The 57,671-nt window shown below is 46.3% G+C and carries 51 protein-coding genes, 1 tRNA gene and 1 pseudogene (2 of these 53 cut by a window edge); 7 read left to right on the top strand and 46 right to left on the bottom strand.

The genetic code is table 11. The annotated features are described in order from the left end of the window. The 9 genes from ntrC to hrpA form a co-directional block, all read right to left on the bottom strand. Positions 1 to 884 carry the 5' portion of a nitrogen regulation protein NR(I) gene (gene ntrC / locus JaK3_RS04485; RefSeq protein WP_068321223.1) on the bottom strand. Its footprint begins 568 nt before the window's first position, so the window shows 884 of its 1,452 coding nt (coding positions 1-884); its start codon is at positions 882 to 884; its stop codon lies off the left edge, out of view. Further along, positions 881 to 2,014 (bottom strand): nitrogen regulation protein NR(II), encoded by a 1,134-nt coding sequence (gene glnL, locus JaK3_RS04480; RefSeq protein ID WP_068321218.1) that lies wholly within the window; start codon positions 2,012 to 2,014, stop codon positions 881 to 883. Before glnL ends, ntrC begins: the two co-directional genes overlap by 4 nt. A 14-nt stretch (positions 2,015 to 2,028) precedes the next feature. Continuing rightward, a complete protein-coding gene (gene glnA, locus JaK3_RS04475) occupies positions 2,029 to 3,444 on the bottom strand; it encodes a type I glutamate--ammonia ligase (RefSeq protein ID WP_068321215.1) in 1,416 nt (471 codons plus the stop codon). Between the two features lie 205 nt (positions 3,445 to 3,649). Further along, positions 3,650 to 4,504: a competence/damage-inducible protein A gene (locus JaK3_RS04470; protein WP_068321211.1), complete on the bottom strand. Its 855-nt coding sequence runs from the start codon at positions 4,502 to 4,504 to the stop codon at positions 3,650 to 3,652. Positions 4,505 to 4,532: 28 nt separating this feature from the next. After that, positions 4,533 to 5,402, bottom strand: coding sequence for an EI24 domain-containing protein (locus JaK3_RS04465; protein WP_068321207.1), 870 nt, complete (start codon positions 5,400 to 5,402; stop codon positions 4,533 to 4,535). 29 nt (positions 5,403 to 5,431) lie between these two features. Further along, on the bottom strand, positions 5,432 to 6,403 hold the full coding sequence (locus JaK3_RS04460) for a sterol desaturase family protein (protein WP_068321204.1): 972 nt from the start codon (positions 6,401 to 6,403) through the stop codon (positions 5,432 to 5,434). Positions 6,404 to 6,406: 3 nt separating this feature from the next. Beyond that, positions 6,407 to 7,186, bottom strand: coding sequence for a polysaccharide deacetylase family protein (locus JaK3_RS04455; RefSeq protein ID WP_068321612.1), 780 nt, complete (start codon positions 7,184 to 7,186; stop codon positions 6,407 to 6,409). 17 nt (positions 7,187 to 7,203) lie between these two features. Then, positions 7,204 to 8,238, bottom strand: a complete 1,035-nt coding sequence (locus JaK3_RS04450) for a YVTN family beta-propeller repeat protein (RefSeq protein ID WP_068321202.1) — start codon at positions 8,236 to 8,238, stop codon at positions 7,204 to 7,206. Positions 8,239 to 8,297: 59 nt separating this feature from the next. Further along, positions 8,298 to 12,380, bottom strand: coding sequence for an ATP-dependent RNA helicase HrpA (hrpA, locus tag JaK3_RS04445; RefSeq protein ID WP_068321199.1), 4,083 nt, complete (start codon positions 12,378 to 12,380; stop codon positions 8,298 to 8,300). Positions 12,381 to 12,397: 17 nt separating this feature from the next. On the opposite strand from hrpA, the gene argA reads away from it, so the two are divergent. Together argA and JaK3_RS04435 are read left to right on the top strand one after the other, a co-directional pair. After that, entirely contained in the window at positions 12,398 to 13,762 is a 1,365-nt protein-coding gene (gene argA, locus JaK3_RS04440) for an amino-acid N-acetyltransferase (RefSeq protein WP_068321195.1), read from the top strand. A 32-nt stretch (positions 13,763 to 13,794) separates the two neighbouring features. Then, the gene (locus tag JaK3_RS04435; RefSeq protein WP_068321192.1) at positions 13,795 to 14,067 is read left to right on the top strand and encodes an oxidative damage protection protein; all 273 of its coding nucleotides are present in this window, start codon (positions 13,795 to 13,797) and stop codon (positions 14,065 to 14,067) included. Between the two features lie 235 nt (positions 14,068 to 14,302). On the opposite strand, the gene rpiA is transcribed toward JaK3_RS04435, so the two are convergent. Then, a complete protein-coding gene (gene rpiA, locus JaK3_RS04430) occupies positions 14,303 to 15,013 on the bottom strand; it encodes a ribose-5-phosphate isomerase RpiA (protein WP_068321189.1) in 711 nt (236 codons plus the stop codon). 93 nt (positions 15,014 to 15,106) lie between these two features. Between rpiA and tal the strand changes: the two genes are divergently transcribed. Then, entirely contained in the window at positions 15,107 to 16,084 is a 978-nt protein-coding gene (gene tal, locus JaK3_RS04425) for a transaldolase (RefSeq protein ID WP_068321186.1), read from the top strand. Positions 16,085 to 16,111: 27 nt separating this feature from the next. Here the strand turns inward: tal and JaK3_RS04420 are convergent, their stop codons facing one another. The 3 genes from JaK3_RS04420 to rnr are packed head-to-tail and all read right to left on the bottom strand — an operon-like array spanning position 16,112 to position 19,497. Then, positions 16,112 to 16,297 carry a YgaP family membrane protein gene (locus JaK3_RS04420; protein ID WP_068321183.1) on the bottom strand — a complete coding sequence of 62 codons (186 nt, stop codon included), beginning with the start codon at positions 16,295 to 16,297 and terminating at the stop codon, positions 16,112 to 16,114. Positions 16,298 to 16,312: 15 nt separating this feature from the next. After that, positions 16,313 to 17,080: a 23S rRNA (guanosine(2251)-2'-O)-methyltransferase RlmB gene (rlmB, locus tag JaK3_RS04415; RefSeq protein ID WP_068321181.1), complete on the bottom strand. Its 768-nt coding sequence runs from the start codon at positions 17,078 to 17,080 to the stop codon at positions 16,313 to 16,315. Positions 17,081 to 17,115: 35 nt separating this feature from the next. Beyond that, on the bottom strand, positions 17,116 to 19,497 hold the full coding sequence (gene rnr, locus JaK3_RS04410; RefSeq protein ID WP_068321178.1) for a ribonuclease R: 2,382 nt from the start codon (positions 19,495 to 19,497) through the stop codon (positions 17,116 to 17,118). A gap of 157 nt (positions 19,498 to 19,654) precedes the next feature. Here rnr and JaK3_RS04405 point away from each other — a divergent pair. Continuing rightward, a tRNA-Leu gene (locus tag JaK3_RS04405) sits at positions 19,655 to 19,741 on the top strand. Between the two features lie 90 nt (positions 19,742 to 19,831). Then, the gene (locus tag JaK3_RS04400) at positions 19,832 to 21,142 is read left to right on the top strand and encodes an APC family permease (protein ID WP_150114198.1); all 1,311 of its coding nucleotides are present in this window, start codon (positions 19,832 to 19,834) and stop codon (positions 21,140 to 21,142) included. On the opposite strand, the gene JaK3_RS04395 is transcribed toward JaK3_RS04400, so the two are convergent. The 4 genes from JaK3_RS04395 to JaK3_RS04380 are packed head-to-tail and all read right to left on the bottom strand — an operon-like array spanning position 21,128 to position 24,387. Continuing rightward, on the bottom strand, positions 21,128 to 21,628 hold the full coding sequence (locus tag JaK3_RS04395) for a hypothetical protein (RefSeq protein ID WP_068321173.1): 501 nt from the start codon (positions 21,626 to 21,628) through the stop codon (positions 21,128 to 21,130). The genes JaK3_RS04400 and JaK3_RS04395 overlap by 15 nt on opposite strands. A 17-nt stretch (positions 21,629 to 21,645) precedes the next feature. After that, positions 21,646 to 22,452 carry a bestrophin-like domain gene (locus tag JaK3_RS04390; RefSeq protein WP_068321171.1) on the bottom strand — a complete coding sequence of 269 codons (807 nt, stop codon included), beginning with the start codon at positions 22,450 to 22,452 and terminating at the stop codon, positions 21,646 to 21,648. A gap of 5 nt (positions 22,453 to 22,457) precedes the next feature. Then, on the bottom strand, positions 22,458 to 23,144 hold the full coding sequence (locus JaK3_RS04385) for a dienelactone hydrolase family protein (protein WP_068321168.1): 687 nt from the start codon (positions 23,142 to 23,144) through the stop codon (positions 22,458 to 22,460). Between the two features lie 10 nt (positions 23,145 to 23,154). After that, positions 23,155 to 24,387 (bottom strand): MFS transporter, encoded by a 1,233-nt coding sequence (locus JaK3_RS04380; protein ID WP_205627493.1) that lies wholly within the window; start codon positions 24,385 to 24,387, stop codon positions 23,155 to 23,157. A 90-nt stretch (positions 24,388 to 24,477) separates the two neighbouring features. Here JaK3_RS04380 and JaK3_RS04375 point away from each other — a divergent pair, with 90 nt between their 5' ends. Then, positions 24,478 to 24,993 (top strand): hypothetical protein, encoded by a 516-nt coding sequence (locus JaK3_RS04375; protein ID WP_068321162.1) that lies wholly within the window; start codon positions 24,478 to 24,480, stop codon positions 24,991 to 24,993. Here the strand turns inward: JaK3_RS04375 and JaK3_RS04370 are convergent. The 15 genes from JaK3_RS04370 to ndk form a co-directional block, all read right to left on the bottom strand. Next, complete coding sequence (locus JaK3_RS04370) at positions 24,959 to 25,480, bottom strand: hypothetical protein (RefSeq protein ID WP_240480886.1); 522 nt, start codon at positions 25,478 to 25,480, stop codon at positions 24,959 to 24,961. The genes JaK3_RS04375 and JaK3_RS04370 overlap by 35 nt on opposite strands. Positions 25,481 to 25,545: 65 nt before the next feature. Further along, positions 25,546 to 27,759, bottom strand: coding sequence for a malate synthase G (locus tag JaK3_RS04365; protein ID WP_068321155.1), 2,214 nt, complete (start codon positions 27,757 to 27,759; stop codon positions 25,546 to 25,548). Between the two features lie 55 nt (positions 27,760 to 27,814). Further along, positions 27,815 to 29,155, bottom strand: a complete 1,341-nt coding sequence (locus JaK3_RS04360) for an adenylosuccinate synthase (RefSeq protein ID WP_068321152.1) — start codon at positions 29,153 to 29,155, stop codon at positions 27,815 to 27,817. Positions 29,156 to 29,220: 65 nt separating this feature from the next. Next, positions 29,221 to 30,384, bottom strand: coding sequence for an ATP phosphoribosyltransferase regulatory subunit (locus JaK3_RS04355; RefSeq protein ID WP_082786370.1), 1,164 nt, complete (start codon positions 30,382 to 30,384; stop codon positions 29,221 to 29,223). Positions 30,385 to 30,404: 20 nt separating this feature from the next. Beyond that, a complete protein-coding gene (gene hflC, locus JaK3_RS04350) occupies positions 30,405 to 31,274 on the bottom strand; it encodes a protease modulator HflC (protein WP_068321145.1) in 870 nt (289 codons plus the stop codon). Next, complete coding sequence (gene hflK, locus JaK3_RS04345) at positions 31,274 to 32,761, bottom strand: FtsH protease activity modulator HflK (protein WP_068321142.1); 1,488 nt, start codon at positions 32,759 to 32,761, stop codon at positions 31,274 to 31,276. The genes hflC and hflK overlap by 1 nt, the downstream gene beginning before the upstream one ends. Further along, a complete protein-coding gene (hflX, locus tag JaK3_RS04340; protein WP_068321138.1) occupies positions 32,751 to 33,992 on the bottom strand; it encodes a GTPase HflX in 1,242 nt (413 codons plus the stop codon). Before hflX ends, hflK begins: the two co-directional genes overlap by 11 nt. Beyond that, a complete protein-coding gene (hfq, locus tag JaK3_RS04335; protein ID WP_068321135.1) occupies positions 33,985 to 34,227 on the bottom strand; it encodes an RNA chaperone Hfq in 243 nt (80 codons plus the stop codon). Before hfq ends, hflX begins: the two co-directional genes overlap by 8 nt. A 160-nt stretch (positions 34,228 to 34,387) precedes the next feature. After that, entirely contained in the window at positions 34,388 to 35,752 is a 1,365-nt protein-coding gene (gene der, locus JaK3_RS04330; RefSeq protein ID WP_068321132.1) for a ribosome biogenesis GTPase Der, read from the bottom strand. Then, entirely contained in the window at positions 35,749 to 36,906 is a 1,158-nt protein-coding gene (bamB, locus tag JaK3_RS04325; RefSeq protein ID WP_068321129.1) for an outer membrane protein assembly factor BamB, read from the bottom strand. Before bamB ends, der begins: the two co-directional genes overlap by 4 nt. Further along, complete coding sequence (locus JaK3_RS04320) at positions 36,906 to 37,565, bottom strand: YfgM family protein (protein WP_068321127.1); 660 nt, start codon at positions 37,563 to 37,565, stop codon at positions 36,906 to 36,908. The genes bamB and JaK3_RS04320 overlap by 1 nt, the downstream gene beginning before the upstream one ends. A 47-nt stretch (positions 37,566 to 37,612) precedes the next feature. Further along, a complete protein-coding gene (hisS, locus tag JaK3_RS04315; RefSeq protein ID WP_068321123.1) occupies positions 37,613 to 38,941 on the bottom strand; it encodes a histidine--tRNA ligase in 1,329 nt (442 codons plus the stop codon). A gap of 28 nt (positions 38,942 to 38,969) precedes the next feature. Then, positions 38,970 to 40,238 (bottom strand): flavodoxin-dependent (E)-4-hydroxy-3-methylbut-2-enyl-diphosphate synthase, encoded by a 1,269-nt coding sequence (ispG, locus tag JaK3_RS04310; RefSeq protein ID WP_068321120.1) that lies wholly within the window; start codon positions 40,236 to 40,238, stop codon positions 38,970 to 38,972. Between the two features lie 26 nt (positions 40,239 to 40,264). Further along, on the bottom strand, positions 40,265 to 41,461 hold the full coding sequence (gene rlmN, locus JaK3_RS04305; RefSeq protein WP_082786368.1) for a dual-specificity RNA methyltransferase RlmN: 1,197 nt from the start codon (positions 41,459 to 41,461) through the stop codon (positions 40,265 to 40,267). 31 nt (positions 41,462 to 41,492) lie between these two features. Then, on the bottom strand, positions 41,493 to 41,918 hold the full coding sequence (gene ndk, locus JaK3_RS04300; protein WP_068321117.1) for a nucleoside-diphosphate kinase: 426 nt from the start codon (positions 41,916 to 41,918) through the stop codon (positions 41,493 to 41,495). A gap of 260 nt (positions 41,919 to 42,178) precedes the next feature. On the opposite strand from ndk, the gene JaK3_RS04295 reads away from it, so the two are divergent. Further along, on the top strand, positions 42,179 to 42,880 hold the full coding sequence (locus JaK3_RS04295; protein WP_068321114.1) for a Bax inhibitor-1 family protein: 702 nt from the start codon (positions 42,179 to 42,181) through the stop codon (positions 42,878 to 42,880). 362 nt (positions 42,881 to 43,242) lie between these two features. Here the strand turns inward: JaK3_RS04295 and rlmD are convergent, their stop codons facing one another. The 14 genes and pseudogenes from rlmD to dnaX form a co-directional block, all read right to left on the bottom strand. Next, positions 43,243 to 44,670 (bottom strand): 23S rRNA (uracil(1939)-C(5))-methyltransferase RlmD, encoded by a 1,428-nt coding sequence (gene rlmD, locus JaK3_RS04290; RefSeq protein ID WP_068321607.1) that lies wholly within the window; start codon positions 44,668 to 44,670, stop codon positions 43,243 to 43,245. Further along, entirely contained in the window at positions 44,663 to 45,484 is an 822-nt protein-coding gene (locus tag JaK3_RS04285) for a 3'-5' exonuclease (RefSeq protein ID WP_068321111.1), read from the bottom strand. The genes rlmD and JaK3_RS04285 overlap by 8 nt, the downstream gene beginning before the upstream one ends. 17 nt (positions 45,485 to 45,501) lie before the next feature. After that, positions 45,502 to 46,263, bottom strand: a complete 762-nt coding sequence (locus tag JaK3_RS04280) for a peptidoglycan DD-metalloendopeptidase family protein (RefSeq protein ID WP_068321107.1) — start codon at positions 46,261 to 46,263, stop codon at positions 45,502 to 45,504. A gap of 37 nt (positions 46,264 to 46,300) precedes the next feature. After that, a pseudogene (locus JaK3_RS04275) lies at positions 46,301 to 46,924 on the bottom strand (protein-L-isoaspartate(D-aspartate) O-methyltransferase); the annotation flags it as partial. Positions 46,925 to 46,953: 29 nt separating this feature from the next. After that, on the bottom strand, positions 46,954 to 47,748 hold the full coding sequence (surE, locus tag JaK3_RS04270; RefSeq protein ID WP_068321101.1) for a 5'/3'-nucleotidase SurE: 795 nt from the start codon (positions 47,746 to 47,748) through the stop codon (positions 46,954 to 46,956). 32 nt (positions 47,749 to 47,780) lie between these two features. Beyond that, positions 47,781 to 50,858, bottom strand: coding sequence for an efflux RND transporter permease subunit (locus JaK3_RS04265; protein WP_068321099.1), 3,078 nt, complete (start codon positions 50,856 to 50,858; stop codon positions 47,781 to 47,783). Continuing rightward, entirely contained in the window at positions 50,859 to 52,130 is a 1,272-nt protein-coding gene (locus tag JaK3_RS04260) for an efflux RND transporter periplasmic adaptor subunit (protein ID WP_068321097.1), read from the bottom strand. Positions 52,131 to 52,139: 9 nt separating this feature from the next. Then, positions 52,140 to 53,690: a TolC family protein gene (locus tag JaK3_RS04255; RefSeq protein WP_240480884.1), complete on the bottom strand. Its 1,551-nt coding sequence runs from the start codon at positions 53,688 to 53,690 to the stop codon at positions 52,140 to 52,142. A gap of 185 nt (positions 53,691 to 53,875) precedes the next feature. Then, positions 53,876 to 55,291 (bottom strand): carbohydrate porin, encoded by a 1,416-nt coding sequence (locus JaK3_RS04250; RefSeq protein ID WP_068321094.1) that lies wholly within the window; start codon positions 55,289 to 55,291, stop codon positions 53,876 to 53,878. Positions 55,292 to 55,500: 209 nt separating this feature from the next. Next, positions 55,501 to 55,785 (bottom strand): type II toxin-antitoxin system YafQ family toxin, encoded by a 285-nt coding sequence (locus tag JaK3_RS10490; RefSeq protein ID WP_082786367.1) that lies wholly within the window; start codon positions 55,783 to 55,785, stop codon positions 55,501 to 55,503. Beyond that, the gene (locus tag JaK3_RS04245; protein WP_068321091.1) at positions 55,772 to 56,038 is read right to left on the bottom strand and encodes a type II toxin-antitoxin system RelB/DinJ family antitoxin; all 267 of its coding nucleotides are present in this window, start codon (positions 56,036 to 56,038) and stop codon (positions 55,772 to 55,774) included. Before JaK3_RS04245 ends, JaK3_RS10490 begins: the two co-directional genes overlap by 14 nt. A gap of 127 nt (positions 56,039 to 56,165) precedes the next feature. Further along, complete coding sequence (gene recR, locus JaK3_RS04240; protein WP_068321088.1) at positions 56,166 to 56,780, bottom strand: recombination mediator RecR; 615 nt, start codon at positions 56,778 to 56,780, stop codon at positions 56,166 to 56,168. Positions 56,781 to 56,804: 24 nt separating this feature from the next. Next, entirely contained in the window at positions 56,805 to 57,128 is a 324-nt protein-coding gene (locus JaK3_RS04235) for a YbaB/EbfC family nucleoid-associated protein (protein ID WP_068321084.1), read from the bottom strand. A gap of 67 nt (positions 57,129 to 57,195) precedes the next feature. After that, positions 57,196 to 57,671, bottom strand: partial view of a DNA polymerase III subunit gamma/tau gene (gene dnaX, locus JaK3_RS04230; RefSeq protein ID WP_068321081.1) — the 3' portion only. Its footprint extends 1,198 nt past the window's final position; only the last 476 of its 1,674 coding nucleotides appear in the window; its start codon lies off the right edge, out of view; the stop codon is at positions 57,196 to 57,198.

Here is a 57,671-nt window from a genome sequence, read left to right as displayed (position 1 = left end):
TCACGGAAGAGACCTGCAGCCACTCTTGCATCCAGGTTCTGGTGAGTAGATGCGATGATGCGTACGTTGGCCTTAATCGGATCTTGACCGCCAATGCGATAGAAATGACCATCAGACAAAACTCGCAGCAAACGGGTCTGCAGGTCAAATGGAAGGTCGCCTACTTCACCTAAAAACAGGGTGCCGCCATCGGCCTGCTCAAAGCGACCGCGACGTAGAGTTTGCGCACCAGGAAAGGCGCCACGCTCATGACCAAACAACTCAGACTCTAATAAATCTTTTGGTACAGCTGATGTGCTCAAAGAGATAAATGGACCTTTAGCGCAAGGGCTGTGCTTGTGCAATGCATGAGCCACCATCTCTTTGCCAGTACCAGACTCGCCAGTAATGAGGACTGTTGCATTGGACTGAGCTAAACGACCAATTGCACGGAAGATTTCTTGCATGGCTGGCGCTTGACCAATGATCTCAGTAGCATCTTGGCGCCATGCGGTTAATTCTTTAGAGCCAGAGTCATTGCGAATGCCCTGCTCAACTGCACGATGAATCAACTCCACCGCTTTTTCGACGTCAAATGGTTTGGTAAGGTACTCAAATGCACCGCCTTGAAAAGAAGAGACGGCCGAATCCAAATCGGAGTAAGCCGTCATGATAATGACAGGCAAATTGGGATGGCTAGCTTTTACATGCTGCAAGAGATCTAAGCCATTACCGCGCGGCATGCGAATATCTGAAATCAGCACCTGAGGAGATTCCTTCTCCAGGGCATTGAGAACATCATTTGGATTAGAGAAACTCTTATGTGGAATATTCTCACGCGATAACGCTTTTTCTAAGACCCAACGAATGGATTGATCATCGTCAACGATCCAAATTGGTTTCATGATGCTTTCTCCTGCCTACGGTATGGAATTTGAATATGAAAATCGGTGCGACCAGGACGGCTATTACACGAAATAAAGCCCTGGTGTTGCTGAACAAAGGTTTGCGCCAAAGTAAGACCAAGGCCACTACCGCCCTCTCTACCCGAAACTAACGGGAAGAAGATGCGTTCAATAATTTCTTCTGGGATACCTGGCCCGTTATCAATCACATGCAGATCCATCGCCAACTTATAGCGATGCTTAGCAATCGTCACTGAACGTGCCACTCGGGTCTTCAGCTCAATTTGCGCAACACCACTTTGAATCTCTTCAGAAAGAGCTTGTGCTGCGTTATGAACAATATTAAGTGTTGCCTGAATCAACTGCTCACGGTCTCCCAATACATCTGGCAGACTTGTATCGTAATTACGAATAATTTTGAGTCCCTTTGGAAACTCAGCCAAAACCAAACTACGTACACGCTCCAAAGCTTCATGCACGTTGAAGGATTCCATCACGTGCGCCTTGCGATGTGGCGCCAAGAGACGGTCTACCAAAGTCTGCAGGCGATCTGATTCTTTAATAATGACTTGCGTGTACTCCCGCAAACCTTTATCTGGCAATTCGAACTCGAGCAGCTGAGCCGCTCCACGAATTCCACCCAATGGATTTTTAATCTCATGCGCTAAATTGCGCATCAACTGTTTATTTGCCTCAACCTGCTGCGTTACGCGTTCATCGCGCTCACTACGCAACTGCTGATCTATCGGAAACCACTCCATCATGATGAGAGTAGGATCCTCGAGGACCGCCACAACAACGTGTGCCGGTATTGACTCATGATGAATACTGCTAGGCAAGGAATGCAAGATCATTTCTTGGCGCTGCGCCATTACATGCCCCTGCTTCACTTCACCAATCATGACTCTTAATGCTTCATTGTCACCAAATAAGTTGTGCACAGATTGACCCTCAAGTGATTTACGCGAGAGGTCCAAAGCTGACTCAGCAGCCGGATTCACGTACACCAATTGTTGGGTCTCAGCCTCAAATACCACGATGGCATTGGGCATCTGATCAAGCAATGTCGGAAAAAAAGGAGCAGCCGAAGCTGCTCCCTTGAACGAATTGCGCAACAGACCTGCGCTCAAGCTCTCTCCTTCGCTTACAGGGAGTAGTACATATCAAATTCGATAGGATGAGTAGTCATACGGAAACGTGTGACATCTTCCATCTTCAAATTGATATACGCATCAATCATGGACTCAGTGAATACACCACCGCGAGTCAAGAACTCGTGATCTTTCTTCAATGCTTCCAATGCCTCTTCCAAGCTCGCGCAAACGGTTGGGATCTTTGCATCTTCTTCTGGTGGCAAGTCATACAAGTTCTTGTCAGCAGCTTCGCCTGGATGAATCTTGTTTTGAACGCCGTCCAAACCAGCCATCATCAATGCGGAGAAGCAGAGGTATGGGTTAGCCAATGGATCTGGGAAACGAGTTTCGATACGACGACCCTTAGGATTTGCTACGTGTGGAATACGGATAGAAGCAGAACGGTTACGTGCTGAGTAAGCTAACTTCACCGGCGCTTCAAAGCCTGGCACCAAACGCTTGTATGAGTTGGTACCTGGGTTAGTGATCGCATTCAATGCCTTAGCGTGCTTGATGATGCCGCCGATGTAGAACAATGCGAATTCTGACAAACCTGCATAGCCATTACCAGCAAACAAGTTCTCGCCGTTCTTCCAAATAGATTGGTGAACGTGCATACCAGAACCGTTATCGCCAACTACTGGCTTAGGCATGAAAGTTGCTGTCTTGCCATAAGCATGAGCAACGTTTTGAATGACATACTTCTGCCAGATAGTCCAGTCAGCGCGTTGTACCAATGTACTGAACTTAGTGCCCAATTCGTTTTGGCCTTGACCAGCAACTTCATGGTGATGAACTTCAACTGGAATACCTAAAGATTCGAGAATCAAACACATTTCAGAGCGCATGTCTTGGAATGTATCTACAGGAGCAACTGGGAAGTAGCCGCCTTTTTTGCCTGGACGGTGACCAGTGTTGCCGCCTTCGATTTCAGCAGCCGAAGACCATGGAGCCTCTTCGGAATCAATCTTCACGAAGCAACCCTGCATGTCAGCACCCCAACGAACGCCGTCAAAAATAAAGAATTCTGGCTCTGGACCAAAGTAAGCTGTATCGCCCAAGCCAGTGCTCTTCAAATAGGCTTCAGCGCGCTTAGCAATAGAACGTGGGTCACGGTCATAACCTTTGCCATCAGCTGGCTCGATTACGTCACATGTAAGAACCAATGTTGGCTCTTCATAGAATGGATCAATATAAGCAGCTGTTGGATCTGGTTTGAGCAACATGTCTGATGCTTCAATACCCTTCCAACCAGCAATAGAAGAACCGTCAAATGCATGACCGCTCTCAAATTTGTCTTCGTCAAAAGCAGAGATAGGAACTGTCGTGTGTTGTTCTTTACCCTTTGTGTCTACAAAGCGGAAATCAACGAAAGTACATTCTTTCTCTTTAACTAACTTCATCACATCAGCGACGGTCTTCGTCATGCAAATCTCCTCTATTAACTAAATTCGGAATTAAAACTCAAGGCATACACCCTTGTTTATTCCAGGCACCAAACATGCCTTATGGATGTATGTAATTTACTGAAGCAAACAAATGGGAACTCTCATTATTGCACTGTTTAAGTGCTGAAATATCCCTCAGATAAGCTCAAATACCCCTATTTGCACCTTTTTAGTGCAAATAGTTTTAGACGATATCGTGGATTTCGTAACCCAGCTCTTGGGTGCCCGCCCTGAGGGCAATCCAGGCGCTTTCTAGAAGGTTGGCATTGCCTTTAATACCCAACTCAATATGGCGCTGGGCGTACACGCCACACCTGGTGGCATCGCCTACTGATGGCAAGCTAAAGACCTTCACCCCAGGAAAGTTGGCCTCTATACGCTCCATTAAGGGAGTCAAAGTTGACTCAATCCCCTTCGGGACGATAAAACTCTGCTCAGCCCAATTCTCTTGGTGGAATAGATCCTTGTAATGGGTATCCAAGCACCATGCCATCATCGGCGCCGCCATTACTGGGAAACCTGGCACAAAGTGATGCTCCTGTATTCGAAAGCCCGGAATTTGGTTGTAGGGGTTAGGAATGATTTCGCTGCCAATGGGAAATTCACCCATCTTGAAGCGATGTTGATTTTCTGGAGTGCTGAGATCTGCCTTAATCGGATCCCCTTCTGCCATCGACTGAATTCTGCCGGCAATCAATTCTTTTGCAGTTGGATGCAATTCAATTTTTGTACCCAAGGCCAAAGCAGCGCATTGACGAGTATGGTCGTCCGGTGTTGCGCCAATACCGCCAGTACTAAACACGACATCGCCGCTTACAAAGCTCTGCTTTAGCGTAGCAGTAATTTGCGCAGGATCATCAGCAACATATTTAGCCCAAGCAAGGCTGAGGCCGCGCTCGTTGAGTAACTCAATCATTTTGCTCATGTGCTTGTCTTGACGGCGACCTGACAAGATTTCATCACCGATCACGATTAAACCGAAGCGACGTTGAACTGCAGCTGCCACATCTTTTGGTTCGTCTATCTTAACTTTTTTCATTTCATTAACTATCTCATTAGCTATCGTATTAACCGTGATACGGAAGTTCTAAATCAACTACACGCGATTCCACTGTCAGCGCTTTATCCAACTCCTCTTCTCTCAGTTGCTTAAGCGCATCCAATAGGAAGTAACTAAACCACAAAGCAGCAAAGACAAAGATCAAAGAATAAATCCAAAGTGCTATGAAGCTTACGATCGGGAACAACACCAAAGCCAATGCAGAGGTGGCCCAAAAGAATGTAGGCACCGCACCTAGCATTCCCGTTGCAATGCCCATGCAGAGCAAAGGCCAACGATATTTTTCAAGTAAGAGATCGCGCTCTTCCGAGCTGGCATGTTTTGCTAATACGTCATAGGACATGAGTCGCATCGTTAACCACCCCCAGAGCAAGGGAGGTAAGACAGCCACAAGTGGAGGTACCCACCAAACGGGCAAAGTCAACATCACAAGAGCCAGACAAATCATGGCAGACCACAATGAGTAAATCAAACTTCCGAAGAACCCGCCGCCTTGTTTACATTCGAGATCTTGAAATTGAGAATTTCTTGAAGCAATTTTGACAATTGCAGGGACGGTTGAAAAGGCGATAAATACGAGTAAGCTAATTGTGATCAACGGAATGATCAACATGACAAAAAATAATGGTGCTATCCATGCTCGCGCGTTATCAAATCCTGCCCAAACAAGACCTTCTTGAATCCAGCTGGTAAATATCGAAGTTGTTAGAAAGATACTTAATGCTTCGAGTGCAGGTGTCCATGTAAGCCAGATAAGACAACCCCACAGCACGGAAACAATCAGAAATGGTCTTAAGCTGAGCCACAACATCCGTGGATGCATAGTCCCAACCAAAGCCATGCCAAATGATTTAAAAACCTGCTGCAAGCCGACCATACAACTCCTATTGCCTTGAGACTTGAAGTCTACTTAGGCATGATTTCTTTAAAGGCATGAACAAGGCCTTGCCACTGTTGTGTAAGGATATTTTGTGAAACCGTTAGGTTTCTTACCCCTGTAGGATAGACCTCTTTAGGAAAGATGGCCGTTCTAAACAACATATCCCACCATGGGAATAAAACACCAAAGTTACAACCTCCTAATACACCGGGCTTACCTTTAGCTTCGTGACCATATCCAACGGCATGGTGCATGCGGTGAAACATAGGCGATACCAATAGATATTTAGCGGGACCTAAATGGGTCTTGATATTGGCATGCTGCCAACTTTGCAGAAATTCACTCAAAGCAATTAGCAAAATGAATTGGCCTGGTGATACTCCAAACATCAACGCAACAAAAGACATCACCACTGCCCGCATGATGTCATCCAGTATGTGATTGCGATTATCAGACCAAGCAGTCATGACTGTTTGACTGTGATGCAAAGCATGTAACTGCCACCACCAGTTAAATACGTGAGACGCACGGTGGTAGAGATAGTCAACGAAATCAAGCAACACCAAGTAAATCAAGAAACTAATAGCCGGAATAGAAGTGACACCGGGCCACCATGACTCGACGTTTAAACGATCGAAACGGAAATCGTGCAGGATGGAGTCGATCCCGAAGAAGAATCCAGACAAAGCGATAAATACTAGGCCATGAAAAATGCCCAAGCGATGAAACAAGGTGTACAAGACATCAGCTCGAGTTGCTTTCGCAAAACGCTCTTGCTTTTCTGCTGGGGCGAGGCGCTCCCAAGTTCTTAGGACAACAATAATCAAGAAAATTTGGATGCAGCCAAACAAAAACCAATCAAGTCCATCAAATACATCTTCAGCCCAAGCCATTAAATCGAATTGATATAAAACTGGGGCCACTATATTTGCAAACAGGAACTCCTGAACGCTAGCGTACGCGGCTGAAATTGCAGAAGTGATGGCATTGAGATCCATGCTTTATTTTGACTGATTTACGGGATTCTTGGGCAGCAGTCCAAAGCAGAATCCACGAGCCTTGAGATTAACAATGAGCTGCTCCAATACGGCGGGCGCCCAAGGGTCTTTTCTGGACCAAATCCCCAAATGTGCCATGGTGATATCGCCATCCTTAAGATTGCGGCTCGCCTTATCTAGAAGAGTGCCGTTGGGGTGCTTATCAGAGTTCAGCTCGTCCCCCAGAAATCCAGCGGGATCCCAGCCAATATGCTCATATCCACACATATTGCCCATGCGGATCAAGGTAGGAGAAGTTTTACCGCCAGGCGCGCGCCATATCTTTTGAATCGGATGATCGGTGAGCTCTTGAAAACGCTGATCCACACGGCGAATTTCTTTACACATAGCTGCCTCGTTATAGAGGACTGTCATACCTGCTTTAGGACCAAATTGAGGCTTCTCAAATACCTCACCTTTAGGACCATCTTTAACAAAATAAGTATGGTCATAGGTATGGCTACCAAAGTGATGCCCCTCTTTAACGCGTTCTTGCCAATAAGTCTTCCAAGAATCATCTAAAGAAAAATCACCGCGGAGAGTTTTTTCATTCGCCAAGAAAAATGTGGCTTTCAAATTTTGTCGCTTCAGAATTTCTGCCACCTTTTCAGCAACTGCCATATTGCCAGTATCAAAAGTAAGGTAAACCTTTTTATTACATTCTGCAGCTTGAGCAGAGGCGCCCAATGAAAAACAGCCGAGCAAAAGCACGGCTGTAATACGTATGAATACCGTATGACTCATGCATTTCATGATGACGCTTACTCCCATCCAGCCCTTGGGGTAAAGAAGACTCCATGAGGCGACTTACCCACTGGAATAACAGTAACTAACTTCATGGTTGGGATATCGATGACTCCAACCTTTTTCGAGAAACGCAAGGTAACCCAAAGCGTTTTTCCGTCAGGAGTAATTTCCATATCATCTGGTCCGGCTGGGAGCCCAGTGATGTCACCAACCTTTTCCAGGGTTTGCATATTGATGAGGCTAATTGTGGAGGCAATTCGGTTACTCACAAATACATGCTTCTTATCACCTAGAGGGCGGAAGTTATGCGCGCCCTTCCCCGTTGGGATGCGTTTTATTTCTTTGCGATTTTTCCAGTCGATTACCTGGACATTATCTTCACCAGTAATGCCAACCAATAAGTACTGATCACCAGGTGTCATCCATAAGCCCGCAGGAACCTTACCTGTCGGCATAACCCACAATACATTTTGTGTTTCAAGATCAATAGCAGCAAGCTCGTTTGAGTCTTGCAAAGTAATGAATGCAATTTTGCTATCGGCTGTAAACGCAATATGGCTTGGAGTCTTTGCTAATTTCACAGTCTTCGCCAATTTCAGATTTGCGCCATCGGCAGCATAAATATCGACACGGTCTAAGCGATTACCGTTTGCCACGAACCATTTGTGATTTGGGGAGTATCCAATTTGGTATGGATCGATGATGTTTGGAATTCTGCCAGTTAACTCACCGGTTGTTGGGTTCATTAAGGCCACATCATTACCTGCCGCATTTGCGATCAGCAAAGTCTTTTGATCCGGAGTCAACATCAGATGGTGAGGTTCTTTACCTACTGGAATTGTTTTGATGAGCTGGCGAGTAGTCATATCAATCAAACTGACTGAAGCTTCGCCAGAATTGAGAATCACCGCCAATTTAGGCTGATTAGCCGCTACTGGTGCTGCAGCATTACTTGCTTGCGCAAATGCATTTTGATTGACCAAAAGGAAAGTCAATAAAGCGGAGGTCGCAATTGTGCGAAAACCTCTAATCTTGATAAATGTATACATACCTCCATTGTAAGCAATTAGGAGGGTCAAAATGACCTCTAGGCTGCAATGGATTTGACTTAGCGCAAGCTGGCTAAAACCTTTTCGAGGCGCTTTAAGGACATCGGAGTTGGTGTTTTCAGCTCCTGGGCATATAAAGCCACCCTCAGCTCTTCCAGTTGCCAACGAAAATCCGTTAAGGCCTGGTCTTCGGCCATTGCATAGGATGAGCCACCCTTATTACCCTGCACAAGTTTCTGCCACGGACGCGCAACCGATTCCCAATCTTTTTGACACTGGGCATCGCGACTTGGGTTGGAGCGCAACTTATCAATCCGCATGGCAATGGCTTTTAAGTAGCGCGGCACATGTACCAGTTGGGCATACGGTATCTCTGAAACAAATTTAGAAAATATCAAGCCTTGCATCTGCGCCTGAATATCGGCATAAGCACTCGGTGATGCAGCTTTTGCACTAGCGATCTTTTTCTGTAAATCCGCGTGGGCTTGTAATGCATTTAATGCGTGACGAGAAATCTCTTGGGCGATGAGCGCTAATCTTGGTTTTCCTGCTTGTAAACGCTCGGTAAATTGCTCAGCATTGACTGGCAATGGCTCAGTCATATAAGCACGCTCAAGAGCTAGATTCAAAATCTGATCAATCAATCCCTCTACTGAGCCCACATTAATAAAGAGTAGACCTAATTCTCGAATACCTGGCAACTGTTTTTGCAAAGCCTTGAGCGTATCTTTATTACTCAGAGCAAATAGACGTCGCAGCCCTAAACCATGTTGTTTACGAGCTTCCTCAAGATCATCAAATACCTCAAGATCGCAGAAGTCGCCGCGGTCAACTAATGCGGGATAACCAAATAAGGTTTTATTGCCTTTTTGTATTTCTAATGTTTCAGGCAGCTCACCAAACTCCCAAGTACGGTAACCGCCCTGCTCCACCTTACGAGTCGTATCTGCAGTATTTTTACCGCCAGTTGAATTGGCTTTATTTTTTTCGCCTACCGGAGGCTCTACGCCTAACTCGACCTGGGCTGTTTCCTGAGCAATTGCTTGGAAAGCGTTTCGGGCAGTCTGCCCATACTCAGATCGTAAGCGCGCTAAATTGCGTTCCACCTCCAACTGTCGCCCATGCTCGTCAATCAAGCGGAAGTTCATAGATGAGTGCAAAGGCAAAGCCTCTGGCCTGAAATCCGTGCGCTTAATTTCCAATCCGCGCTCTTTGCGAATATCTCCGATCAAACTATCCAAGAAGTCACCAACACCAAATTGCTTCTCTTCAAGCTTGCGCTCCAGAAAAGATTTAGCGTAATCCGGTAGCGGCACACAATGACGGCGAAGTTTCTGAGGTAAAGATTTGAGTAGGAGAAGCACTTTCTCCTCACACATGCCTGGCACAAGCCACTCACAACGACGCCCATCTACTTGGTTTAACTGCGTCAACGGAACCACAAGTGTCACACCATCTTTAGGGCTTCCAGGTTCAAAGTGATAAGTCAGGCTTAGCTGTGCCCCGCCCACCAGCATCGTCTTAGGATAGCGATCCACAGTAATGCCTGCCGCCTCGTGACGCATCAGGTCTGCTTTTTCTAGGCGAAGCTGAGCATCCAACTCACTTCCTTGGCTTTTATCTTCTCCGCTTTTTTTAGCTAACCACGCTTTAAGACTTTCTCGACTACACACTCCTTTTGGAATACGAGACTCGTAGAACGCAAATAGCAACTCATCATCCACCAAAACATCTGGTCGACGTGAGCGATGCTCTAAGGCTTCAATCTCTTTTATGAGACGACGGTTATGCCAAAAGAATCCAAACAGATTTGGGTATTTTTTCTTGGCATCAGTTTCAGTCTCGCGTTGCAACGCTGGCGTATCCATGCGCCCAAACATTTCTTCTTGGACCAATGCCTGACGAATAAATAGCTCTCTTGCTTCATTGGGGTTATGAGGTTCATAACGAACGCGGCGGCCATGGTAGATAGGCAGGCCGTACAAAGTGCCACGCTCAAATGCCATGACCTCGCCCTGACGGTTATCCCAGAACGGATCACTCAAAGACTTAATCAGGCGATGAGCAGCAACCCGCTCTACCCATTGCGGCTCAATCTTTGCAATGGTTCTGGCATACATGCGATTGGTTTCTTGTAGTTCACCAGCCAAAATCCAGGCACCCGCCTTTTTGCCAATGGTAGAGCCAGGCCAGATAAATGGACGTATACCTCGGGCACCAACGTAACCACCGGTCTTGCTATTGCGATCTTGAGATTTTTCATCCTCTTCTTTTTTGGCGACATACCCAAGCAAGCCAGTCAATAAAGAAAGATGGACTTGTTCATAAGTTGCGGCCAGACTATTTTCCTTCCAGCCCTTCTCGCCGAGCATCGTATGGAGTTGACCATGGACATCGCGCCATTCGCGTAAGCGACGGGGTGACAGAAACTTACTCTTGCAGAGATTCTCTAGCTGACGATTGCTGTGCTTATGTTGCAAAGCGTCCTGATACCAATTCCAGAGCTTTACGAAACTCAAAAACTCAGAGCGCTCATCAGCAAATTGCAAATGCGCTTGATCTGCAGCGGCAGCCTGATCCATAGGCCGATCTCTTGGGTCTTGGGTAGCTAACGCTGAAGCAATGATGGTTACTTCCTTTAAAGCATTCTGCTCTTTTGCAGCCAGCAACATACGTCCAATACGAGGATCTAACGGCAAATCTGCCAACTGCTTACCAATAGCAGTGAGTTTGAAGCTGTTGTTGATGTCCTTGCCATCAGCTGGTTCTGCTTCATCAAATTCAATTGCGCCTAACTCATCTAAAAGTTGTACGCCATCTGCAATTGCTCTGCCTAGTGGCTTATCAATAAATGGAAAGTGCTGAATCTTTGGCAAGCATAAGGAGCTCATGCGCAACAACACTGCCGCTAATGAACTTCGCAATATTTCAGGGTCAGTAAATTTAGGGCGGCCTTGATAATCTTGCTCGCTATACAAGCGCACGCAGATGCCATCCGATACACGACCGCAACGTCCCGCCCTTTGATTGGCAGCTGCTTGCGAGATCGGCTCTATTTGGAGCTGCTCGACCTTATTACGATATGAGTAGCGCTTTACTCTCGCTAGGCCGCTATCGATCACATACCGAATATTGGGAACCGTTAATGAAGTCTCTGCCACGTTGGTTGTCAGAATGATTCTGCGACCATTACCCGGACTAAATACTCTTTCTTGCTCGGCAACGGACTGACGCGCAAACAAACTCAGAACCTCCGGATGAAATCGCTGCTGCAGGACATGATCTTTACGTAAAGCCTCTGCGCAATCACGGATCTCACGCTCGCCCGGTAAGAAGACCAATACGTCTCCAGCGCCAGCGGCGCCTTCACGCCATAAGCTAGCAATCTCTTCGGTAACGGCATCCGGAATTTCTTTGGATGTCTTGGATTCCTTTTTGCCGTCAGGCTTGGCATCTGGCTCTAGCGGTGCGTAGCGCTGCTCCACCGGAAACAGTCGACCACTGACCTCGATTACTGGTGCTACCTTGCCATTCATTGCAAAGTGCTCTGCAAATCGCTGGGCATCAATCGTTGCTGAAGTGATGATCAACTTAAGATCGGGTCGCTTCGGTAGGAGCTGACGCAAATAACCCAATAAGAAATCAATATTGAGGCTGCGCTCATGTGCCTCATCAATGATGAGCGTGTCATAAGCGCGTAACTGTGGGTCACGCTGCGTCTCGGCTAGCAAGATGCCATCTGTCATCAGTTTGATAGAAGCTGTATTGCTGGTCTTGTCGGCAAAACGCACTTGGTAGCCAACATCCTGGCCAATGGGTGAACCTAGCTCTTGAGCAATGCGCTTGGCTGTGGCAGTCGCTGCGATCCTGCGCGGCTGGGTGTGGCCAATGAGCTTGCCACCATTAATGGTGCCTCGACCCAGATCCAAACAGATCTTTGGAAGCTGCGTGGTCTTACCTGAGCCCGTCTCTCCGCACACAATGACCACCTGGTGGCTCTGCAGGGCATCCTTGATCAGCTGACGCTGACCAGAGACCGGTAATTCCTCCGGAAAGCGAATATCTAGCTTCCGCAAGGTGTTGGAAGCAGGCACAGGCTTTGGGAATGCTTTGGGTTTTTGTTGGTTTATAGGCTCTTGCACCCTATAATTTTCTCACTATGCCGACAAATGCACCAAATCAGGCCACATTGGCCGAAGAAACGACCTCCAACTTCCCTTTTGTAGGGTGGCTGCGTGATGTTGCGCCCTATATTCATAGCTTCCGCGAAAAGACCTTTGTGATTGCTTTTGCGGGTGAGCTCGTGCAAGAAATCGGTCTTGAGAACCTGATTGAAGATATCGCCATGTTGCACGCCATGGGCATGCGTATTGTTTTGGTTCATGGCATTCGCCCGCAAATTGAAGAGCAGCTCATGCTCCGCAACATTAAAAGTAAGTTCGGTAAGAGTGCAATGCACAGCTACCGGATTACCGATGCTGCCGCACTAGAGTGTGTCAAAGAAGCTGCCGGTGAATTACGTCTGGATATTGAGGCGGCATTTAGTCGTGGTCTTCCAAATACTCCAATGGCTGGTTCACGCATTTCGGTAATCTCTGGCAACTTTATTACTGCTATGCCGGTAGGTGTTGTTGAGGGTACTGACTACATTCATACAGGACTGGTTCGTAAAGTGGACTCTGGTTCGATTAGACAGTCTCTGGATAGCAACAAAATTGTTTTGCTTTCACCTTTAGGTTTTTCACCAACGGGTCAAGCATTCAACTTGGCTTATGAAGATGTAGCGGCATCTACCGCTGCAGCGCTCAAAGCAGATAAGCTGATTTTCTTGAGCCCATATGCCGGCCTTAAGGATGCTGAAGGTGACTTCATTACCGAACTGTCAATGCCACAGCTACAAGAATATGTCGCGCAGCACAAAGATATGGACCTCGGCATGAAGGGTCTATTGAATACCGCTGGTAGAGCGATTCGAGCTGGTGTTAGCCGTGTTCACTTCCTGCCTTGCAACCAAGATGGCGCGCTCCTGGAAGAGCTCTTTACCCATGATGGTATTGGCATGATGCTAGCTTCATCCGATATTGAGAACTTACGTGAAGCCAACCAAGATGACGTTGGCGGCATATTGCAATTGACTATGCCTCTTGAAGAGGAAGGTATCTTGGCTGCTCGCGGTCAAGATGTGATCGAGCGTGATATTCAGCGCTTCTCGGTGATTGAGCACGATCGGGTTCTCTTCGGTTGCGCGGCACTCTTCCCTTTTCCGAATGGCGTTGGTGAGCTAGCATGCCTTGCTGTTGATCCTGATGTTCAAGGATCAGGTGACGGTGAGCGTCTGCTAAAGCGTGTTGAGATGCGCGCCAAACAAGAAGGCATCAAAAAATTATTTGTTCTTACGACAAGAACTGAGCACTGGTTCTTAAAGCGCGGCTTTAAACGGGCGTCAGTGGATGACTTGCCTGAAGAAAGAAAACAAATTTATAACTGGGACCGTAAGTCCATGGTTTTAACTAAAGATCTATAAGAAACACTAGAAATACTAGAAAGGCATTACAGATGGCACGCATGGTTCAATGTATCAAACTCAACAAAGAAGCTGAAGGCATGGATTTCGCTCCTCTTCCTGGAGAGTTGGGCAAAAAGATTTGGAATCAAGTTTCAAAAGAAGCTTGGGCTGGTTGGTTAAAGCAGCAAACCATGTTGATTAATGAAAATCGCCTCAATATGGCAGACCCGCGCGCGCGCCAATACCTCTTAAAGCAGGTGGAAAAGTATTTCTTTGAGGGTGGCGCAGATATGGCTCAAGGTTATGTGCCTCCAGCAGAATAAATATTCATCATCTTTTAATTAAATATTGATTTGGGGTGTTGACACCGCCAAAGATAAGCGTAGGATGAAGTCGTGGTGAGGCAGTTATAGTGCCCTGCCACATTGGCGAAAGCCAATCTTAATAAGTACATCTATGTGCTTATAGGCTAAGGAACTAAATACCTTCCGAGCGCCTGCGCCATGCAAACCATGGCAAAACAACCCGATGGGGATACCCCGTCGGGTTTTTTATTTTCTAGAGAACGATTCGCTCAACGCCTGCAGCATCACTAACTAGCAAAATATTGGCTTTTTCTTTGGCAAATAAGCCTACGGTGATTACGCCGGCAATTTGATTGATTTGCGCCTCCATCTGAACTGGGTTGGCAATCTTTAAACCTGCGACGTCCAAGATCCATCCACCGTTATCCGTAACAAACGGCTCAGCTGGTGTTTGATTGAGATCAGCGCGAGTATTTTTCGCCAAGCGGAGAGTTACCTTGCCGCCAAACCTCTCCAATTCGCGACTCACGACACCCTGAGCAAGAGGAATGATTTCTACTGGCAGCGCAAAGTTACCTAGAACCGGCACCTGCTTTGATGAGTCACAAATGCAAATGAATTGCTTTGCCATAGAGGCAATGATTTTTTCTCTAGTAAGTGCCCCACCGCCACCTTTAATCATATGTCCAGTTGGATCGATTTCATCTGCACCATCTACATAAGCAGGCAAGCCTTGGACATCGTTGGGATCAAGCACTTTAAAACCGTGCTTTAGCAAGCGCTCCGTAGTCGCATTAGAGCTAGATACCGTGCCTGCAAAATGATCCTTATGCGGAGCTAGCGCATCAATAAAGCAATTGGCAGTAGAGCCTGTGCCCACCCCCAAAACCTGTCCAGCGGGCAACTTGAGAACTTCATCTCTGGCCGCCTCACCTACCATTTGCTTGAGTTGATCTTGATTCATATAGCTATCAAACGCCTTTACTGGAACTGAGTAATTAATCCATCTATCATATGATATTCACAAGCAAACCACTTTAGAGCATTGAGCAAGCCCATGAACAGCACCGCCTCAGCATTAAGCCAGTTAGAACAACTCAAGAAACTCACTACGGTTGTAGCCGATACAGGCGATTTTGAGCGTATGCAGGCCTTCCAACCGCAGGATGCGACTACCAACCCCTCGCTGATTCTAAAAGCTGCTCAGCAAAGCAATTACCAGGATTTAGTGAAGTCTGTAAAAGCAGCCCATCCAGGCATGAACCCAACCGACCTCGTGGATTACATCTTGGTTGCATTTGGCTTGGAGATTTTGAAGATTGTCCCTGGTCGTGTTTCTACCGAAGTGGATGCCAGACTTTCTTTTGACACTAAAGGTACTGTTGCCAAAGCCAAGCATTTAATTGCCCTATACGAATCTCACGGAATTGATCGCAATCGCATTCTGATTAAATTAGCCGGCACATGGGAGGGCATTGCTGCCGCAAAAGAATTAGAAGCCCAAGGCATTCATTGCAATATGACCTTACTCTTCTCTTTAGTTCAGGCAGCAGCCTGTGGCGCAGCCAATGCCAAATTGATCTCTCCATTTGTGGGTCGCATTACTGATTGGAATAAAGCTAAGCTTGGTGCCAACTGGAGCGATACCGCCAATGGCGGAGCAAATGATCCTGGCGTGATTTCAGTGAAGAGAATTTTTCATTACTACAAGCACTTTGGCATCCCAACCGAAATCATGGGTGCAAGTTTCAGAAACACTAGCCAGATACTGGAGTTGGCAGGCGTCGACCTACTAACCATTAGCCCTGAACTATTAGCCGAACTTCAAGGTAGTAATGCGTCTGTTGAGAAAAAACTTAATCCCGCTAATGCTCAAGCGGCATTACAGGCTGAAGGCATTAAGCCCCTTAAGCTCGATGAGTCCAATTTCCGCCTGCAACTCAATAACGATGCCATGGCGACTGAAAAATTAGCTGAAGGCATTCGGAACTTCTGCATGGATACTGAGAAGTTAGAAGCGCTACTGGCCAGTTGATTGACCAGTAGTAATTTTTAATACCGCTTACTTCTTGCCGGTATTAATACCTAGTATTGAGTAAGCTGGGCAATTGCCAATCATTCCCGTTAATAGCGGGATCACGCCAATCCAGGCCCAGGGGCCGGTAATACCAAAACCAGCTAAACCCATCAGAGTTACGCCAACAGTCATTCGCAGAACGCGATCTGTATGTCCCATATTGCATTTCATATGAAGCTCCTTATTTTACTTAGCAGCTTTGTCAGATACTTTGGCTAGGCGCTGTCTTAATGCCTCATACAAGCATACGCCACTTGCAACCGATACATTCAAACTGGAGACCACCCCCTGCATTGGGATACGGACTAGCTCGTCACAGTTTTCTTTTGTGAGGCGACGCATGCCCTCGCCTTCGGCCCCCATGACAATACCAATAGAGCCCGTAAGATCGATGTCATAGATCGACTTAGTCGCTTCATCATCCGTACCAATCAGCCAAACTCCCGCTTCTTGCATTTCTTTCATGCTACGAACAAGATTGGTAACAGTAATCACAGGCATGACTTCTGCTGCGCCACTGGATACCTTGCTTACGGTGGCATTAATGGATGCTGAGCGATCTTTAGGGATTACAACTGCATCTACACCAGCACCATCCGCTACGCGCAGACATGCACCAAAGTTATGGGGATCAGTAACACCGTCCAAAACCAAAAATAATGGTTTCTTCTGCGCACCCTCTGCATCTTCAACCACTTCAGTAATGGTTCTGGCAACAGTCATTTTTTCAGCCAAAGCAACTACACCTTGGTGACGGTCATGCCCAGTTAACTTATGGAGACGTTCAGCGTCTGCTGCATGCAAACGCTCACCCAGAATCTCTTCGGCTTGCTTTAAAAAATCACCCATGCGCCTGTCGCGACGACCAGAATCAAAGTACACCGACTTCAAGCTACCTGGATCTACCCGCAAACGCGCTTGCACTGCATGGAACCCTACTAATATTTGTTTCATTTTCTTTTCTAACTTAATTTCTATACAGAGTGTCTTTATTTGCGGCGCGCTTTAGTGCTGCGAACTGGAGGCTTGCTACCCGTCGGTTTACCAACAGATCTTCCAGGTTTGCTGGTCTTGGCGCTTTTGCGAGTGGCTTTGCTCTTTGACTGGTTAGCACCTAGTGTGCCCGCAGATTTAGCCGCATTCACATTGATACCACTAGGCTTTTGCGGGATCTTATTATCCGGACGACTCTTTTTAGAAGCTGCTTTTTTATTGGGTCTACCAGTATCAGTTGCCAACAATAACTGACGGCGGTTAGATGATCCGCCAGGCTCTGCTCCAACTGACTTAACTAAGCTAAATTCAATCTTACGAGCATCTAAATCAACACGACTTACCAATACATGCATACGATCACCTAAGCGATAACGTATTCCAGTACGCTCACCGCGCAATTCTTGGCGCGCTTCGTCATATTGGAAGTAATCACCGCCGAGTTCAGTGACATGCACCATACCTTCGACGAACAGATTTTCCAACTGAATGAATAAGCCAAAGTTGGCTACGCCAGTGACTGTACCCGCATACTCTTGACCCAAGTGGTCGCGCATGTAGTAACACTTGAGCCATGCTTCAACATCACGAGATGCTTCATCAGCACGGCGCTCATTCGATGAGCAGTGAACACCCAGTTGACCCCAGATTGGCAATGCGGCATTTGCGCCTTTAGGTGTTTTTGCACCCTTGACCCCTGCTTTTGCATCGCTTTGGGATTTCTTGGCATTAACTGCATTCTCACGACCCTTACCTTTGCGTGGCAGAGTGAGGTTGAGAGGCACCTTCGGCGGCAAGACTGGTACGTAAGGCTTTTTCTGGAGGATCGACTTGATCACGCGATGCGTTAGCAAGTCAGGGTAGCGACGAATCGGGCTCGTGAAGTGAGAGTAAGCTGGATAAGCCAAGCCAAAGTGGCCTTCGTTATCTGGCTGGTACATCGCCTGCTGCATAGAACGCAATACAACCGACTGCAGCATATTGGCATCTGGCCGCTCTTTAATCTCACGCATCAATTTAGCGTAATCGCGTGGCTTAGGTTTATCGCCGCCGCCCAATGAGAGACCGGAGGTTCTGAGAACTTGGCGCAAAGTAACCAACTTCTCTTCTGATGGCTCACCGTGAACACGATACAAGCTGAGGTGCTTATTTTTATCAATGAAGTCTGCGGCACAAACGTTAGCAGTCAACATACACTCTTCAATTAAGCGGTGTGCATCATTGCGGAGACGTGGCTCAATCCTCAGAATCTTGCCTAGCTCATTGCTAATGATTTGAGTCTCAGTTGTTTCAAACTCAATAGCACCCCGCTTCTCACGGGCTGATAACAAAATCTTAAACAACGAGTAGAGATTTGTTAGTAATGGGCGGAACTGTGCAAAGCGAGTTGCTTCAGGACCCTTGCTATTAGAAAGAATCTCCCAAACAGTGTCGTAAGTGAATCTTTGTGCTGAGTGCATTACCGCTGGATAGAACTGATATGCCAACACAATACCGTTGTTATCCACAACAGAATCGCAAACCATACACAAGCGATCTACACCCGGATTAAGAGAGCAAAGACCATTGGAGATCTTCTCTGGCAGCATTGGGATCACACGCCTTGGGAAATACACCGAAGTAGCGCGCAACAAACCTTCATCATCCAATGGCTGACCAGGTTTAACGTAATGCGATACGTCAGCAATTGCCACGATTAAACGCCAAGCCTTAGTCTGGCCGTACATAACCGGCTCACAGTAAACCGCATCATCAAAATCTCGTGCGTCAGCACCATCGATCGTAACCAAGGGCACATCACGCAGATCAACACGACCTTCTAGATCAGCCTGCTGGACTGTATCCGGTAAGGCTGCGGCCTCTTTCATAGCAGCAGCAGAAAACTCATGGGGTACGCCATACTTACGCACAGCGATTTCGATTTCCATACCGGGATCGTCAATCTCACCCAAGACCTCTACTACGCGCCCAACCGCTTGGCGATAGCTATCTGGGTAATCGATAATCTCGACACTAACCACTTGGCCTAATTTGGCATTGCCCTGACCTTTTGGTGGAATCAAAATGTCATGGCCGATGCGCTTATCTTCTGGCGCAACAATCAAAACACCATTCTCATTTAAGAGGCGGCCGATAACTACTTTATTGGCATGAAGAACAACTTCAACGATTTGACCTTCAGGACGACCGCGGCGGTCTGTACCCAGAACCCTAACATTGACTCTATCGCCGTGCATGACGCGAGACATTTCTCTTTCAGATAGAAAGATATCTTCACCACCATCATCGGGAATAACAAATCCAAATCCATCTCGGTGCCCTTGAACTGTACCTAAACGGTCAGCTTCACGTGGCACCAAGTCTTTTGCTTTACGCATTTAATTCCTTCGGCAATACATGCCCTGTCTATATATCTAGAGATATCTGTTTTTGTTATGAATAAGGCTACTGTATCAAACCACCAAGTCCGATGGGAAAAAGCGAAATGGGGCCAGAAATGACCTAGAAATGCCCATCCCTCTATAATAAAGGCATGCCCAGGTGGCGAAATTGGTAGACGCACCAGCTTCAGGTGCTGGCGATCGTAAGGTTGTGGGGGTTCGAGTCCCTTCCTGGGCACCAAATAGCTTAAAGTCACCCTTATGAGTCTGAATACAGGGCTCTGTCGCTCCGCTGCTGAACCCAACTTATTACCAGCCCATAGACTCCAAATTGAACCCCAACCTACTCAAAACCTCGAGCAAGAAGAATAAAGGGATAAGCCTTTTTTCAGCCACTGCCCTTGGTATCGGCGGGATGATGGGTGCGGGACTGTTTTCCCTGTTGGGCACTGCAAGTGCTCATGCAGGAACACATATTCCACTAGCCTTTTTGCTTGGCGCCATTGCTGCATCCTTCTCCGTCTATTCCTATGCCAAATTAGGTGCCACGTTTCCTAGTAGCGGAGGAGCTGCCACATTCACCGTGATGAGTTTTGGCCCAGGCGTTATTTCTGGCGGTCTCAATATATTTCAATTCATAGCCTACCTAATTGCCGCCGCGCTTTACGCTGCGGGTTTTTCTGAATATGCCAACACCTTACTTGGCGGCAATTTATCACCGCTAGAAGTAAAGTTAGTTAGCGCAGGCATAGTAGTTTTTTGCGCCGGGATTAAATTTCTTGGCACCAATTTTGTTGGCAAGGTAGAGGCACTGGCGATTGGCTTTGTGACAATTGCTCTAATACTCTTTTCTATAGATGGCATTTATGTTGCCGATATTGGCGCACATAAGATGTCGAACTGGTCTATCAATGGCATTGCTATTGCTACCGGTATTTTGTACATCAACTATCAAGGCTTTGGTGTAGTCACCAACTCTTCCAATGCCATGCAAGAGCCTCGCAAGGAACTTCCGCTGGCAATGTTTTCAGCGCTTGTGCTGGTAACTATTGCCTATGTTCTAGTAAGTACCGCAGCCATCCTGCTACTATCCCCCGCCCAAATGGCAGCCTATAACGGCCATGTATTAGCGGACGCGGCCCAAATAGTGGCCGGTAAGACAGGCTTTGTTGTAATTGGTGCCTCTGCCCTTTTAGCCTGTGCTGCAGCTCTAAATGCCACGATCTTTGCCGCATCCAATATTGCTGCCGACATGGCCAATAAGAACTCAATCTCCAAAGCACTTGGCGAGTCCGTCCTAAAAACAGGGTTACGCTCTTTAACTGTATCTACCGTTTTAGTTATTGCTTTGGTATTAGCTTTCCCACTAGAGGTAGTTGGAAAGATGGCGAGTCTCGCCTTTTTATTGGTCTACGCCGCAATTACCTATGGACATATTCGTGTGCGGAAGCAAACTGGCGCCAAGCTTTGGCCACTCTGGGCCGCAATCATCATCAACCTAAGCTTGTTTGTGACTTTATTTATCAATGTGATTGATAGCGCTCGAGGAAGTGCAATCGCTCTCATTGCCGCCTTAATTGGATCTTTTGCGATAGAAGCAACATCTCGAAAATTTCTGAGAAAGAAATTACAAGCCCATTGAGCGGTGCAAGATTTTTGCTTTCATTTCCAACCAGAGACTTTCGAAGTCTTCAGTCTTTTCTTCGGACAGCTGAATAGGAGCAAAGAGACCCCCAAAAATAATGGAACCCTTCTTGACTAGAGTCTTCTCAAACTCTCCCAAGCCAATTGGCTTATCGTCCATATCCCTAGTCAGCTGAGCAGAACAGACAATCGCTTGAGCATCATCTTTATCAATCACAGCAAACTCAATATATTGTTGATTTTTTTCAACAATCACCAGAGTGCCGCGAGCATAGCAAACAGCATCATGCTGCTGAACGATATATGCCAGAAATTGATTCTTTTCTTCCTCTTTCTCATAAGGGAGATCATCTATAAAGAAAAGGTATTGGTCACCCTCGCCATTTACCAAAGTAAAGACCTTCGGCACTACCCCATGACCCAAAGCCAAATTACGGTAGTAGGATGAAATTTCTACAGCGAGATTTTCTGAAAATAAGTGCATATAAATTCAAGGGCAGATTACTCTTTACGAGTTTTAATGGATTCAATAATTTTATAGAAGGCATCCGGCTGTACCGAATTCTGCCCTTTAAATGGCTGATCCGTAATGACCAAAAGCGAGATCAAAGCCCCCATTGTGATTGGCAGAATCTTTAAGCCAAAGAAAAAAGAGTCGGATGGCAGAAATAAAGTATTGGTCCCCATCAGCGCAAACATACAAATCAGAATAACTATCCAAAATAAACCTGGCAGCCTAATAGTGGAGCGCTCTATACGAGCCTCCCTGCTCTCCGCGACCTCTTCTGACTTCTTAATGATGTCGGTGTACATGGCTGTTTGCCGATTACTATGAGGCTCAATCGCCATGAGCTTCCGAGAAATGCTACGCCATAACATATGGGTCTTAGAGCTCCCCTCACCTTTTTGCAATAAAGCCCATTCGTCATTGACGATGGAATTCATATACTCAAATAGCTCCGCACGTATAGGCCCAATAGATGGATCTCCAAATCGAGTCAGCAAACGATCCAAGTTATTGATGCGACCTGCCTCTTGAGAAACTAAGGTCTGGACCTCACGAAAATTAGTTTGCGCTTGATTCAGTAAAAAACCAATCAACAAACCACTTAAAGTAATGATGGATCCAAAAAGACCCAAGCCCAATCTAGTGCTGTCTTGGGTTGGCGCAAAGATGGGAATACATTGCAATAAGCGTGGCAATACATCTAGCAAAGTAACAAAAAAGAGGATCAGTATTAGTAAAATTTGGATATTACTTTTTTTGTATATCCAATTGAAGAGCACATCTTCACGTCGAGTGTTCATGGAGACTAGTTATTGATGTATTTATTTAAAAAATTGAGTGTGCGCTCCCAGGCCAGCTGGGCAGCCTCGGCGCTGTACTTCAAGGGAGGTAGACCACGGGCATCTGATTTGGGATTGGCGAAAGCATGTTTGGTGTCATAGCGATGGAAATCGTAATGAACGCCCGCCTGCTTTAACTTTTCCTCCAGCTGATCTACGCCGGAGATCGGGAAAAACTCATCATGCAAAGCCCAATGCGCTAGCATCGGCTTAGTAATTGCTTTTGCATCGACATACTCGAGGGGAGGGTTGCCATACCAAACTATGGAGCCATCAAGCTCAGGCACATTGCAGGCGGCCAAGATGGTGAGTGCACCACCCATACAGAACCCCGTTACCGCAACTTTGGCACTCCCGGTAGCTTTTAAATACTGAACGGCGCCACGGATATCTTGTCCAGCAGCATCACCAAAATTAAGATCTCCCATCAGATGCTCTGCTTCATTGGCTTCAATCGCCAATTTACCGCGATATAGGTCAGGGACCAATGCTCTGTAGCCAGCACCAGCAAGACGATCGGCTACTGCCTTAACCTCATCATCTAGCCCCCACCACTCCTGAATCACAACAACTCCCGGAGCATTGGACTTATCGACTGGCTCAGCAAGGTAGCCTTTTACAGTTTGCCCATCGGGTCTTTTGAATTCGATCATAGGTATCTCCTTATGCTTTTTTCGTATCAGAATGAATATATCCTACCAGCCAGAAGGTGAGCAACCCGCAAATTGCGGCACCATAGCCCACGAGGTTGTAGTGCTGCATCATGCCATCAGGCCCAATGGTGACTATCCAACCAGCCAAAACCGAAGCAATTCCTGAGGACAGCATTTGTACTGAGCCAACCAAACTCATAAAGGTTCCACGAATCTTGTTTTCAACCACTTGGCTCACCATTGCCATTGCCGGAATCATTCGACCAGATACCAGAATGAAAAATGCGGTTGAGTTAATCAGCACAATCCACAGTGGCGTTACCGGTAAATTAGTTGTTACCAAGAGTGGTACAAGACTCACAATAGCCAGGACTCTGAAAACGGTAACTTTTCCATACTTATCAGACATATGCCCTATAAAACGGGAGCTCATCAGGGTGGCTACACCGCCGCACAAATAAATTAACGAAATATAGGAGTTACTAATTCCAACATTGGAGGTGAAATACAGTGCGATATAGGGGATGACCGAGAACCCTGTAATCATAATGAGCGCCATGAAGATAAAAGCTTTGACATGCTGTGGTGCAATCAAGATCTTCAAAACCTGACTCAGTCGACTGCCTTCATGAACATGATCCAAATGCCCCGCGATCTTGGGAATATTGCGATAGCCCAAATAAAGAATCAGACTTGAAATTAAGGCAATAAAAAAGAATGGTGCGCGCCAACCCAAGCTTGGAATATGGTTCGCAAGAAATAATCCCAGAGGAACTCCTGCAACTGTCGATACTGAAAATGCAGCCATTACTGTACCTAGCGCCTTACCCCTTCGCTCAAATGGAATTGAGTCAGCAACAATGGTTTGTACTAGGGATCCTAGGATACCGCCAAAGGCACCGGCAAATGCGCGAGCAATAAAGAGCGCTTCATAGTTAGGGGCTAAGCCACAAGCAAAAGTGGCGATGATAAAGAGTGCATACAAACTTAATAGAAGTTGCCTACGCTCAAATCGGTCTACGTAATAGGTTGCCAAAATACCAGCGGCAGCTGCGGCAAAAGTATAAGAAGAAAGCAATAAACCAAATTGATGCGTGTTGATGTTGAGCTCCCGAATAAATTCAGGGCCCAAAGGCATCATGATCATGAAATCCAAGATATGGGTGAACTGTATGCCCGCCAAAGAAAACAAAAAGAAGCGTTCTCGCTTCTTGGTTTCAGTCATATGAGTGGCGGTATTCAAGGGATGCTTTACTTGGCTTAATCAATATGACATTATCAACCCTGATAAGGAAATTTGCCTGCCTTAAACCAAATGAAATTCGCCTAACTTATGTCCATTTCTACTGAAATCATTACCCAATCAACACTAGGCGGAATCCCACTTCTACCTCTGATTAGAGATACCTTTTATGGAGTTTTTGGCTTACTCCTGATTCTTCTCTTTCATGGCAGTGCGATTAATTACATCATGCTGCGTTTTGAAAGACTAACGAATGGGAATCTTAAATTTAAGCAATATAACCGCGTATTTTTTCATTTTTATGCATCATTTTTCTTTATTGCCCTGATCCATATTAGTGAAATTATTATTTGGTCGCTTTATGTCATGGCACTTGGCATCATGAATGATGGTATTCAAACCTTGCTTTTCGTGGGCAGTTGCTACACCACAGTAGGCTTCGTGGAGGATATATTGCCGGCTGGCTGGAAGAGTCTTGCCTTCTTTATTTCTTTTTCTGGATTATTTTCAGTGGCTTGGACTACCTCTACTATGATTGGCATGACCAATTCATATAAAGCCGCTTGGAATCTCAAGCACCACCAAAAAGATCCTGGCGCTTCTTAATGTAGTAGCCATAGACACAGCGATTTCCATCTCGCGATGGATCGTGTGTGTCATGAATCACCCCATCAATGATGGTGGTGAGATGCTTAGAAACCTTGGCTATGAGAACTCCATTGGGCAACTCATCCGGTCGCAAGTGAACCTGGCAACCTGCGCCTATCTTCATAGTTGGCACCCACTCAAATCCCTGAGCCAAGATGTAATCATGAAAAACATTACGGTGATTACCGTTTCTGGGCGAGGCCCCTTTGATACTTAACCTCTTAGCAAGACGATCGTTTTTGACTTGCGCATATCTTTCGTTGGCAAGCCTGAGATCTTCATACACTTGCATATAGGGAAGATTCGCTGCAATCGCAATTGATCTAACAACGCAATCCCCTGCCCCACCTTTAAAGCCAGCCTTCTCCCTACCACCATCATTTAACCGAAATGAATACCTGGAGTGAGTTTTAGAGAAGGGGTTCAGAAATCCGAACATAGACATGGGCTAATAAAAAATGGATTTGCTTTGTGGGCAAATCCATTCTTATCTAGAGCGCTAAAGAAGAATTAAGCGTGAGCCTTCTTCACTTCTAAACGCCAAGCGTGCAACAAAGGCTCGGTGTAGCCATTAGGCTGCTCAAGACCTTTGAAAATCAAGTCACTTGCTGCTTTGTAGGCATAAGAATCTTTGTAATTTGGCATCATTGGCTTGTACAAAGGATCGCCAGCATTCTGGCCATCAACCACTTTAGCCATACGCTGCAAAGTTTCATTCACTTGGTCTGCAGTCACAATGCCGTTGAGCAGCCAGTTAGCAATATGCTGACTAGAGATACGCAAAGTTGCACGGTCTTCCATCAAACCTACGTTATGAATATCAGGGACCTTAGAGCAACCAACGCCTTGATCGATCCAGCGAACCACATAACCCAAAATGCCTTGGCAATTGTTGTCCAACTCCTGCTGAATCTCTTCTTTAGACCAGTTAGCCTTCTCCACAACTGGAATGGTCAACAAATCATTGATTAAGGCTTCAGCTTCAGCTTGAGTATCAAGCTTTTCCATTTCCTTTTGGAGTTCAGCTACGTTTACTTGATGGTAATGAAGTGCATGCAAGGTAGCAGCCGTTGGAGATGGAACCCAAGCAGTATTTGCACCCGCTTTTGGATGAACAATCTTTTGCTCAACCATAGCTTTCATCATGTCTGGCATTGCCCACATACCTTTGCCGATTTGAGCGCGGCCACGCAAACCACAATCTAAACCTGCAAATACGTTACGACGCTCATAGGCTGACAACCACTTGCTGGTTTTCATATCACCCTTGCGCATCATTGGACCTGCATACATTGCAGTGTGCATCTCATCGCCAGTGCGATCCAAGAAGCCAGTATTAATAAAGGCAACACGTGCACCAGCAGCAGCAATCGCCGCTTTGATGTTCGCGCTCATGCGACGCTCTTCGTCCATGATGCCAAGTTTCACAGTATCAGCTGGCAAGCCGAGTAATTTTTCAACGCGGCTAAACAATTCGCCTGCAAAAGCCACTTCTTCAGGGCTATGCATTTTTGGCTTAACGATATAAACAGAACCCTTACGTGTATTGCCAATAGCTTGGCTTGCTGGACGATTGATATCGTACAAGGCAATCAATACAGTCACTACCGCATCCAGGATACCTTCGTAGATTTCTTTACCTTCGCCGGTGATGATGGCTGGGTTAGTCATCAAATGACCAACGTTACGGAGGAACAAGAGTGAACGGCCATGTAATGTCACAACGCCATCTTTTGCATCAACAGCACCAATGCCGGCTTTGTATTTACGGTCCGGGTTGAGTGCACGAGTAATCGTCTTATCACCCTTCTTCACTTCTTCAACCAAAGTTCCCTTGAGGATGCCTAACCAGTTTTCATAGGCAAGAACTTTGTCATCGCCATCCACCGCAGCAATTGAGTCTTCCAAATCCAAAATAGTGGAAAGCGCGGCTTCCAATACAACATCATTGATTCCAGCAGGATCGCTTGCACCAATCGTTTTGCTCTTATTGATTTCGATATCAATATGAATGCCGTTGTTACGCAAGAGGATTGAGCTTGGTGCTGAAGTCTCGCCTTGATAACCAACAAATTGCTTCTCGTCAGCCAAACCAGTTGTTGTGCCATCTTTTAACTTAACTACCAACTTATTTCCATCAACTGTGTAGGCAACAGAGTCACGGTGCGAGCCTTTAGCCAAGGGGGCCGACTGATCCAAGAAGTTACGTGCGTAAGCAACTACCTTTGCACCACGAATTGGGTTGTAAGCGCCTGCCTTAGTGGCGCCATCTTCTTCAGAGAGAACGTCAGTACCATAAAGGGCATCATATAAAGAACCCCAACGCGCATTAGCGGCATTCAATGCATAGCGCGCATTGAGAACCGGAACCACTAATTGAGGGCCGGCTTGAAGAGCCAGCTCATCATCAACATTCTTGGTGGTTGCAGTAATTTTTCCTGGAACATCAACGAGATAATCAATCTCTTTCAAAAACTTGCGATACGCAGGCATATCTTTGATTGGGCCTGGATTGGCTTGATGCCATTTATCCAAATCTGCCTGAATGCGATCACGTTTAGCTAGCAAGGCTTCATTTTTTGGAGTGAGATCTTTAACGATTTCATCAAAACCCTTCCAAAAGTCAGCACTCTTAATACCGGTACCTGGGAGTACTTTGTCTTCGATAAAACGATATAAAGGGGTTGCCACTTGAAGGCTATTGCAGGTAGTGCGCGCAGTCATGTTGTTATCTTCTTATACAAAAGTTAATAAATTAAATCGAATCGATTATTTTCCATTAATCCTGAAAAGGATGCTGGAGGAGAATGGTTTCATCACGCTCTGGGCCAGTAGACACCATTGCGATTGGCTTACCAGCCACTTCCTCGATACGACGCAGGAAGTTTTGTGCCTCAACAGGCAGTTTGCTCCACTCTCGGATACCAAAGGTTGTGCCCTTCCAGCCTGGGAAATCTTCATAGATTGGTTCGCAGCGGGCTACTGCTTCTGCACCACGTGGCAATACATCCAACTTCTTACCATCGAGGTTGTAGCCAACACATAAGCGAATGGTTTCAAAACCATCCAGAACATCTAACTTAGTAATACAAAGACCAGACAAGCCGTTGATCTGAATGGAGCGCTTCAATGCAGCAGCATCTAACCAACCAGTACGGCGAGGACGTCCAGTGACAGAACCAAATTCTTTACCCACTTCAGCTAAACGTACTCCAACTGGATCTTGTTTAGCAGGGTTGTCATGGTCATAGAGTTCGCTTGGGAACGGGCCTGCACCAACACGGGTGCAATAGGCTTTAGTAATACCCAAAATATATTGCAATGAATCTGGTCCAACGCCTGAACCAGCAGCAGCATTACCTGCTACGCAGTTACTGGATGTTACATATGGGTAAGTACCGTGGTCGATATCTAATAATGTGCCCTGGGCACCTTCAAACAACAAATTCTGACCAGATTGCTCAGCAGCATACAAAGCACTGGAGACATCCACCACCATTGGCTTAAGGCGCTCTGCGTAAGACATCGCTTCAGCCAATGTCTTCTCGTAGTTCACTGGATCTGCGCCGTAGTAATTAGTGAGTATGAAATTGTGATATTCCAAGTTCTCACGCAACTGCGCTGCAAATTTTTCTGGGTAGAACAAATCTTGTACACGCAATGCACGACGCGCTACTTTATCCTCGTAAGCTGGTCCAATGCCACGGCCAGTTGTACCAATCTTTGCTTCGCCGCGCTTCTTCTCGCGTGCATGGTCGATTGCTACGTGGTACGGCAAAATCAATGTAGTTGCTTCAGAGATTTTGAGACGTGATTGAACATCTAAGCCTGCAGCTTCTAATTCGCCAATTTCTTTGAAGAGGGCTTCTGGTGAAAGAACTACGCCATTGCCGATGTAGCAAATAACAGACTTATGCATGATTCCAGATGGAATCAATCGCAGAATTGTTTTCTTATCGCCGATGATCAAAGTATGACCAGCATTATGGCCACCCTGGAAGCGAACCACTGCTTGTGCATGATCAGTTAACCAATCTACCACCTTACCTTTGCCTTCATCACCCCACTGGGTGCCAATGACAACTACGTTACGACCTTTAGCTTGCTGCTTTGAAGACATAATGAAATCCAAAAAGATAATTACAAAATAAGTTAACTGCTCACTGCTTTAATTTAATTGCTGCCTTACTTCTTTTTTACTTCCCAAGAGTTGCCCTGCTTCACCAACTCTCGGTCACATTCGTATTCGGCAGCCTCAAGGGTTGTGCCTGCTGGAACTTGTATCACTACCTCGCCCTGACCTCTGAGGGTGGCGATAGCCTTGCTTAATTCAACATCCTCGGTCCAAGGGGCAATGATTGCCAGCTTGCGAATGCTTAAAGGCGACAAGCTTGCTAGCGTTAGCAGATCCAAAGAAAAACCAGTAGCAGGACGTGGACGTCCAAAGGCTTGGCCAACATGATCATAGCGACCGCCTCTTGCAATCGGCTGCGGTAATTGATCAACATAAGCGGCAAACATCACACCACTGTGATACTGATAGCCACGCAAATCGGCCAAATCAATACTGAGCTCTAAATTGCCAGATAGCTTTTCTGCAGCAGACACTAAACGCTCTAGATCCAATAAAGCCTGATCAATGGCAGCATGCTTAGGCAAGTCTTTTTTTGCATTTGCCAGCACTTCTGCACAGGGACCGTTCAACTCTGTCAAAGTTATCAGCGCTTTTGCAATATTAGTTGGCAAGCAAGTTGCCCATTGAGTCAGACGTGGACGATCTTTGCTTTGCAAGAGGCCATACAAAGCTTCAACCGTTTCTTTATTTAAGTTCTGACCATCTAGGATGCCAGCCAAAATGCCAGCGTGGGACAAATCTATGTAGACCTTCTCCAAACCGGCAACAGACAATGTTTTAAGCAATAGAGTAATAGCCTCTAAATCCGCTTCCCAAGTGGAGCATCCATAAATCTCAGCGCCCAACTGCAATTCTTCACGAGCAGAGCTGCCCACTGGAGTGCGAGCGTGCGCTACAGAGCCCGCATAACAGAGACGGGTAACCCCAGCGCGATTTAAGAGGTGCGCATCAATGCGTGCTACCTGGGGTGTCATATCTGCACGCAAACCCAAGGTACGGCCAGATAACTGATCAACCAACTTAAAGGTCTGAAGATTGAGATCTGAGCCGGTACCAGTTAATAAAGAATCCAAGAACTCCAAGATTGGAGGAGCAACTAATTCATAACCATAAGACTGATATAAATCCAAAACGGCACGACGCAAAGACTCAACTTTGCGAGCCTCAGCAGGCAAAACATCTGCAATATCTTCAGGAAGTAACCAGCGATTCATAATGTGAACTATTTGCTTTCTTATTTTTTGTGCAGGAACTTGAAGAACTCACCAGTCGGCTCAACCACCATCACGTCTTTCTTATCCTTGAAAGAACTTCTATACGCCTCTAGGCTCTGATAGAACTGAGCAAACTGAGGATCACGACCAAACGCTTCTGCATAGAGTGCAGTCGCTTTAGCATCACCTGCTCCCTTAATTTTTTGCGCATCACGATAGGCTTCTGCCAAAATCGTATCGCGTTGACGTTCTGCATTTGCGCGAATCTTGTCTGATTCAGCAGCACCCATGGAGCGCAACTCATTAGCAACACGCTTGCGCTCTGCCTCCATGCGGCGATAAACAGAATCACTAATTTCAGCCAATAGGTCAACACGCTTTAAGCGCACGTCCACAATCTCAACGCCTATATCAGATGCGTCATCCGCAACCTTTTTGCGTATACCCTGCATTACCTCTTCACGCTGATCAGAAATCAACTCACGCACAGTGCGCTTGGTGAACTCTTCATTTAAAGCTGAGCGAACCAACTGAGTCAAGCGATCCTGCGCCAAGCGCTCATCACCCTTAAAGCTAATGAAGAACTTACGTGGATCGACAATGCGCCATTTCACATAAGAATCTACCAGCAAGTTTTTCTTCTCAGCTGTAATGAAACGCTCCGCTTCTGGATTGTCGATTGTCAAAATACGGCGGTCAAAGAAACGAACACTTTCAAATGGTGCCGGCAACTTAACTTGGATGCCAGGATTCTCAATCACACGAACTATCTGTCCAAAAGAAAACACCACAGCATACTTACGCTGATCCACAACAAAGATGCTCGAGGACAAGACATAAATGAGTGCAACAAAGCCAATGCCTGCCGCAATTAAACGATTTGCATTCATTATCTAGACTCCCTATCGCGACTACGGAGGCCATCACGCTTATCGGCGGAATTATTGTTAGTTGAAGTGGCGCTAGAGGATGAGGTGGATGCACTTGAACCAGTAGCACCGCCTACTGTCACACTTCCCGTTGGAGTAGTTGCTCCAGATTGAACCTGTGCATTGGCAGCTTGAGCGCTTTCTGCACTCACCTGTGCAACGATCTTATCGAGCGGGAGATATAAAAGGCTATTGCTCTTAGTGGTGTCAACCAGAATCTTAGTAACGTTGTTGTACATCTCACGCATGCTATCGATATACATACGATCACGCGTCACTTGAGGAGCCTTAGAGTACTCAACCAAAACTTGTTTGAAGCGTGTGGCATCGCCTTCTGCGGTAGCTACTACACGGGCCTTATAGCCTTCAGCCTCTTGAATCAGACGTTCGGCAGTACCTTTAGCTCTTGGAATAATGTCATTCGCATATGCCTGACCCTCGCTCTTTAAGCGCTCTTGGTCTTGACCAGCTTTCACTGCGTCATCAAAGGCTGCTTGCACCTGCTCCGGTGGCTGAACGTTTTGCACAGTCACGCTAGTCACATAGATACCAGTCTTGTAGCTATCCAAAATCTTCTGAATAGAGTTTGCTAAATCAATGCCGATCTTTTCACGACCTTCATACAGCACGGTATCCATCTTGCTGCGTGCAACGATTTCGCGGACGGCTGTTTCTGCAGCTTGTACTACTGCGGCATCAGGATCGCGATTGTTAAATAAATAATCAGTAGGATCTTTCAGGCGATATTGCACAGCAAAGCGCACATCGATAATGTTTTCATCCTCAGTCAGCATAGAAGAATCTTTTTGATTCGTCGCTTTGATTAAGACTGGGCGCCCTACTTCTACAGAACGAACACCTGATAAGTTCACCGTCTCTTCAGACTGGATTGGCCATGGCATACGCCAGTTAATACCTGGCTTTGCGGTGTAGTCATACTTACCAAAAGTAAGGATGACACCTGCTTGACCCTCTTGAATAATGAAGAAGCCACTGCAAACCCACATGAAGAAGACAACTGCACCTGCAATCAGGATGCTTGCCTTTGATCCAAATGGATTGCTAAAGTTGAGATTTGGCGCACTGAAGCCACCGCTTCCACCACCATTGCCACCGCTACCACCACCTCGTTGAGAAGGCGGGGGAATGTCAGTGCTATTCGGCTTATTAGATGGCTTGCTAGCTGCGCCAGGAGATTTTTTGCCACCAAAAATGCCAGCAATTCTGTCGTTGAAATCTCTCCAGAGCTCATCCAAATCTGGAGGACCGTCTGACTTATTTGGCTGACCTGTTGGTCGAGTCTCTACCGGCTGATTGGTTTCTGGATCGGCTTTTGGAACTTGATCGCCCCCCTGCCCATCTTTAGCATCTTTGGATCCACCGGAATTGTGGCTATTACCCCATCCGGGGTCATTGACCGAAAACAGTCCTAGAAATTTACGCGTCATTAGAAAAATAGCTCGGGTTGGAAATCGGATTAAATTCAGAAGTTTCTGGTCGTTCAGGTAAAGGCTCTAAAAACTCATCCGGGGCCAATTGTTTCTTGGCACGGTTGTGCTCGACCCTTATTCTATCAGTCATTTGAGAGCATTCGGCGAGGGCTGAACGAAGTAAATCAAGCCCTAAGCCGGACTGGGCCGACAGGAAAACCTGACTAGGAAAGCCTTGCCCATCCCGCTCTAAAACAGCCCCACGGGTAAAGGTTTGAGGCATGAGGTCAATTTTGTTCATTACCTCAATCCTAGGGATGTCATCGGCCCCAATTTCCTCCAAAACGGCCTCAACTTCAGCCTTTTGCTCCCTAGCTACGGGGCTACAGGCGTCTATGACATGCAAAATCAGGTCGGCATGAATGGTTTCATCCAGGGTTGCCCTAAAAGCTTCTACCAGCTGATGGGGCAAATCTCGGATAAATCCCACCGTATCGGAGACCACGATTGACCCAACCCCATCCAAATGGACCCTTCTGGAGGTAGTATCCAGGGTGGCAAATAACTGATCAGCCGCGTATGTCCCTGCTTTGGTTAGGGCATTAAAAAGGGTGGATTTGCCCGCATTGGTGTATCCCACCAAAGAGACTGAAAACACATCCTTGCGGTTTCGAGCACGTCTTTGGGTTCTTTGTTGGCGCTGTAGCTTTTCTAATTCATTCTCAAGACGCTTGGCCTTGGTTGCCAACATCCGGCGGTCCAACTCCATTTGCGTTTCACCAGGGCCACCGCGCACACCAATACCACCACGCTGACGCTCTAAGTGACTCCATGCTCTTACCAATCGAGACATGCGATAACGCACTTGCGCAAGTTCAACCTGTGTCTTACCAATGTGACTTTGCGCTCTTTGACTAAAGATGTCCAAAATCAAACCGGTGCGATCCATCACATGAAATCCAATGTGACGCTCTAAATTTCGTTGCTGCGTTGGAGATAAGGGATGATTAAAGATTGCTAGTTCTGCGCCCTGCTCTTCCATGACCCTTTTGAGTTCATTGGCCTTGCCTGAACCAATGAATAAAGCAGGATCTGTCTTGCCTTTGCGGGCAATCACACTGGCTGCGGGTATGGATCCAGCGCTATCAGCTAAAAGACTGAGCTCAGCCATGCTGTCAGCAAAATCTTCGCGCCCTGTGTCTACTCCAACCAGAACAGCGCGTGCCGCATCTACTCCAGTTTTATACAGGGCTAGCTTCTTCTAAACGGAAATCAATCGCACGAGCAGGAACAATCGTCGAGATTGCATGTTTGTAAACCATCTGCGTCACGGTGTTGCGTAAGAGGACAACATACTGATCAAAAGACTCAATATTGCCCTGCAACTTGATGCCGTTTACGAGATAGATCGAAACAGGTACGTGCTCTTTGCGCAGTGCATTGAGAAATGGATCCTGAAGTAATTGAATTTGTTTGTTATTCATACTGCCCCTTATTTATCTTTTCTGAACTACTTTTTTCGGAGTCTTGCTTTTTTAATTAAATATCAATCTTTACGACAACCTCTACTCGAGCCCTCTATATTGGTCTGATTTACGAAAAAATCAAGCCCATATCAACTTGAAGGTAAAAGCTTATCCCAAATTAACGCTTTTTGCCCTTTTTGCTTTTATCAGCATCCACGTAGGGGTTTTTGGCGGTATTCATCTGAATCCGCAAAGGCGTACCGCGTAACTTAAAGACGTCCCTAAAGCGACCTTCTAAGTATCGCTTGTAGCTATCAGTGACCCCACTCAAGGATGTGCCATGAATGACCACAATTGGGGGGTTCATGCCCCCTTGATGGGCATAACGCAATTTAGGACGTCCCATGCCAACGCGTTTTGGCTGCTGATGCTCAATTGCTTCTTGCAAGATACGAGTCAAACGTGGAGTCGGCAACTTAGCCATAGCAGCAGCGTATGCAGAATCTACGTCTTTAAAGAGCTCTTTAAGACCTGTGCCTTTTTTGGCTGAGATCGGATGAACGTTTGCAAAATCTAAGAAACGTAGTTTTTGTGCAATCTCTAAGCGAGCGCGTTCTTTTACGTACGCATCAATACCATCCCACTTATTCACTGCCACCACTAGCGCACGGCCAGCTTCAACAATAAATCCTGCGATATGGGCATCTTGCTCAGAAATATCTTGTTGCGCATCCAACATCAAAATCACGACATTACAGTCAGCAATTGCTTGCAAGGTCTTAACAACAGAAAACTTTTCAATCGCTTCAAATACTTTGCCACGGCGACGCAGACCTGCGGTATCAACCAGAATGTATGGCTTGCCGTTGCGCTCAAAGGGAACCTCAATCGCATCGCGCGTTGTACCTGGCATATCAAATGCAATAACACGCTCTTCACCGATCAACTTATTGATCAATGTGGATTTACCCACGTTTGGACGACCCACCACCGCAATCTTCATTGGGCGATTTGGATCGTTTGCTAATTCATCTTCATCTGGTTCTGCGATGCCTAGAGAATCCAATGCATCATCAATCAAACCACGCACACCATCACCGTGAGCAGAAGAAATTGGGAAAGGCTCACCTAAACCCAACTCATGAAAGTCTGCCGTGACAACGCCGGCTTGCATGCCTTCAGTTTTATTGACAGCCAGAATGACTGGGCGACCGGTCTTACGCAAGAAGTCTGCGATGACACGATCTTGTGGCGCCATTCCTAAGCGACCATCGACCAAGAAAATCACAATGTCAGATTCAGCAACGGCCTGCTTAGTTTGTTTTGCCATTTCAGCAACGATGCCGGTCTTTGCAACAGGCTCAAAACCACCAGTGTCTACGCAAATAAATGCGCGCTCACCAATGCGGCCTTTGCCGTAGTGTCGATCTCTGGTTAAGCCAGAAAAATCGGCCACCAATGCATCACGTGAACGCGTTAAGCGATTAAAGAGAGTCGACTTCCCTACATTAGGACGACCGACGATAGTGATGACTGGATTCATTTTGGACTGTACGCCGCTATTTTTCCACCTTGAGATTGAACCAAGATGAGGCCACCTACCGCAATAGGGGCAGCCGAGATTGGACTACTGTCGTGACGAATACGTGCAACCATCTCACCATTCGCCTGTGAAAATGCATGGATGTAACCTTGAGCATCACCCATTAACAAAACTCTACCCACTGCAAGCGACTCACCGACGTCACGGTAAATTAACTGAGTATTTTCCCAAACCTGAGTGCCGTCCTTAGTTGCAAAAGCAGTGACATAGGATTTATCGTTGGCCGAGAAAACCATGTCCGTACTTTGGGAAGTACCGGTATAGCTTGAGTAATCCTTAAACCATAAAAGATTGCCTGTACGCGCCTGACCGCAACCAATGCGGCCTTGATAAGAAACCGCGCAGAGAATCTCGCCTTCCATACTAGGTTTAGCAGTAACGTCATTCAAGCGCTCAATTTCTGAAAATCCTTTTGGAAACGATACCGGGGTCTCCCACACTAAACCGCCATTGGCAATCGCAATCATGCCAAAACGTCCACCCGCAAAGCCAGTAACAATCACCTCGTTACCAATAGCCAACATGCCATAACCTACACGCAATGACAAAGCGGACTGCTGACGCTGATAGGTCCATTTTTTGGCGCCAGTTTGCGCATCCAACCCAACAAAACGATTGTCTAGAGCGCGCACAATCACTACGCCACCCGCAACTACTGGCTCACTCAATACTTCACTGCCGACACTGACTTTCCAAATCTGCTTGCCTGTGTCGTCATAAGCATAGACAGTGCCTTTGGTAGTTACAGCAACCGTGGTGCGACCATCAGAACCGGGGCCAACTGATAAGCGCTCAGGAACAGAAGCTTCCCACACCTTGTTGCCTGAAGCCAAATCAATTTTGGCTAAGTTACCTCGATGAGAAGCAACATATACAGCGTCGCCAGCAACAATAGGATGAAAGTTAAAGCCTTCTGATGAACCTATGCTAGCGGACCATACTGGCTGCAAATCAAATTGATTCGTAACCGTAGTCAGTTCAGCAGGCTTTCTCACGCGAGAGCTGCCAGAACAAGCGACTAAAGCTATTACCACGGAACCCAATATCAAGGCAGCGCCTAGGCGCATCGGCAAACGCTTCATCTCTTTAGTCATCACTGAGAAACTCCTCCAACAGCATCCAATTTAACCTTCAAGAGGCGACGCGCCTCCTCTGGAAATTCTTTTGCTTGATCTAACTTCTTCCAAGCCTCTTGATAACTCTGCTTTGCTTGATCATTTTTCTTTTGTGCCAAATACCAATCGCCACGACGCTCAAGCCAGAGGGACTCAAAACCAGCGACAGGTTTCTGATTCAGAATTTGATCTGCCTCAGCGAAATCCTTTTCTCCGCCCAGCTCAATTAACTGCGTCACTAAACGTAACTTTGCCAATGCCAAGTAGCCATCGTTAGAAGCATTCTTAGCAGCCCAACGCAAATAATCTAAAGCTTTATTGCCATCACCAGCATCTGATACGATACGAGCAGCAATTAAGCTAGACATCGCCGCATACGGTGTACGACCAAAATCTTTTTGCAAATCATCTGCAGCGCGCAAGGTTTGATCTTTATCGCCCTTAGCGATTGCACCAACCATCGTTTCATATAATTTGGAGGCTTCAAGCGCCTGACTATTGCGCCACCACTGATAACCACTATAAGCAGCATAGGCAAATAAAGCAGCAGTAATCACGCCTGTAATGAGATTGCGATATTTTTGCCAAAACGCTTTGAATTGGTCTAATTGTTCTTGTTCTTCTAGATCTAAAGGCATGTCAATCCAAACTAATTAATAAGTAATTTATAAGTATTAGGCTAATTCTATTCGGAGGCGCCTACCAGGGCATCAATTGCTGCCCCCAAGACATCATCCAAAGGAACAGACTTCTGTTCACCTGTACCTCGCAGATCCTTGAGTTGAGCCTCGTTCTTAGCCAATTCATCAGGGCCAATAATGACCGCAAAGGCAGCCCCACTACTATCCGCCTTCTTCATTTGGGACTTAAAGCTAGCGGATTGACCGTCTGGAGGGCAGAAAAGAATGGTATCAATGCCGGCGCTACGTAAACGCTCGGCAATAATCATGGCAGCAGTTAAAGTTTCGCCGCCCTGGTGCAAAACAAATATATCGCATTGCGCCTGAGTTTCCGGCAATGAGCCAGAAACTTTCATGAGCTCAAGAACGCGTTCCATACCCATCGCCCAACCACATGCGGGAGCAGCTTTACCACCCATACGTTCAATTAAGGGGTCATAGCGACCACCACCGGCGATAGTGCCTTGTGCACCTAACTCATCGGTTACCCACTCAAATACAGTGAGGTTGTAATAATCTAAGCCACGAACTAAGCGAGGATTAATTTTGCAAGGAATGTTATTCGCCTTAAGCAAAGCTTGTACCGCATTAAAATGCTTCAGCGACTCTTCACCCAAGAAATCCAACAACTTCGGCGCGCCCTCGATCAAAGTCTGCATCTCTGGATTCTTAGAATCCAAAATGCGCAAAGGATTTGTAATCAGACGACGTTGTGAGTCTTCGTCCAACTGCGCTTTGTTTTGCTCGAAATACGTTACCAGGGCTGCACGATGCTCTGCGCGCTCTGGCGCTTGACCAAGAGAGTTAATCTCTAAACGAACGCCCTTCAGACCAAGCTCATCCCATAGGCGCTGACCCATGAGAATAATTTCTGCATCGATATCAGGCCCAGCAAAGCCCAAGGCTTCAATACCGAACTGGTGGAACTGGCGATAACGACCACGCTGTGGACGCTCATGGCGGAACATCGGGCCTGTATACCAAAGACGCTTAGGCCCTTCATACAGTAAATTGTTTTCAATCACGGAACGTACTAATGCAGCAGTACCTTCAGGGCGCAAAGTCAGTTGCTCGCCATTCAAGCGATCTTCAAACGAATACATTTCCTTCTCAACGATATCGGTCACCTCACCAATGCCGCGCTGAAATACTGCCGTTGCTTCCACAATAGGCGTTCTCAAAAACTCATAGCCATAAGCGCGCGTGAGGTCACGCAAAACATGTTCAAGATGCGCCCACTGAGCAGCATCGGCTGGCAGCAAATCATTCATGCCGCGTACGCCGTTAATCTTCTGCGTTTTTTGAACTTTAGCTTGTGCGTTTTGATCAGTCATTTTTATTATTGTTTTGTTATTGCTTTATTTAAATCTTAGCCGCGTAGTTTTGTTTGACGTATTCATCCACAATCACCTGAAACTCTTCGGCAATTCTCTCACCACGCAGCGTTTTTACTTTAACCCCATCTACAAACACTGGGGCGGCCGGGGCTTCTCCTGTACCTGGCAAGGAAATACCAATATTGGCATGCTTACTCTCACCTGGGCCATTGACGATGCATCCCATGACGGCCACATTCATATTCTCAACACCAGGATGGGTTTTCTTCCAAACCGGCATTTGTTGACGTAAGTAGGACTGAATATTGGCTGCTAATTCTTGGAAAGTGGTACTAGTTGTTCTACCGCAACCTGGGCAAGCAATCACCATCGGCGTGAAATTACGCAAGCCCATGGTTTGTAATATCTCCTGCGCAACAATGACTTCGTTTTCGCGAGGAGCACCTGGATCAGGTGTTAGCGAAACTCGAATCGTGTCGCCAATACCTTCTTGCAACAAGATGCCCATTGCGGCGGTTGAAGAAACAATACCCTTGCTACCCATACCCGCTTCGGTTAAACCCAAATGCAATGGATAGTCAGAGCGACGAGAGAGATCACGATATACCGCAACCAAGTCCTGCACATTACTTACCTTGCAAGACAACAAAATTTGATCAGGGTTCATACCCAACTCAACCGCTTTTTCTGCAGACTGCAAAGCAGACTGAATCAAAGCCTCAATCATCACTTCTTGCGCTGTTTTTGGGACTACTAAAGCCGCATTACTATCCATGATCGAAGCCAAGAGGTCTTGATCTAAGCTGCCCCAGTTCACACCAATACGAATCGGTTTGTCATACTTACATGCAGCTTCAATCATTTGGGCAAATTGTGGATCACGCTTCGCGCCCTTGCCTACATTACCTGGATTAATGCGGTACTTAGAGAGCGCCTTTGCGCACTCTGGGAAATCATTTAATAAAGTGTGGCCGTTGTAGTGGAAGTCACCAATGAGCGGTACCAAGACATCCATTTTGTCTAACTGCTCACGAATATAAGGAACTGCAGCAGCAGCTTCTGGCGTATTGACGGTAATACGAACCATCTCTGAACCAGCGCGCGCCAATTCTTTTACCTGAATTGCTGTACCAATCGCATCCGCAGTATCGGTATTCGTCATAGACTGCACACGAACAGGAGCGTCTCCTCCAACAGTAATGATGTTGGTTTTCCAGGCAACAGTTGCCTGACGAGTAGCGCGCTTAGGCGATGGACCTAACGGTAGTGGTGGCAAAGAATTATTAGAGCTCATTGGTTCTATTGACTAGGATCTAATCTTTAACTTAATTTTTTGAGCCACTCAATTGGGTGCTCATTTGATTCAACTTCAGCAATTTCAATTTCGGCACTGTGGACATCACGTTCACGAACTCGGGTGCGATCGACTACATCCCCTGCCAACTGGCCACAGGCGGCAGCAATATCATCGCCACGAGTCTTGCGCACTGTCGCCACCATGCCGGCATCTAGGAGAATGCCCGCAAAGGCATTCACACGCTGGGCTGACGAACGCTTGAGACCAGACTCTGGGAACGGATTAAATGGAATGAGATTGATTTTGCACTTAATGTTTCTAAGCAAGCGCACCAATTCTTTTGCCTGGATGTCAGAGTCATTCACACCATCGAGCATGCAATATTCAAAAGTTAAAAAGTCTCTTGGTGCAAATGGCAAGTAGCGCTCACAAGCATCAAGCAATTCACGTAGAGGATATTTTTGATTCAACGGCACTAGTTGATCACGCAATGCGTCATTCGGCGCATGTAAGGAAACTGCCAATGCCACTGGACAATCTTGCGCCAGACGATCAATCATCGGCACTACGCCTGATGTTGAAACGGTCACACGACGGCGGGACAAACCATAAGCCCTGTCATCAAGCATGAGGCGCAATGCAGAAACAACGTTGTCGTAATTGAGTAATGGCTCACCCATTCCCATCATCACCACATTAGAAATCACACGACCAGTATGTTCCCAACCTGGAGTAGGAAATTTTTCGATGCGGCGAATGGCTTCAGGATCATTGCGTAAGAGATGCTCAGCAAACCAGAGCTGCCCAATAATTTCACCGGAAGTGAGATTGCGCGAGAAGCCTTGATGCCCCGTTGAGCAAAAACGGCAATTAACGGCACAACCCGCTTGAGAAGAGATGCACAAAGTGCCTCGATCATCCTCAGGAATAAAAACAGACTCCACTGCATTGCCAGCACCCACGTCCAGCAACCATTTGCGGGTGCCATCTAGCGCATGCTCATCTTTAATTACAGGGAGAGAAAGTACTTCTGCTTTATCTAGCAAAGTTGCTCTAAAGCTTTTTGCTAAATCACTCATGTCATTGATGTCTGATACACCACGTTGATGTATCCACTGCATGAGTTGTTTTGCCCTAAAGGGCTTTTCATTCAACCCCGCGACATACGCTGCCATTTGGTCAGCGTCAAAATCTAAGAGATTTACGCGCGGGGAGGTCAATGCGCCTACTTATAGATAAATAGGTTACTGATTAACGATTGAAAACATTCATGCCAGGGAAGAAGAAAGCAACTTCCACAGCAGCTGTTTCAGGAGCGTCAGAACCGTGAACAGCGTTTGCATCAATGCTGTCAGCAAAGTCAGCACGGATTGTGCCTTTTTCTGCTTTCTTAGGATCGGTCGCGCCCATCAAGTCGCGATTCTTAGCAATAGCGCCTTCGCCTTGCAAAACTTGAATCATGACAGGACCGGAGATCATGAAGCTCACCAAGTCTTTGAAGAAAGGACGATCTTTGTGAACGCCATAGAACTGCTCAGCTTCGTTTTGTGACAAATGCGCCATTCTGGAAGCAACGATCTTCAAACCAGCAGATTCGAAACGGTCATAGATTTTGCCGATGACGTTTTTAGCGACAGCATCAGGTTTGATAATAGAAAGGGTGCGTTCAATTGCCATTCAAGACTCCAATAGTGATTTCAAAGGTATTTGCCAGGTTGGGGCTATAAGCCACCCCACTCCAGCGACCCCCGAATTATACATTGCCTGACCGTATTTACCCCTATGTCTGTAGGGCTAAGCCCTTGAATTTACAGGGCATAAGCCTTTATTTTGTAGGTCTTTCATATGTGGGCTTGAAATTTAGGCGTTTTGTCTATACTTACTGTCAACAGCCCTATATGGGCTCTTGTAATAACTATGAAAAAGAAGGAGTCAATATGAGTGATCTGAACTCTTACGGCTTTGGCCAAACCGGCTCAATTAGTACCGTCCAAGTACGCAACCGCGTACTCCGTAATACCTATGCGCTCCTAGCGCTATCCATGGTGCCTACTGTCATTGGCGCCTGGCTCGGTGTTGCCATGGGATTGGATCTCTTCGCTGGTAGCCCATTTATTGGCTTTATCGTGTTCATGGCAGTTGCCTTTGGCTTCTTCTGGGCAATTGAAAAGAATAAAGACACCGGTGTAGGCGTTCTCCTACTCCTCGGCTTTACCTTCTTCATGGGCATCATGATGTCCCGCTTAGTTGGCTACACACTGAATAGCTATAGCAATGGTGCAACTCTCATCATGTTGTCATTCGGCGGCACTGCTGCAATCTTCGCCACTATGGCAACCATTGCAACTGTAAGCAAGAGCGACTTTGCTGGCATGGGCAAGTGGCTCATGGTTGGCGTGCTGCTCTTGATCGTTGCCTCATTAGCAAACATCTGGCTGCAGTTACCTGCTTTGATGCTGACTGTGATGGTTCTAGCTATTGCAATCTTCTCAGCCTTTATCTTGGTTGATGTACAGCGCGTGATCAACGGAGGCGAGACCAACTACATCATGGCTACATTAGCTATTTACTTGGATGTGTATAACGTCTTTACCAACTTACTTGCCCTATTGGGTATTGTTGGCGGTAACAGAGATTAAGTAATTCTTAGAACAGAAGTGTGATGTTCTCTGAAGGCGCCTGCAGGCGCCTTTTTATTTGTTACAAAATAAGCTTCGTGTGAATTGTTTGCAACTAGAAACTAAACAGCTACAAACATACTCACAGCATAAGACAGCGCCATCAAAATAAATAAGAGGGCAAAACTATCTGAGGCTTTCATGGCGGACTCCCAAAAGTAATTTACGGGTTTGGCAGTAATGAATCTCTGCGTAGATTCAATCTACTCTTGGGCTGGGGTGAGGTATTTACCAGGCGCACTGGATTTAGGCTCTATGCACTAAATTGAGGCAATCTAGGGCAGTTAAGGGTGAAAATACCGCTAAATCAATGACTTGGATGACTAGGAGCGATCAAAAACCGCTATAGACTCCACATGGGAGGTGTGAGGGAACATATTGATAATCCCTGCGCTACTCAAGGAGTAGCCTGCTTGATGGCACAGGATCTCAACATCCCTTGCTAGCGTTTTGGGATTGCAGGAGACATACACAATGCGCTGAGGGAGCAAGTCACTTTGCTGAAGATGTAATTCAGCTAACGCCTTGCAAATTTCCATTGCACCTTCGCGTGGTGGATCCATTAACCAGCGCTCCGCCTTTCCCCAAGATGCAATCGTTTCTGGCGTCACTTCAAACAAATCGCTTTGTATAAAGCTTGCTTTATCCACCAGGCCGTTATGTTCAGCATTGGTTTTTGCTCTAGTGGTTAAGCTTGCTAAACCTTCTATGCCTAAAACTTCTTTTGCTTTTCTAGCAAGCGGTAAGGTGAAATTACCAATGCCGCAGAATAAATCGAGCACACGATCTGTTGGCTTTACCTCGAGCAAGCGAATCGCCCTACTCACTAATGCGCGATTCATCATGTGATTGACCTGTGTAAAGTCCGCAGGTTTAAATGGCATCTCGATTTCAAATTCAGGCAGTCGGTAACAAAGCTTGCCAGTCTCGGGATAAAACGGCGCAACCGTCTCAATGCCTTTAGGCTGGAGCCATATCCACACCTGATGTCGATCAGCAAACTCTCGCAGCAGTTGTTCGTCGTCAGCCGTCAGGGGCTTGAGATTACGAAACACCAAGGCGGTAACTGGTTTTGACTTTTTAGGATCATCCGATTGAGAGTCTTCTGGCTCGCCAACGGCAATTTCAATTTGCGGCATACGATCGACGATAGATAAACCCATCACCAATTTGCGCATCTCTGGTAGCAAATCGGATACGTGCTTAGGCAAAATCTCACAGGCCAGCATGTCAGCCACATAGCCACTCTTACCCTCGTGAAAGCCAATGAGTACCGTGCCTTTTTTGATAGAGCGATTAACGGCGCTGAGGCGTGCACGATGACGGTATTCCCAAGTAGGACCGCCCATAGGACGCAGAATTTCTCCTGGCTTTACTTTTCCGATATGTTGCAAATCATCTTCGAGTACACGCTGCTTCATGGCAACTTGCGCACGAATATCTAAATGCTGCATCGTGCAGCCACCGCAAACACCAAAGGCTTTACATTTGGGCTCAGCCCGAAACACAGCAGGCTTCAGAATATCGCGAACTTTAGCTTTGCTAAAACGGGCTTTATCACTGGTGATGGTGTAAGTTACTAGCTCAGTTGGTAACGCACCTTTGATGAAAATGACTTTACCACTTTGACCCTGGGCCAGCTCTTCCTCATTAGGCGTTAAGCGCGCAATCCCTTGAGCATCGAGATCTAAGGCTTCAACTTTGATTGGCTCAGTCACCTCAATATTGACTGGCTTATCCCCTCTACGCATCTGCTGAAAAACCCTGGAGATATTCTTGCCATTGAGCGCCATTGGGCTCTTTAGCTTCTTTTTCTAAATAGGCTTTTACAAACTCAATCTCTTCTTGGTACTCCTCGAGAGAGAAGCCACCACGCAGCAACTGAAAGCGGCAATACATGAGATAAGTGTTGACCACATCGGTCTCACAGTAACGGCGAATATCATTAATCTTGCCATCCTGATACGCGGGCCATACCTGGCTGCCGTCCATGCCCATCTTGCCCGGAAAGCCACATAACTTAGCCAAGCCATCAAGAGGCGCATTGGCGCGACCATTAAATTTAGCCAGTAGATCCATCATATCGAGATGACGCATGTGATATCGACTGATGTAGTTATTCCATTTAAATTCACGGCTATCAGACTCTTGGCTCTCGCCCATCTCCCAATAACGTGGTGCTTGAATGTGATTTGCTAGAGAGCGATAGTGCAATACCGGTAAGTCAAAGCCACTGCCATTCCAAGAAACCAATTGCGGCGTATATTTTTCAATGAGGTCAAAGAAGGCTTGAACCAAAACCTTTTCATCATCTTGTGGGGTGCCTAGGGTACCCACTTTAATTTGTGGCAATCCCTCTTTGGTAGTCCTGCGAATAACGCAAGATATAGCGACAATCTTTTGCAGAAACAAGGGTAAAAATTCGCTGCCGGTTTTAGCGGCACGATCGGCCATGGCTTTGCTAGCTACCTCGGTATCGCTCATAGATTCTGGAAAGTCTTCCAGACGACGCAATCCAGCTACATCAGGAATAGTTTCAATATCGAATACGAGAACGGTCGCCATACTTACTTAAGGCAACGTTACTGTAAATACGGCGTTGGATTTACTGGTTTTCCGTTAACGCGTAATTCAAAGTGCAACTTGATTGCATTGGCGTCTGTATCACCCATCTCAGCAATCCTCTGGCCTTTACGAACGGCATCGCCCTCTTTTACCAAGAGCTTGCTGTTGTGGGCGTAAGCAGTGAGATAAGTATTGTCATGTTTAACAATGACTAGATTGCCGTATCCACGCAAGCTATTACCTGCGTAGACCACCTTGCCATCAGATGCTGCAAGAACGGGTTCGCCGACTTTACCGGCAATATCGATACCTTTATTGGTCTCGCTAAATTCAGCAATAACTTTGCCTTTAGCCGGCCAAGATAAACGGATGCCAGGTTCAGCTACGACCTCAGATTTTGCTGACTCTGGAGGAGTCGCCGGTGAATCAGACTTGTCTGCTGCTGGTTTCTTATCTGCAACACGCGCAGGCTTAGTTCCAGCAGGCGCTTTAATCAAAATCAAATCACCAACCTCAATCACATTCGGATTGAAACCAGGATTAGCTGCTTTATTCCATTGCACAACATCACGTGGCGCTTGACCATTATCTAAAGCGATGCGCGCTAAGGTATCACCTTTTTTAACTCGATAGTAACCAGGCGGCGTTGGCTCACTAGATCCACCGCTGCGATCAGTCACGCTAGCAGGCTTCGTACGGGGTGTAGAACAACCCACCATCAATATCAATGATGTGGAAATGAGCGCAACGAAGAAAGGCTTAAATAAGGTGCTTGGCATTAAATTGGTTTCTGAATTGTTGAATTCATCGTAAAACTCATACTACCCCTGATTGTAAGGGGACAAAAAAGACCCCGTCCAGTACAGTTCTTTGATAGCGCTGAGAACTCATTCTCTCCACCATCACAAGCTGCTGCTCTTTGTCATTTTTGGCAACTGGAGCAACCAGGCGACCGCCAATCGCCAACTGGTCCAATAAAGCATCCGGAATGCCCAAGCCTGCAGCAGCCAAGATAATTCCGTCAAATGGTGCGGCCTGGGGTAAGCCCAAGATACCATCGCCATAGATCAGGCGCAGATTATTAATCCGAAATGGGCGTAACTTCGTTCTAGCCATGTCATGCAATGGGCGTATACGTTCAATTGAGTAAACCTCATCTGCCAGCAAACTGAGAACTGCCGCTTGATAACCACAACCAGTTCCAATCTCTAGAACTTTGCCAAGCTTGTGCTTAGGCTTATGAAGCAATTCAATCATGCGTGCTACCACGGATGGCTTAGAGATAGTTTGCTCATGACCGATAGGCAAAGCAGTATCTTCATAAGCCTGTGCATGTAAACCCGCATCCATAAAGGCATGTCGTGGAACAGTGGCAATAGCCTCTAAAGTTTTACCGTGCTTTACGCCGCCAGCATGCACTTTTGCTGCTAGCGCTTGCCGATAGGCAGCAAAGCGTTCTGTTGGAGCCTTCAACCGCGATCCCATCCATTTGCGCGCATCGCCGCTAAACGAGCATGATGCGTTAAGTCCAACTGCATCGGCGTAATAGAAATACAGCCTTCAGCAATCGCATGAAAGTCAGTACCTTCGGAGCCCTCTTTGACATCGCCCGCAGCGCCAATCCAGTAAATCTTTTCACCGCGGGGGCTATCTTGCACTACTACTGGCTGTGAATGATGGCGATTACCCAGGCGGGTAACGCGCCAACGATAAAGATCAGCGTAAGGACGATTTGGAATATTGACGTTAAGCAGTGTTGCTACGCCATCAGCATGATTCTTACTTAAGGCAGACACCAGCATTTGCGCTACTACATCGTGCGCTGCTTTAGCGGCATCTTCAATGCGATTCCAGCCACGATCAATTTGTGAGAATGCAATACCGGGCACTCCAAACATCACACCCTCAATAGCAGCGGCTACCGTACCAGAGTACAGGGTGTCTTCACCCATGTTCTCACCTTGATTAATACCAGAGATCACTAAGTCAGGCTTTTCATCTAGGAAACCAGTCATGGCAACGTGCACACAATCGGTCGGCGTGCCATTGATAAAGAAAAAGCCATCACGTTCGCCACCAGCAACCCGATGAATTGAGAGCGGTCTTGAGAGTGTTAATGAATTTGATGCGCCACTATGGTTTTGCTCGGGAGCGATCACCGTAATACGACCCAAAGGACGTACCGCATTAACCAGAGCCAATAGGCCAGGAGCTAAATAGCCATCATCATTGGAAACCAAGATGTGAGGTTGACGATTGCTCATGAATATTGGGTTCTTTCTATTTTTCTAAATATTTATATATTACTGGCTGGGGTCAAAGAACGTGCTCTAAACCAGCCATATATCACCGGTAACACCAAGAGAGTCAAGATCGTAGTGGTTACCATGCCACCCACAATGACCAGTGCCAAAGGACGTTGCGCCTCTGATCCAATAGAGTGCGATAAAGCAGCCGGCAAGAGGCCGAGACCTGAGAGTGCCGCAGTCATCAACACTGGGCGAACGCGCAATGAAGCACCCTCCACCATGATGTCCTTCATCTGACCATACTCTGTAGCAGCAGTCTTATTGATAAACGAAATCAGGATCACGCCATCCTGAATGGCAATACCAAAGAGCGACAGGAATCCAAAGAATGCCGAGATACTCAAGGTCTCACCTGCGAGATGCAAAGCAATCACACCACCAATAGCAGCAAATGGCACATTGATCATCACAATGAAAGCATCGCGGAAATTACCAAATGCGCTCACGAGCAATAGGAAGATGCCTAATAATGCCAACGGCACAATTAACATCAACTTCTTCTGCGCTTGCTTCATTTGATTGAACTGACCATCCCAGCTAATCGAATAGTTTGGCGGCAAAGTAATGTTCTTTTCTACCAAGAACTGAGCGTCTTCTACAGCACTACCTAAGTCACGGTTACGAACGCTAAACTTGATCGCAATATAGCGCTTGCCTGCTTCGCGGTAAATAAAGAATGGGCCATCCGTTAAGCGAACGCTTGCCACCATCGACAAAGGAATCTTGGTGCCATCAGGAGCCTCGACCAGCAAGCGGCCAATATCAGCCACATCATTTCGACTACCTTCATTAAGACGCACAGCAATACCAAAAGTTTTTTCATCTTCTAGCAAGTTAGTGACTGCAGCACCACCAATAGCATTTGCAACAACCGTCTGAATATCATTTACATTAATGCCGTAGCGCGCAGCGCGATCGCGATCAATCTGAATATTCAGCGTAGGCTGACCCAGCTCTTTAAGGATGCCTTCATCAGCCACACCCCGAACTTTTTTGAGTTGATTAATGACTTCATGGGCTTTTTGATCCAATACCTCAAGGTCAGTTCCGTAAATCTTGACTGAATTCTCCCCCTTAACGCCTGATAAAGCCTCGTTAACATTGTCTTGAATGTATTGAGAGAAGCTGTAAGTAATGCCCGGAATCTTATTCAGCTCTATCTCCAAATGCGCAATTAAATCCTTCTTAGAGGATCCGCTTGGCATCTTGTCCGGACTCTTTAAGTAAAGACCATATTCTTGGTTAAACACACCGGTGGAGTCAGTACCATCATCTGGACGGCCAATTTGTGCTGCAACCTTTTCAATCTCCGGTTGCTTCATAAAGGTTTCGCGCAATTGATTAGCAATCTTGACTGAATAATCAAGATCGACAGTATTAGGCAATGTCACACGCAGCCAAATATTGTTTTCTTCTAAGGTTGGCAAGAAAGCCGTACCTAGACGAGTCATGCTCAAGAGCGTAATTCCCAATACAAAGACTGCCACTGAGAATACGGTTAATGGACGATCCATCCATCTTCTTAGCAAAGGCTTGTAGCCATCCAAAATCTTGGTAATGAAAGATGGTGGCTTGTGATGTAGATTTTCACCAAATACCAGTGAGATCATTGCCGGCAAGAATGTCAGGCTCAGAATCATCGCTGCAATCAAGGCAAAGCCCATTGTGAATGCCATCGGCTTAAAGATGATGCCTTCTACGCCACCCATGAAGAACAATGGCGAATAAGCCACGATGATAATGCCAGTGGAATAGATCATGGCGCGCTGGACTTCACTGGTTGCCAGAATAATGCTTTGGTTCAGGCGCTTACCGCCCTCCTCTAAGTGGCGCATGACGTTTTCCGTCAGAATTACTGCCGAGTCAACAATCACACCAAAGTCAATTGCCCCCAAAGAAATCAAATTGGCAGGCACACTCCATAAGTGCATTTGAATAAATGACACACAAAGCGCCAAAGGAATCACGGCTGCCACAACTGCCGCCGCACGGATATTTCCTAAGAAGAAAAATAAGACTGCCAAAACGAGCGAGATACCGAAGAACAAAGTATGTTTAACAGTGCCGATCGTGATATCCAAAAGTACTTGGCGATCGTAAAAAGGCTTTACCTCGATGCCAGGAGGAAGAACGTGTTTATTAATGTTCTCCACAGTATTGCGTACACGAGCCAGAACTTCAGTGGCGTTCTCACCGCGACGTAAATAAACAATGCCCTCAACCGAATCTGGATTGTCATTGAACTGGAACATGCCTAAGCGTGGCGCATTACCGATCTCTACCCGTGCTACATCACCAATGCGAATAGGAACGCCATTATTGATGGTGACGACCACCTGCTTAATATCATCGATGTTCTTTAGAAGTCCTACGCCACGCACTACAAACTGCTGCTCACCACTAGGTAATAAGCCGCCGCCAGCATTACTATTTGCATTGGCTAAAGCGGTAGTCAGCTGGGTTACTGAAACACCTTTAGCCTGCAAACTCTCAGGACTCACAATGACTTGGTATTGACGCACCTTGCCACCAAAAGAGGAAACGTCAGCTACGCCCGGTGTTTGCTTGAGCTCTTTATAGATCTCGTAGTTTTGTAAAGTCTTTAATAAAGTTGAGGATGCGTATTCAGAGCGTACCTCGTAACGCATGATCTCGCCAGTAGCATCTGAGTCAGGGCTGATGCTGGAAGTAACGCCCGGTGGAAACGCTACGTTTGCCAAGTTAGCTAAAAAGGTTTGACGAGCCTTAAATGGATCAGCAGTGTCATTAAATTTGAGAGTAACAACCGATAGGCCAAAAAGTGATACTGAGCGGAATGCCTGTAATCCTGGAATACCTGCCAAAGCGTTCTCGACCGGAATAGTGACTTGCTGCTCAACTTCGGTAGTACTTCTTCCCGGCCACTGGGAAATCGCTTGAATAGTTAGCGGCGCAACACCTGGGTATGGCTGAATTGGCAACTTGCTCAAACTGAGCATGCCCAGACCAAGCAAAACGATGGACGCAAAAATGACAAGCGCGCGCTTCTCAACTACCCCTCGAATAAAGGAGGTGAAAACGCTCACTTAGTCCTCCTGCTTAGCAAAACGATCGTTTAACAAAACAGCGCCTTCAGCCAACACTTGCCAGCCCTGCTCTACGCCTTCAGTAATTGCAAAGCTCTTGCTATTAAGGTCATAACCTTTAACAGGCACACGACGGAATGTTTCTGGTCCTACTTTAATAATGGCATAACGATTTTCACGAACTCTCACAATAGCCGACTGCGGAACGACTACAGCATCTGCTGTACCTGTAGTTAATGATGCTGAAGCATACATATCAGGACGCAATAGATCATCAGTGTTCTCAACATCAGCACGAATTAATAAAGCACGGGTTTGCGGATCAACTGTTGGCGCAATGTAATTTGCATAGGCTATGAATTCTTTTTCTGGATACGCTTCAAGGCGTAAAACCATTTTTTGACCTTGCTTAATCATCCTAAAGTCTTGCTCAAATACATTCCCCAAGAACCAGAGCTGCTTAGGATCAGCCAATGTAGCGATTACGTCACCTGAACTTACAGCCGAGCCTGGCTCAACATTTCTCTTTACTACCACCCCTTTTAAAGGGGAGCGCATGATTAAGTTATTAGTTGTCTTACCCGTAGTTTCAATACTCTTAATGTCGCCCTCACCAGCACCAAGATTTCTCATGCGGTTAGCGGCTGCTTGTTGGGTAATGCGTGCATCACCCAACAAGTCACTCATGGTTTTATTTGCCTCGAGAACCTTGGCAGTCTTTGAAGACAGCAAATACTCTTGCTGGGCAGATAAAAATTCTGGGCTGTACATCTCCACAATTGGTGAACCAATATCGACTTGAGCACCATCGAAAGCATAGATTCGCTCTACTCTGCCAGGTGCACGAGCTGATAGGACTTTCGATTTCTCTGCGTTAAATGCCAAACGTCCAGGAACTTTAATATCAACAGGCACTTGCACTTTTTCAGCTGACTGGAAAACATAAATGGCAGGATTGAGAGTTACTCCAGGAAGCTTTAATTCCAAGATGCCACTACTTTCAACTTTGAGCGCCTTATCGGAAGCTTCAATCTTTACAGCACGATTGACGTTGGTTACACGCCCCACTACGATGCCCAAAGAAAGAATGGCAAAAGCAAAAGCGGCAAGACGAACGCGATAACGATTCTGCGGCGATAGATTCCAATACAAACCTGCTAAGCCAGCAGCAGCAACTTTTACATGGTGCGTGCCATGATCCGCGCCCTTATGCAGAATAGGCTTAACCTTTTCAGTTAAGTGTTTTAGAAACGAAAGAATTTTGTCTTTCAAAACTGCTCCTTAAAAGGGTTCTTTACCCGCTGACACCATCAATACCGCCTGCGTTTGCAATAGATTACTCTCAGCCTGAGCCAATGCAATCTCCAAGTTACGCAACTGTGTTTGCGCAGTTAATAAATCATTAAAACCTTGGCCATTATTTGAATACTGAGTCAGGCCTACCTTATAAGCTGCATCTGCCTGCGGTACTTGGCGCTCTTTTAAAAACTGGGTTTGATTCTTAGCCTGCTCGTAAGCAGCATAGGCTGTGTTTACAGCCAAGACGATTTGCTGACGATTGGAGATATTGCCCGCCTCAGCAGCCGCTTGATTACGTTGCGCTTGCTCAACCCCATACTTTTCCTTAGTGAAGAAATACAGAGGAATAATCAGATCCAATTCAAACTGATAAAACAGTGCGCCGTTATTTGCCGAGAATGGTCCACGCGGTGTGTAAGATGAACCAATCACCTGAAAGTCTGGCAAGTAAGCCTTCTTAGCTAAATCTACACCTTTGCGAGCAGCGTCTAATTGCAATGCTGAACTCTTTAAAGAAGGATGACTGCTTTCTGCATAATCCTCTAACTCAATTAGAGTTGGTACGCCGTTCATAGCACGACGAACATCGCCACGTAATACTAATTTTTCACGAGAGTGGCGACCGACTAAAGTGTTGATGTTATGCAAAGCTACGTTGAGCTGACGCTCTAAATTAAATTGATCCGCTTGAGCTGCGCTTTGCGCTACTTGGGCATTCAGATATTCAACATAAGCTGCAGCGTTATTGGCATAACGTGCTTTTGCTACATTCTTGATCATCTCTAAACGAATGACGGATTCCTTTAGAACTGCCAATTGCTTTTGTGAAGATAGAGCGCTGTAGTACAAAGTTGACAGCTGAGCACCCAATTGCAAATAGGTGGACTCTGAGCTAGCTAGTAAAGCCTCAGCATTGGTATCGGCAATGTCCGCAGCAAGACTCTTCTTGCCTGGAAACTGGAACGGTTGCGCTACAGAAATGGAGTTATTACTACTAATGCCACCAGGATATTGCTGTGATGGTGCATTTGCCCCACCCAATGCAAATGGTGAATTCACCGGCATACCGGACCATACCAACCCTACTTGCGGATTGGCTGGCGCATTAATCTGCGGAACAGTTGCTTTGGCAGATAAATACGATTCACGCAATGAAGAAAGTTGTGGATTATTTACCTTAAGTTCATTCCATAGCTGACGTAAATCCATTTCCGTCGGGCCTGATCCAATTGGCTTGGCGTAGATCTTTGGGGTATTCGCTTTTGTTACTGGCGCAAATAATTCTGCGGCTTTAGAGTTTGCACTCGACTTTTGATCTTGTGCGCCTAACTGAGCACCAATCGATGGCGGCGCAGCTAAAGAGGTATCGCCGGACTGAACAGTCACGCTAGCAGGAGCCTCAGCCGCAGAGGGTTGAGCTAGCACTAAAGATGAATTGGCTGAGGCACAAAGAGCGCAAACAAATACCGCAAATAATGTCTTGCTTTTGAGCGCCTTAACTTCGCTAGTTATATGTTTGCCAAGAATCAACAAATGCCACTGCCTCTAAATCAATCAAGTACTGTTTTTATAGCCCCGGATGCAGATTTAGATCCTATCTATGCCCGTTACAGGGGGTTTTATGAATTATATGGGACAAAAACGCAAAGTCGAATTATTTAAGTTCTCTATCTCATTGATTTTAAAGATAAAAATTATAACTAAGGTCGGTAAAACCCTTAAAACTCGGCATGAATCCTAAAAGATAGGATATTCACCGGACCCCGGGCAGCGTTATAAGCGGGATTATTGATGTGCTGGAAGTTCAAACCAGCCAAGACATTCTTGATCACAGTGGCGTTGTAATACACCTCCCCGATTCGCTCTGGGCGATACGAAATTGTTTGACCAGGACCAGCATAGTCACCAATAAAGTAAGACACCCCACCAGATTGCAAATAGTTTTTGCGATAACTGGATAAGCCGTTTTGCATCATAGAGATGCCAATCGTATCTTTAGGACGACTCCAACTTGTGCCATTCAATCCCATACCTACTGATATGGAGTTATCTGCTTCAGTAAACGACATCGTTTCAGTATGACCATCAGAAGTGAAGGCGCGACCATAGATGCCTAAGTCTTTTGTTAAAGCTTGTTCGCCATTAATACCAACACCAGTTTTGTATTGATAGTTGGTTCGTACATTATTAATTGCTTGTGTACCTTGGGCGTTATTAGCAACCACATAATTTGTCGCATCCTGAAAACGCGCCAGAATCATTCGATTACGATAAGCAAGCACACTCACCTTACCCGGTAAGTCTGCAATATTGTGTTGACGCTCTACTTCAATTTGATCGCCATAGGTATTGAAAATTTGCCAATTGAGATCGCGGCCATTAGGGGACTTTGGTGCCAACATACGAGAGGCTCTCATAACCCAATTGCTAAGGTACCATTCGCCTGCTAAGCCAGTACTATAGCCGCGTGCGTCGGCTGCGTAGTCATAAGCTAGATAGGTCATATTGCCCCAGTTCATAAACTGAATTCGAGGGTCTTTAGCGTAACGACTATCGTCAAAAATATCTAAAGTAGAAAACTGTCCGGCCGTAAGCACAACGCGATTACTGCTAACAGTTTGCGTGATTTGATTGGCCTCATTTTCGAGAACAACTTTATCGCCTTCTTGGTTAATGGTCTGACGCAGAAATGCGCGAGCAGAATAAAACTTTGCATTAAGCCCAGCTGCTTTTGTCGCCTCACCGTTAGAAAATCCGCCAAGACCAACTAAATCAGAAAATGGCACCCCAGATACCACCTCTGGATTGAAATAGATATCTGTGTTTGGGGCTAAGCGTGCACCAAAAAATAGAGTACCTGACCAGGTGTAGGCCATAGACTTTTGAGCGGACATACTATTCATGCCGGAATAGCTAGAAGTAAAGTTGTTGTAACGCTGATTGATATAAGTTGTTTGACCGTGAATATTTACAGGCAAACCAAAAAGCGTTCCTTCGGTTGGCAAGTTATCGATAGGCTCCGCAAAACTAGCAATTTGGTCCGAGCCTGATCCTGCCTTCTGCGCAAATGCAGTTGCTCCGAAAAACGTGCAAATCATGCTCAGCAGGAGAAGTAGATAAATCTTGCGGGTCATTCACAATTTCTAGTTGGTATGCCAGTGCTGAGCATTAGCAACATGCCGATAGGAAAACGAGGCAAACACAGCTTGGGATTGAAGCCCAGGGGTGGTGCAGACCAAATTATCCTCAAAAAGAGGTAATTTACCTAGTCTTTATGTCCTGGAGATGACATATCAAGGAGATTCACTGCCAAAAAAGGTTATGTCTGTACCCGGAAAACAACTTATCCAAATAAATCACTATGACTACCTAGGCGTGCAAGGTGCAATAGTTGAGGATCGGGCTTTTTATAAATTAGCAAAACATCCGGCTTGATATGACACTCACGATGCCCTCGCCACCGACCAATCAGATCATGATCTCTCAATTTCAATGGTAAGACCTGATCCAATACCAATAAATCTATCGTCACCAACAGAAGCTCTTCAATGTCCTTTTTATGCCGAGGGCTTGAATATATTCGCTTAAAGTCTCTTTTAAATACTGAAGATCTTTCAATCTCCCGCATGCAGATCCGCCATCAAATCCTTGCTGGTTTTAAACCGCTTGCCTTTGCCCGCCTCAAGCTCTGCTATGGCCTTTTTTGTTTTGGCATTAGGAACCTTCACTGAAAAAGGCAACTGCTTTTCATCTGCTATTCGCAACATCAGCATACGAATAGCATCTGAAATGGATAAACCCATTGCCTCAAGTGCGTCAGAAGCCCGATTTTTGGTTGCCATATCTATTCTGGCGCGTACATATGTATCTGCAATAGTCATGCGAGCCTCCCATTAAAAGCATTGAATTTTTATGTAGTCTTAATGTGACTACATTTTACCAGAAAGTATAAAATAAAAAAGGGGCTCAAATGCCCCTTTTTTCAGAATAGTTTGTAGGAAAAATCATTTAACGGCGGTCCATCAAGGCACGAGCTAGTGTGCCAGCGTCAACATACTCGAGTTCACCACCCACCGGAATACCTCTAGCAATACGAGTGACTTTGATGCCTTTAGCTTTGAGTACTTCACCAATGTAATGGGCGGTTGCTTCGCCCTCACTGGTGAAGTTAGTGGCCAAGACTACTTCACGAATGGGTACACCGGTATCAGGAGTCTCAATACGATTGAGTAGGCGATCAAAGCCGATTTCATTTGGACCCATGCCATCCAGTGGTGAAAGGCGTCCCATCAAAACAAAATAGTTACCTTTGAAACTGAGGGTCTGCTCCACCATCACCTGATCAGCTGGCGTTTCCACAATACATAAAAGTGATGGATCACGACGCTCATCAGAGCAAGTGCTGCAAATCTGTGTTTCTGAAAATGTATTGCAACGAGCGCAGTGCCCTACCGTTTCCACTGCCTCACCCAATGACTGAGCAAGTACAGCTGCGCCATTGCGATCGTGCTGCAAAAGATAGAACGCCATGCGCTGTGCAGACTTAGGGCCTACACCAGGAAGCACGCGTAAAGCCTCGATCAATCGACCGAGTGCATCTTGAGGTGCTTCTATGCGTGCCATTAAGAATTCAACTAAATAATTAAGTTAGAACGGTAACTTAAAGCCAGGGGGCATTGGCATACCAGCAGTGGCGCCAGACATCATCTGCGCACTAGCGGCCTCTACTTGCTTAAATGCTTCTGTGTAGGCAGTCACGATGAGGTCTTCCAACATCTCACGATCATCCATTGCACCTGGATCAATCTGTACACGTTTGAGTTCGTATTTGCCAGAGATGGTTACCTTAACCATGCTACCAGCCGCTTGGCCAGTCACTTCCAGCGCAGCCAATTCAGCTTGCGCAGTTTTCATCTTCTCTTGCATCTGCTGAGCCTGTTTCATGAGACCAGCAAGTCCACCTTTCATCATCGCTTTATTTCCTTAGTGCTTTTGAATATTAATATTTAAATTAAAGAGACTGTATTGAGTGATCGAATTAAAGTGGCTTTACTGAGCCACCAACCACCTTGGCACCAAACTCTTTTTCTAATTGCTGAATAAAAGGATCAGCCGCAATCATTTGTTCAGCATTCATTCTTTTCTCTTGATGAATCTGGGCATCAACCTTTGCAACGGTTTTGCCTTCTACTTCACCTTTTTCAATCACGATCTTCACTGGCTTACCAAAGTGTGCAGTCAGTGCATCGCATAAACGACCAACAGAGGCCTCAGAAGCTAACTGCGGCATTGGCGTCACAATCGTTGCACGCACTCCAGCCGCTGAATCATTCCAATCTTGTAACTCTGTCTGAAATGCCAACTGCTGCACCAAGCCTTTAACTGGCAGCTGACGCATCAATGCATGCCAATCGGGGCGTTCTGCTGAGTTACCTGTAGCAGCAACCGGGGCTGAAGCAACAACTGATGGTGATGGTGCTGGAGAAGCAGGTTTTGCTGCAGGCGCAGGAGCAG

This window comes from Polynucleobacter yangtzensis, from assembly GCF_001595965.1.
GTDB lineage: Bacteria > Pseudomonadota > Gammaproteobacteria > Burkholderiales > Burkholderiaceae > Polynucleobacter > Polynucleobacter yangtzensis.
This window is presented reverse-complemented; position numbering and strand designations above follow the sequence as displayed.

What these genes read in the sequence shown, in the direction of transcription:
- glnA (WP_068321215.1), bottom strand. Translation starts at nt 3,444, where the DNA reads ATGACGAAGACCGTCGCTGATGTGATGAAGTTAGTTAAAGAGAAAGAA.
- JaK3_RS04470 (WP_068321211.1), bottom strand. Translation starts at nt 4,504, where the DNA reads ATGAAAAAAGTTAAGATAGACGAACCAAAAGATGTGGCAGCTGCAGTT.
- JaK3_RS04465 (WP_068321207.1), bottom strand. Translation starts at nt 5,402, where the DNA reads ATGGTCGGCTTGCAGCAGGTTTTTAAATCATTTGGCATGGCTTTGGTT.
- JaK3_RS04460 (WP_068321204.1), bottom strand. Translation starts at nt 6,403, where the DNA reads ATGGATCTCAATGCCATCACTTCTGCAATTTCAGCCGCGTACGCTAGC.
- JaK3_RS04455 (WP_068321612.1), bottom strand. Translation starts at nt 7,186, where the DNA reads ATGAGTCATACGGTATTCATACGTATTACAGCCGTGCTTTTGCTCGGC.
- JaK3_RS04450 (WP_068321202.1), bottom strand. Translation starts at nt 8,238, where the DNA reads ATGTATACATTTATCAAGATTAGAGGTTTTCGCACAATTGCGACCTCC.
- argA (WP_068321195.1), top strand. Translation starts at nt 12,398, where the DNA reads ATGCCGACAAATGCACCAAATCAGGCCACATTGGCCGAAGAAACGACC.
- JaK3_RS04435 (WP_068321192.1), top strand. Translation starts at nt 13,795, where the DNA reads ATGGCACGCATGGTTCAATGTATCAAACTCAACAAAGAAGCTGAAGGC.
- rpiA (WP_068321189.1), bottom strand. Translation starts at nt 15,013, where the DNA reads ATGAATCAAGATCAACTCAAGCAAATGGTAGGTGAGGCGGCCAGAGAT.
- tal (WP_068321186.1), top strand. Translation starts at nt 15,107, where the DNA reads ATGAACAGCACCGCCTCAGCATTAAGCCAGTTAGAACAACTCAAGAAA.
- JaK3_RS04420 (WP_068321183.1), bottom strand. Translation starts at nt 16,297, where the DNA reads ATGAAATGCAATATGGGACATACAGATCGCGTTCTGCGAATGACTGTT.
- rlmB (WP_068321181.1), bottom strand. Translation starts at nt 17,080, where the DNA reads ATGAAACAAATATTAGTAGGGTTCCATGCAGTGCAAGCGCGTTTGCGG.
- rnr (WP_068321178.1), bottom strand. Translation starts at nt 19,497, where the DNA reads ATGCGTAAAGCAAAAGACTTGGTGCCACGTGAAGCTGACCGTTTAGGT.
- JaK3_RS04395 (WP_068321173.1), bottom strand. Translation starts at nt 21,628, where the DNA reads ATGCACTTATTTTCAGAAAATCTCGCTGTAGAAATTTCATCCTACTAC.
- JaK3_RS04390 (WP_068321171.1), bottom strand. Translation starts at nt 22,452, where the DNA reads ATGAACACTCGACGTGAAGATGTGCTCTTCAATTGGATATACAAAAAA.
- JaK3_RS04385 (WP_068321168.1), bottom strand. Translation starts at nt 23,144, where the DNA reads ATGATCGAATTCAAAAGACCCGATGGGCAAACTGTAAAAGGCTACCTT.
- JaK3_RS04375 (WP_068321162.1), top strand. Translation starts at nt 24,478, where the DNA reads ATGTCCATTTCTACTGAAATCATTACCCAATCAACACTAGGCGGAATC.
- JaK3_RS04370 (WP_240480886.1), bottom strand. Translation starts at nt 25,480, where the DNA reads ATGTCTATGTTCGGATTTCTGAACCCCTTCTCTAAAACTCACTCCAGG.
- JaK3_RS04365 (WP_068321155.1), bottom strand. Translation starts at nt 27,759, where the DNA reads ATGACTGCGCGCACTACCTGCAATAGCCTTCAAGTGGCAACCCCTTTA.
- JaK3_RS04360 (WP_068321152.1), bottom strand. Translation starts at nt 29,155, where the DNA reads ATGTCTTCAAAGCAGCAAGCTAAAGGTCGTAACGTAGTTGTCATTGGC.
- JaK3_RS04355 (WP_082786370.1), bottom strand. Translation starts at nt 30,384, where the DNA reads ATGAATCGCTGGTTACTTCCTGAAGATATTGCAGATGTTTTGCCTGCT.
- hflC (WP_068321145.1), bottom strand. Translation starts at nt 31,274, where the DNA reads ATGAATGCAAATCGTTTAATTGCGGCAGGCATTGGCTTTGTTGCACTC.
- hflK (WP_068321142.1), bottom strand. Translation starts at nt 32,761, where the DNA reads ATGACGCGTAAATTTCTAGGACTGTTTTCGGTCAATGACCCCGGATGG.
- hfq (WP_068321135.1), bottom strand. Translation starts at nt 34,227, where the DNA reads ATGAATAACAAACAAATTCAATTACTTCAGGATCCATTTCTCAATGCA.
- der (WP_068321132.1), bottom strand. Translation starts at nt 35,752, where the DNA reads ATGAATCCAGTCATCACTATCGTCGGTCGTCCTAATGTAGGGAAGTCG.
- bamB (WP_068321129.1), bottom strand. Translation starts at nt 36,906, where the DNA reads ATGACTAAAGAGATGAAGCGTTTGCCGATGCGCCTAGGCGCTGCCTTG.
- JaK3_RS04320 (WP_068321127.1), bottom strand. Translation starts at nt 37,565, where the DNA reads ATGCCTTTAGATCTAGAAGAACAAGAACAATTAGACCAATTCAAAGCG.
- hisS (WP_068321123.1), bottom strand. Translation starts at nt 38,941, where the DNA reads ATGACTGATCAAAACGCACAAGCTAAAGTTCAAAAAACGCAGAAGATT.
- ispG (WP_068321120.1), bottom strand. Translation starts at nt 40,238, where the DNA reads ATGAGCTCTAATAATTCTTTGCCACCACTACCGTTAGGTCCATCGCCT.
- ndk (WP_068321117.1), bottom strand. Translation starts at nt 41,918, where the DNA reads ATGGCAATTGAACGCACCCTTTCTATTATCAAACCTGATGCTGTCGCT.
- JaK3_RS04295 (WP_068321114.1), top strand. Translation starts at nt 42,179, where the DNA reads ATGAGTGATCTGAACTCTTACGGCTTTGGCCAAACCGGCTCAATTAGT.
- rlmD (WP_068321607.1), bottom strand. Translation starts at nt 44,670, where the DNA reads ATGCGTAGAGGGGATAAGCCAGTCAATATTGAGGTGACTGAGCCAATC.
- JaK3_RS04285 (WP_068321111.1), bottom strand. Translation starts at nt 45,484, where the DNA reads ATGGCGACCGTTCTCGTATTCGATATTGAAACTATTCCTGATGTAGCT.
- JaK3_RS04280 (WP_068321107.1), bottom strand. Translation starts at nt 46,263, where the DNA reads ATGCCAAGCACCTTATTTAAGCCTTTCTTCGTTGCGCTCATTTCCACA.
- surE (WP_068321101.1), bottom strand. Translation starts at nt 47,748, where the DNA reads ATGAGCAATCGTCAACCTCACATCTTGGTTTCCAATGATGATGGCTAT.
- JaK3_RS04250 (WP_068321094.1), bottom strand. Translation starts at nt 55,291, where the DNA reads ATGACCCGCAAGATTTATCTACTTCTCCTGCTGAGCATGATTTGCACG.
- JaK3_RS10490 (WP_082786367.1), bottom strand. Translation starts at nt 55,785, where the DNA reads ATGCGGGAGATTGAAAGATCTTCAGTATTTAAAAGAGACTTTAAGCGA.
- JaK3_RS04245 (WP_068321091.1), bottom strand. Translation starts at nt 56,038, where the DNA reads ATGACTATTGCAGATACATATGTACGCGCCAGAATAGATATGGCAACC.
- recR (WP_068321088.1), bottom strand. Translation starts at nt 56,780, where the DNA reads ATGGCACGCATAGAAGCACCTCAAGATGCACTCGGTCGATTGATCGAG.
- JaK3_RS04235 (WP_068321084.1), bottom strand. Translation starts at nt 57,128, where the DNA reads ATGATGAAAGGTGGACTTGCTGGTCTCATGAAACAGGCTCAGCAGATG.